At 68.7% G+C, this 56,776-nt stretch carries 55 protein-coding genes, 1 tRNA gene and 3 pseudogenes (2 of these 59 cut by a window edge); 27 read left to right on the top strand and 32 right to left on the bottom strand.

Annotated elements, in window-relative coordinates; genetic code table 11:
- From topA to cspA, 3 genes are all read right to left on the bottom strand, one after another.
- On the bottom strand, nt 1–11 hold the 5' end (the start) of the coding sequence (gene topA / locus G6N20_RS18725) for a type I DNA topoisomerase (protein ID WP_083051286.1). The gene continues 2,779 nt to the left of window position 1, outside the view; the window shows 11 of its 2,790 coding nt (coding positions 1–11); its start codon is at nt 9–11; its stop codon lies beyond the left edge, outside the window.
- A gap of 205 nt (nt 12–216) precedes the next feature.
- Nucleotides 217–795 (bottom strand): hypothetical protein, encoded by a 579-nt coding sequence (locus G6N20_RS18720; protein WP_083051289.1) that lies wholly within the window; start codon nt 793–795, stop codon nt 217–219.
- Between the two features lie 139 nt (nt 796–934).
- Nucleotides 935–1,138 carry a cold shock protein CspA gene (gene cspA, locus G6N20_RS18715; RefSeq protein ID WP_003419650.1) on the bottom strand — a complete coding sequence of 68 codons (204 nt, stop codon included), beginning with the start codon at nt 1,136–1,138 and terminating at the stop codon, nt 935–937.
- Nucleotides 1,139–1,385: 247 nt separating this feature from the next.
- On the opposite strand from cspA, the gene G6N20_RS18710 reads away from it, so the two are divergent.
- From G6N20_RS18710 to G6N20_RS18700, 3 genes are all read left to right on the top strand, one after another.
- Nucleotides 1,386–3,704: a DEAD/DEAH box helicase gene (locus G6N20_RS18710; RefSeq protein ID WP_083051292.1), complete on the top strand. Its 2,319-nt coding sequence runs from the start codon at nt 1,386–1,388 to the stop codon at nt 3,702–3,704.
- A gap of 136 nt (nt 3,705–3,840) precedes the next feature.
- Nucleotides 3,841–6,390: a PE family protein gene (locus tag G6N20_RS18705; protein WP_163663134.1), complete on the top strand. Its 2,550-nt coding sequence runs from the start codon at nt 3,841–3,843 to the stop codon at nt 6,388–6,390.
- Nucleotides 6,391–6,922: 532 nt separating this feature from the next.
- Nucleotides 6,923–7,960 carry a PAS domain-containing protein gene (locus G6N20_RS18700; protein WP_083048281.1) on the top strand — a complete coding sequence of 346 codons (1,038 nt, stop codon included), beginning with the start codon at nt 6,923–6,925 and terminating at the stop codon, nt 7,958–7,960.
- Nucleotides 7,961–8,410: 450 nt separating this feature from the next.
- Here G6N20_RS18700 and G6N20_RS18695 read toward each other — a convergent pair whose 3' ends face one another.
- From G6N20_RS18695 to ssd, 7 genes are read right to left on the bottom strand one after another with little or no spacing between them, the layout of a single operon-like run.
- Nucleotides 8,411–8,740: an Rv3654c family TadE-like protein gene (locus G6N20_RS18695; protein WP_083048283.1), complete on the bottom strand. Its 330-nt coding sequence runs from the start codon at nt 8,738–8,740 to the stop codon at nt 8,411–8,413.
- A gap of 16 nt (nt 8,741–8,756) precedes the next feature.
- Entirely contained in the window at nt 8,757–9,071 is a 315-nt protein-coding gene (locus G6N20_RS18690) for a TadE family type IV pilus minor pilin (protein WP_083048285.1), read from the bottom strand.
- An 8-nt stretch (nt 9,072–9,079) separates the two neighbouring features.
- Nucleotides 9,080–9,271: a DUF4244 domain-containing protein gene (locus tag G6N20_RS18685; protein ID WP_142272032.1), complete on the bottom strand. Its 192-nt coding sequence runs from the start codon at nt 9,269–9,271 to the stop codon at nt 9,080–9,082.
- A gap of 24 nt (nt 9,272–9,295) precedes the next feature.
- Entirely contained in the window at nt 9,296–9,898 is a 603-nt protein-coding gene (locus G6N20_RS18680) for a type II secretion system F family protein (RefSeq protein WP_179961489.1), read from the bottom strand.
- A complete protein-coding gene (locus tag G6N20_RS18675; RefSeq protein WP_083048289.1) occupies nt 9,895–10,689 on the bottom strand; it encodes a type II secretion system F family protein in 795 nt (264 codons plus the stop codon). The genes G6N20_RS18680 and G6N20_RS18675 overlap by 4 nt, the downstream gene beginning before the upstream one ends.
- Nucleotides 10,686–11,852, bottom strand: a complete 1,167-nt coding sequence (locus G6N20_RS18670) for a TadA family conjugal transfer-associated ATPase (RefSeq protein WP_083048291.1) — start codon at nt 11,850–11,852, stop codon at nt 10,686–10,688. The genes G6N20_RS18675 and G6N20_RS18670 overlap by 4 nt, the downstream gene beginning before the upstream one ends.
- Nucleotides 11,849–12,913: a septum site-determining protein Ssd gene (ssd, locus tag G6N20_RS18665; protein ID WP_083048388.1), complete on the bottom strand. Its 1,065-nt coding sequence runs from the start codon at nt 12,911–12,913 to the stop codon at nt 11,849–11,851. Before ssd ends, G6N20_RS18670 begins: the two co-directional genes overlap by 4 nt.
- Before the next feature lie 499 nt (nt 12,914–13,412).
- On the opposite strand from ssd, the gene G6N20_RS18660 reads away from it, so the two are divergent.
- The gene (locus G6N20_RS18660; RefSeq protein ID WP_083048295.1) at nt 13,413–14,270 is read left to right on the top strand and encodes an HAD-IB family hydrolase; all 858 of its coding nucleotides are present in this window, start codon (nt 13,413–13,415) and stop codon (nt 14,268–14,270) included.
- A 434-nt stretch (nt 14,271–14,704) separates the two neighbouring features.
- On the opposite strand, the gene G6N20_RS18655 is transcribed toward G6N20_RS18660, so the two are convergent.
- The 5 genes from G6N20_RS18655 to G6N20_RS18635 are packed head-to-tail and all read right to left on the bottom strand — an operon-like array spanning nt 14,705 to nt 20,539.
- Nucleotides 14,705–15,472, bottom strand: coding sequence for a Fic family protein (locus G6N20_RS18655; protein WP_083048297.1), 768 nt, complete (start codon nt 15,470–15,472; stop codon nt 14,705–14,707).
- Complete coding sequence (locus G6N20_RS18650; protein WP_083048299.1) at nt 15,469–17,148, bottom strand: dipeptide ABC transporter ATP-binding protein; 1,680 nt, start codon at nt 17,146–17,148, stop codon at nt 15,469–15,471. The genes G6N20_RS18655 and G6N20_RS18650 overlap by 4 nt, the downstream gene beginning before the upstream one ends.
- Entirely contained in the window at nt 17,145–18,008 is an 864-nt protein-coding gene (locus G6N20_RS18645; protein WP_083048301.1) for an ABC transporter permease, read from the bottom strand. The genes G6N20_RS18650 and G6N20_RS18645 overlap by 4 nt, the downstream gene beginning before the upstream one ends.
- Nucleotides 18,001–18,927, bottom strand: a complete 927-nt coding sequence (locus G6N20_RS18640; RefSeq protein ID WP_083048303.1) for an ABC transporter permease — start codon at nt 18,925–18,927, stop codon at nt 18,001–18,003. The genes G6N20_RS18645 and G6N20_RS18640 overlap by 8 nt, the downstream gene beginning before the upstream one ends.
- 1 nt (nt 18,928) lies before the next feature.
- Entirely contained in the window at nt 18,929–20,539 is a 1,611-nt protein-coding gene (locus G6N20_RS18635) for a peptide ABC transporter substrate-binding protein (protein WP_083048305.1), read from the bottom strand.
- 50 nt (nt 20,540–20,589) lie between these two features.
- Here G6N20_RS18635 and acs point away from each other — a divergent pair, with 50 nt between their 5' ends.
- Complete coding sequence (acs, locus tag G6N20_RS18630) at nt 20,590–22,572, top strand: acetate--CoA ligase (RefSeq protein ID WP_083048307.1); 1,983 nt, start codon at nt 20,590–20,592, stop codon at nt 22,570–22,572.
- An 18-nt stretch (nt 22,573–22,590) separates the two neighbouring features.
- On the opposite strand, the gene G6N20_RS18625 is transcribed toward acs, so the two are convergent.
- Nucleotides 22,591–23,289, bottom strand: coding sequence for a S1 family peptidase (locus G6N20_RS18625; RefSeq protein WP_083048309.1), 699 nt, complete (start codon nt 23,287–23,289; stop codon nt 22,591–22,593).
- Between the two features lie 182 nt (nt 23,290–23,471).
- On the opposite strand from G6N20_RS18625, the gene G6N20_RS18620 reads away from it, so the two are divergent.
- Together G6N20_RS18620 and G6N20_RS18615 are read left to right on the top strand one after the other, a co-directional pair.
- Nucleotides 23,472–23,978 carry a phage holin family protein gene (locus tag G6N20_RS18620; RefSeq protein ID WP_083048312.1) on the top strand — a complete coding sequence of 169 codons (507 nt, stop codon included), beginning with the start codon at nt 23,472–23,474 and terminating at the stop codon, nt 23,976–23,978.
- A complete protein-coding gene (locus G6N20_RS18615; RefSeq protein ID WP_083048314.1) occupies nt 23,979–24,944 on the top strand; it encodes an alpha/beta fold hydrolase in 966 nt (321 codons plus the stop codon).
- On the opposite strand, the gene marP is transcribed toward G6N20_RS18615, so the two are convergent.
- From marP to nth, 4 genes are all read right to left on the bottom strand, one after another.
- Nucleotides 24,937–26,130 (bottom strand): acid resistance serine protease MarP, encoded by a 1,194-nt coding sequence (gene marP / locus G6N20_RS18610; protein WP_142272033.1) that lies wholly within the window; start codon nt 26,128–26,130, stop codon nt 24,937–24,939. The genes G6N20_RS18615 and marP overlap by 8 nt on opposite strands.
- Nucleotides 26,131–26,135: 5 nt before the next feature.
- Nucleotides 26,136–26,921, bottom strand: a complete 786-nt coding sequence (locus tag G6N20_RS18605) for an NUDIX hydrolase (RefSeq protein ID WP_083048318.1) — start codon at nt 26,919–26,921, stop codon at nt 26,136–26,138.
- Between the two features lie 78 nt (nt 26,922–26,999).
- Entirely contained in the window at nt 27,000–27,638 is a 639-nt protein-coding gene (locus G6N20_RS18600; protein WP_083048321.1) for a TlpA disulfide reductase family protein, read from the bottom strand.
- Between the two features lie 18 nt (nt 27,639–27,656).
- The gene (gene nth, locus G6N20_RS18595; RefSeq protein ID WP_083048322.1) at nt 27,657–28,418 is read right to left on the bottom strand and encodes an endonuclease III; all 762 of its coding nucleotides are present in this window, start codon (nt 28,416–28,418) and stop codon (nt 27,657–27,659) included.
- 92 nt (nt 28,419–28,510) lie between these two features.
- Here nth and G6N20_RS18590 point away from each other — a divergent pair.
- Nucleotides 28,511–28,739: pseudogene (locus tag G6N20_RS18590) on the top strand (hypothetical protein); the annotation flags it as partial.
- Nucleotides 28,740–29,001: 262 nt separating this feature from the next.
- A complete protein-coding gene (gene crp / locus G6N20_RS18585; protein ID WP_083048324.1) occupies nt 29,002–29,676 on the top strand; it encodes a cAMP-activated global transcriptional regulator CRP in 675 nt (224 codons plus the stop codon).
- Between the two features lie 264 nt (nt 29,677–29,940).
- On the opposite strand, the gene G6N20_RS18580 is transcribed toward crp, so the two are convergent.
- From G6N20_RS18580 to G6N20_RS18570, 3 genes are read right to left on the bottom strand one after another with little or no spacing between them, the layout of a single operon-like run.
- Entirely contained in the window at nt 29,941–30,729 is a 789-nt protein-coding gene (locus G6N20_RS18580; protein WP_083048325.1) for an MBL fold metallo-hydrolase, read from the bottom strand.
- Between the two features lie 5 nt (nt 30,730–30,734).
- Nucleotides 30,735–31,202, bottom strand: coding sequence for a RidA family protein (locus tag G6N20_RS18575; RefSeq protein ID WP_083048327.1), 468 nt, complete (start codon nt 31,200–31,202; stop codon nt 30,735–30,737).
- A gap of 13 nt (nt 31,203–31,215) precedes the next feature.
- Nucleotides 31,216–31,377, bottom strand: a complete 162-nt coding sequence (locus tag G6N20_RS18570; RefSeq protein ID WP_003419736.1) for a DUF4177 domain-containing protein — start codon at nt 31,375–31,377, stop codon at nt 31,216–31,218.
- A gap of 76 nt (nt 31,378–31,453) precedes the next feature.
- Between G6N20_RS18570 and G6N20_RS18565 the strand changes: the two genes are divergently transcribed.
- Nucleotides 31,454–32,476 (top strand): ArsA-related P-loop ATPase, encoded by a 1,023-nt coding sequence (locus G6N20_RS18565; RefSeq protein ID WP_083048329.1) that lies wholly within the window; start codon nt 31,454–31,456, stop codon nt 32,474–32,476.
- Nucleotides 32,473–33,654, top strand: coding sequence for an ArsA family ATPase (locus G6N20_RS18560; RefSeq protein WP_083048331.1), 1,182 nt, complete (start codon nt 32,473–32,475; stop codon nt 33,652–33,654). The genes G6N20_RS18565 and G6N20_RS18560 overlap by 4 nt, the downstream gene beginning before the upstream one ends.
- Before the next feature lie 137 nt (nt 33,655–33,791).
- Here G6N20_RS18560 and G6N20_RS18555 read toward each other — a convergent pair whose 3' ends face one another.
- Nucleotides 33,792–34,148, bottom strand: coding sequence for a WhiB family transcriptional regulator (locus G6N20_RS18555; RefSeq protein WP_083048333.1), 357 nt, complete (start codon nt 34,146–34,148; stop codon nt 33,792–33,794).
- 362 nt (nt 34,149–34,510) lie between these two features.
- Between G6N20_RS18555 and ponA2 the strand changes: the two genes are divergently transcribed.
- The 4 genes from ponA2 (at nt 34,511) to G6N20_RS18535 (ending at nt 39,248) form a co-directional block, all read left to right on the top strand.
- On the top strand, nt 34,511–36,934 hold the full coding sequence (ponA2, locus tag G6N20_RS18550; protein ID WP_083048335.1) for a transglycosylase/D,D-transpeptidase PonA2: 2,424 nt from the start codon (nt 34,511–34,513) through the stop codon (nt 36,932–36,934).
- A 56-nt stretch (nt 36,935–36,990) separates the two neighbouring features.
- Complete coding sequence (locus G6N20_RS18545; protein WP_083048337.1) at nt 36,991–38,010, top strand: metallophosphoesterase; 1,020 nt, start codon at nt 36,991–36,993, stop codon at nt 38,008–38,010.
- Nucleotides 38,007–39,113: an L-cysteine desulfhydrase Cds1 gene (gene cds1, locus G6N20_RS18540; protein WP_083048340.1), complete on the top strand. Its 1,107-nt coding sequence runs from the start codon at nt 38,007–38,009 to the stop codon at nt 39,111–39,113. The genes G6N20_RS18545 and cds1 overlap by 4 nt, the downstream gene beginning before the upstream one ends.
- A 61-nt stretch (nt 39,114–39,174) precedes the next feature.
- A tRNA-Pro gene (locus G6N20_RS18535) sits at nt 39,175–39,248 on the top strand.
- A 107-nt stretch (nt 39,249–39,355) separates the two neighbouring features.
- On the opposite strand, the gene G6N20_RS18530 is transcribed toward G6N20_RS18535, so the two are convergent.
- A complete protein-coding gene (locus G6N20_RS18530) occupies nt 39,356–40,396 on the bottom strand; it encodes a DNA polymerase domain-containing protein (protein WP_083048342.1) in 1,041 nt (346 codons plus the stop codon).
- 37 nt (nt 40,397–40,433) lie between these two features.
- On the opposite strand from G6N20_RS18530, the gene G6N20_RS18525 reads away from it, so the two are divergent.
- Nucleotides 40,434–41,576 carry an ATP-dependent DNA ligase gene (locus G6N20_RS18525; protein ID WP_083048344.1) on the top strand — a complete coding sequence of 381 codons (1,143 nt, stop codon included), beginning with the start codon at nt 40,434–40,436 and terminating at the stop codon, nt 41,574–41,576.
- A 27-nt stretch (nt 41,577–41,603) separates the two neighbouring features.
- A complete protein-coding gene (locus tag G6N20_RS18520) occupies nt 41,604–42,041 on the top strand; it encodes a hypothetical protein (RefSeq protein ID WP_083048346.1) in 438 nt (145 codons plus the stop codon).
- Here G6N20_RS18520 and G6N20_RS18515 read toward each other — a convergent pair.
- Nucleotides 42,038–43,279 (bottom strand): cytochrome P450, encoded by a 1,242-nt coding sequence (locus G6N20_RS18515; RefSeq protein WP_083048390.1) that lies wholly within the window; start codon nt 43,277–43,279, stop codon nt 42,038–42,040. The two genes, G6N20_RS18520 and G6N20_RS18515, sit on opposite strands and share 4 nt — an antisense overlap.
- Nucleotides 43,280–43,361: 82 nt before the next feature.
- Here G6N20_RS18515 and G6N20_RS18510 point away from each other — a divergent pair, with 82 nt between their 5' ends.
- Entirely contained in the window at nt 43,362–44,432 is a 1,071-nt protein-coding gene (locus G6N20_RS18510) for a DUF2330 domain-containing protein (protein WP_083048392.1), read from the top strand.
- A gap of 6 nt (nt 44,433–44,438) precedes the next feature.
- Here the strand turns inward: G6N20_RS18510 and G6N20_RS18505 are convergent.
- The 4 genes and pseudogenes from G6N20_RS18505 to G6N20_RS18490 all read right to left on the bottom strand — a co-directional run.
- Nucleotides 44,439–44,909, bottom strand: a pseudogene (locus G6N20_RS18505) (NUDIX domain-containing protein); the annotation flags it as partial.
- Between the two features lie 13 nt (nt 44,910–44,922).
- Nucleotides 44,923–46,281 (bottom strand): WS/DGAT/MGAT family O-acyltransferase, encoded by a 1,359-nt coding sequence (locus G6N20_RS18500; protein WP_083048350.1) that lies wholly within the window; start codon nt 46,279–46,281, stop codon nt 44,923–44,925.
- A 202-nt stretch (nt 46,282–46,483) separates the two neighbouring features.
- On the bottom strand, nt 46,484–46,783 hold the full coding sequence (locus G6N20_RS18495; protein ID WP_083048352.1) for a DUF4193 domain-containing protein: 300 nt from the start codon (nt 46,781–46,783) through the stop codon (nt 46,484–46,486).
- Nucleotides 46,784–46,932: 149 nt separating this feature from the next.
- A complete protein-coding gene (locus G6N20_RS18490; protein WP_142272030.1) occupies nt 46,933–47,253 on the bottom strand; it encodes a hypothetical protein in 321 nt (106 codons plus the stop codon).
- Between the two features lie 455 nt (nt 47,254–47,708).
- Between G6N20_RS18490 and G6N20_RS18485 the strand changes: the two genes are divergently transcribed.
- The gene (locus G6N20_RS18485; RefSeq protein WP_083048363.1) at nt 47,709–48,773 is read left to right on the top strand and encodes a helix-turn-helix transcriptional regulator; all 1,065 of its coding nucleotides are present in this window, start codon (nt 47,709–47,711) and stop codon (nt 48,771–48,773) included.
- Between the two features lie 99 nt (nt 48,774–48,872).
- Here the strand turns inward: G6N20_RS18485 and G6N20_RS18480 are convergent, their stop codons facing one another.
- Complete coding sequence (locus G6N20_RS18480) at nt 48,873–49,241, bottom strand: STAS domain-containing protein (protein ID WP_232065375.1); 369 nt, start codon at nt 49,239–49,241, stop codon at nt 48,873–48,875.
- A 164-nt stretch (nt 49,242–49,405) separates the two neighbouring features.
- On the opposite strand from G6N20_RS18480, the gene G6N20_RS18475 reads away from it, so the two are divergent.
- The 5 genes from G6N20_RS18475 to G6N20_RS18455 are packed head-to-tail and all read left to right on the top strand — an operon-like array spanning nt 49,406 to nt 53,962.
- Entirely contained in the window at nt 49,406–50,299 is an 894-nt protein-coding gene (locus G6N20_RS18475; protein WP_083048366.1) for an STAS domain-containing protein, read from the top strand.
- Between the two features lie 41 nt (nt 50,300–50,340).
- Nucleotides 50,341–50,742 (top strand): STAS domain-containing protein, encoded by a 402-nt coding sequence (locus tag G6N20_RS18470; protein WP_083048368.1) that lies wholly within the window; start codon nt 50,341–50,343, stop codon nt 50,740–50,742.
- On the top strand, nt 50,732–51,145 hold the full coding sequence (locus tag G6N20_RS18465; protein WP_142272031.1) for an anti-sigma regulatory factor: 414 nt from the start codon (nt 50,732–50,734) through the stop codon (nt 51,143–51,145). Before G6N20_RS18470 ends, G6N20_RS18465 begins: the two co-directional genes overlap by 11 nt.
- On the top strand, nt 51,135–51,761 hold the full coding sequence (locus G6N20_RS18460) for a SpoIIE family protein phosphatase (RefSeq protein ID WP_083048370.1): 627 nt from the start codon (nt 51,135–51,137) through the stop codon (nt 51,759–51,761). The genes G6N20_RS18465 and G6N20_RS18460 overlap by 11 nt, the downstream gene beginning before the upstream one ends.
- Nucleotides 51,758–53,962, top strand: a complete 2,205-nt coding sequence (locus tag G6N20_RS18455) for a SpoIIE family protein phosphatase (protein ID WP_083048372.1) — start codon at nt 51,758–51,760, stop codon at nt 53,960–53,962. The genes G6N20_RS18460 and G6N20_RS18455 overlap by 4 nt, the downstream gene beginning before the upstream one ends.
- Here G6N20_RS18455 and G6N20_RS18450 read toward each other — a convergent pair.
- The gene (locus tag G6N20_RS18450; protein WP_083048374.1) at nt 53,957–54,421 is read right to left on the bottom strand and encodes a GatB/YqeY domain-containing protein; all 465 of its coding nucleotides are present in this window, start codon (nt 54,419–54,421) and stop codon (nt 53,957–53,959) included. The genes G6N20_RS18455 and G6N20_RS18450 overlap by 6 nt on opposite strands.
- A gap of 279 nt (nt 54,422–54,700) precedes the next feature.
- Here G6N20_RS18450 and G6N20_RS22470 point away from each other — a divergent pair.
- From G6N20_RS22470 to G6N20_RS18440, 3 genes and pseudogenes are all read left to right on the top strand, one after another.
- Nucleotides 54,701–55,045 (top strand): annotated as a pseudogene (locus tag G6N20_RS22470) (IS110 family transposase); the annotation flags it as partial.
- Nucleotides 55,046–55,518: 473 nt separating this feature from the next.
- A complete protein-coding gene (locus G6N20_RS18445; RefSeq protein ID WP_232065544.1) occupies nt 55,519–56,733 on the top strand; it encodes a hypothetical protein in 1,215 nt (404 codons plus the stop codon).
- Between the two features lie 12 nt (nt 56,734–56,745).
- Nucleotides 56,746–56,776 carry the beginning of a DUF4129 domain-containing protein gene (locus G6N20_RS18440; protein WP_083048396.1) on the top strand. It continues 623 nt past the right edge of the window, so only the first 31 of its 654 coding nucleotides appear in the window; it begins with the start codon at nt 56,746–56,748; its stop codon lies off the right edge, out of view.

The raw sequence follows: 56,776 nt of genomic DNA, 5'->3' as shown, positions 1-56,776 counted from the left end.
GGGTCAGCCAACTGCGCTTACGCTCCATCCCTCGTGCCGGCCCCCGAGCGGAGCCGCCCCGCAGGAAGAATGGCAGGTCGACCCCGGACGTCCCGGGCAATTCCGGTGACATTCCGGTACGCCGCCGTACCTTCGCCCCGCGGGCACCTGACAATTTCGCACCCTTGGGCACGCCTGCGCAAACCGACTGCTCGTAGCGCCGGCCGTGGCCGGCCGCTACACCTTGGGCCATTGCGCCAACGCCTCGGCACCGTCCGGGGGCTCCCCCACGTTCTCTACCAGGCGCGATAGCCGGCGGCGGCCGCTGATCCGCAGCGCCGGCCGAGCGCCGCGGGTGCCGATCAGGGTGGGCGCGATGCCGACCCGCATCAACGCCGACGCCAGCGGCGAATGGGTGTCCGGCGCGTGCGGATCCAGCCCCAACAGGTAGCGGTCGGCTTCGGGGCTGCCGGCCGCCAACGTCCACGCCCGCAGCTCCCTCGGCCCCGGCAACCACCGCGGGGGCACCGTCTTGGCCGCCCCGCGGGTCCAGTCTGCGGCGATGCTGCACAACAACGGGTCCACGGCCGTCCGGACCAACGGTGTGCCCTCGTCGGTGCGGGTGATTTCGGGTTCCAATCCAGCCTCGCAGATCATCTCGGCCAGGGCGACGGCGCGCCAGCGCTGCTCCACCACCACCGACAGCCGGGCGCCAGCGCCAACCAGCACGATCTGGCCGGAGGCCGCCAGCACCCCGCAAAGGTCCGCCACCGCGGGCGGCACCGACTCCGCGGCGAAGAAGGAAAGCTGGCTCACGCCCCCGACAGTAGGCCAGCAAGTCGATTCGCGCCGTCAGGCATCCGGCGCGGCGGGGGCGGGTTGCCTGCCGAGCAATAGCAAAAGCCCCCAAAACGGCACCGTTTTGGGGGCTTTTGCGTCTGCTCGTGTGGGTAACTCAGAGGGAGCGGACTCCGGTGGCCTGGGGGCCCTTAGGGCTGTGGCCGATCTCGAACTCGACCTTCTGGTTCTCTTCAAGGGTGCGGAAGCCCGTTCCCTGGATCTCCGTGTAGTGGACAAACACATCCGCGGAACCGTCCTCGGGGGCGATGAAACCGAACCCCTTCTCCGCGTTGAACCACTTCACAGTTCCCTGTGGCATTTCTCGATCTTTCCTTTTCTTCTGGGTGCGGTGCACCGCCTTTCGGTGCCCCGGGCCCGTCGCGACCGCCATGCCTTGCCGAGTCGCCGGAACTTGCCCTGACGGATAACCTCGCAGGAACCGCGGCCGCAACGTCGATCCTGCGAAAGTTTGACACGAACACAGAAGCTGCGACCGCAATCAGTCAACCATGTTCATCGCGTCGGCGACAGACTCTTGGCATAGACGGATTTCGAAGGGCGTTTGAATGGCGAGTTTCGGCAGCGAGCTGCTGGCCGCCGCGCTCGCCGGCAGCCCGCCCGGCGAGCGTCCGCTGCGCCATGTCGCCGAGCTACCGCCACGGGCCGGGCAACCGCGGGGCTGGCCGGGGTGGGCCGAGCCCGACGTGGTGCGCGCGTTCGCCGAACGCGGCATCGGCTCACCGTGGTCACATCAGGTCGCCGCCGCGGAGCTGGCCCACGCCGGCCGTCATGTGGTGGTGAGCACCGGCACGGCGTCGGGCAAGTCAATGGCCTATCAGCTGCCCGTCCTCAACGCGCTGGCCACCGACGCCCGGGCGCGGGTACTGTACCTGTCGCCGACCAAAGCGCTCGGTCATGACCAGGTGCGCGCGGCCTATGCGCTGACGTCCGCCGTGCCGCGGCTGGCCGACGTCGCGCCCACCGCCTACGACGGCGACAGCCCGGCGCAGGTGCGCCGCTTTGCCCGCGAGCGCTCCCGCTGGCTGTTCTCCAACCCAGACATGGTCCACCTGTCGGTGCTGCGCAACCATGCCCGCTGGGCCGGGTTCTTGCGCAACCTTCGGTTCCTGGTTGTCGACGAATGTCATTACTATCGGGGTGTTTTCGGCTCTCATGTGGCGTTGGTGCTGCGCCGGCTGTTGCGGTTGTGCGCCCGCTACGCCGCTTGGCCGACGGTGATCTTCACCAGCGCGACGACGGCCTCGCCGGGTGTGACGGCCGCCGAACTGATCGGTCAGCCGGTCGCGGAGGTCACCGACGACGGCTCACCGCAGGGGGCCCGCACGGTGGCGTTGTGGGAGCCCGCGCTGCGCGCCGATCTGACCGGAGAGAACGGCGCCCCGGTGCGACGGTCCGCCGGTGCCGAGGCGGCCCGGGTGATGGCGGACCTGATCGTCGAGGGAGCGCAGACGCTGACCTTCGTTCGGTCGCGACGCGCAGCGGAGCTGACCGCGCTGGGCGCCCAGGCGCGGCTGGACGACATCGCCCCGCAGCTGTCCGGCGCGGTGGCGCCGTATCGGGCGGGCTATCTCGCCGAGGAGCGCACCGCGCTGGAGCGCGCGTTGGCCGAGGGCCGGCTGCGCGGGCTGGCCACCACCACCGCGCTGGAGTCGGGTGTCGACATCGCGGGGCTGGACGCGGTGGTGCTGGCCGGCTTTCCCGGCACGGTCGCCTCGTTCTGGCAGCAGGCCGGCCGGTCGGGCCGGCGCGGGCAGGGCGCGCTGGTGGTGTTGATCGCCCGCGACGATCCGCTGGACACCTATCTGGTCCATCACCCGGCCGCATTGTTGGACAAGCCGGTCGAGCGTGTCGTGATCGATCCGGGTAACCCCTACCTCCTTGGGCCCCAACTACTGTGTGCCGCAACCGAACTACCGCTGGAGGACGCCGAGGTTCGGTCATGGGGTGCCGCTGACGTGGCCCAGGCCCTGGTCGACGACGGGCTGCTGCGCCGGCGAGGCGGCAAGTACTTTCCGGCACCGGGCGTGCAGCCGCACGCCGCGGTGGATATTCGGGGCGCTATCGGCGGCGAGATCGCCATCGTGGAGGCCGACACCGGACGGCTGCTGGGCAGCACCGGTGTCGCGCAGGCCCCTGCCACGGTCCACCCGGGAGCGGTCTATTTGCACCGGGGTGAGAGTTACGTCGTCGACTCGCTGCATCTCGACGACGGGGTGGCATTCGTGCGCCCCGAGGACCCCGGTTATGCGACGTTCGCGCGCGAGGTGACCGACGTCGCGGTAACCGGAGCCGGGGAGCGGTTCACCGTCGGGCCCGTCACGTTGAGTTTGGTGCCGGTGACCGTCACCCACCGCGTCGTCGGCTACTTGCGCCGTCGGATCAGCGGGCAGGTGATCGACTTCGTCGAGCTGGACATGCCAGACCGCACCTTGCCCACCACCGCGGTCATGTACACCGTCACTGCGGACGCCTTGGCCAGCAGCGGAATTGACGCCCCACGGGTCCCCGGTTCGTTGCACGCCGCCGAGCACGCCGCCATCGGCCTGCTGCCGCTGGTGGCCAGCTGCGACCGCGGCGACATCGGCGGCATGTCCACCGCCGTCGGCCCGGACGGTCTGCCCAGTGTCTTTGTCTACGACGGGTATCCGGGCGGGGCGGGCTTCGCCGAGCGTGGCTTTCGGCAGGCGCGCACCTGGCTGAGCGCCACGGCCGAGGCCATCGAAGCCTGCGAATGCCCGGCAGGCTGTCCCTCGTGCGTGCAATCCCCCAAGTGCGGCAACGGCAACGACCCACTGGACAAGGCCGGTGCCGTGCGCGTACTGCGGCTGGTGCTGACGGAGTTGGCTGCTGACACGGCGTGCTGAATACCACCGATGTCGTGGACAAACCCGAGACTTTCTGCCTCGAAACACGATACGTTCATCCTGCCGTTCGCATCGACGGCGATCGGACACTAGCCCACACGCTAGCCCGGTTCTTGTGACCCGTTGGGGGTGTCACATGTCGTTTGTGATCGCGGTGCCGGAGCTGCTGAGGACCGCGGCCACGGATTTGGCCGCTCTCGGATCGGCGCTGAGCGCGGCCAACGCGGCCGCGGCCGCCCCGACGACCGCACTGCTGGCCGCGGCCCAAGACGAGGTGTCGCTGGCGATCGCGGCGCTGTTCTCCGGGCACGCCCAGCGCTATCAGGCGGTCAGTGCCCAGGCGGGCACGTTTCATGCCCAGTTCGTGCAGGCCTTGACCGCCGGCGCGGGCGCCTATTCCAGCGCCGAAGCCGCTCAACAGACACTGCTCGGCGCGGTCAATGCGGCCGTCCAGACTCTGACCGGGCGCCCGCTGATCGGCAATGGCGCCAACGGCGCCCCGGGGACCGGGCAAGACGGCGCGCCCGGCGGGTGGTTGCTCGGCGACGGCGGGGCCGGCGGATCCGGCGGGCCCGGCCAAGACGGCGGCAATGGCGGGGCCGCCGGGCTGTGGGGCACCGGCGGCGCCGGCGGAGCCGGCGGGAACTCGACCACTGGCAACGGCGGAGCCGGCGGGAATGGTGGCGCCGGCGGGTGGCTGTTAGGAAACGGCGGCGTCGGCGGAGCAGGCGGCGCCGCATTGAACAACGCGGTCGGCGGCGTCGGCGGAGCAGGCGGCGCCGCATTGAACAACGCGGTCGGCGGCGCCGGCGGAGCAGGCGGGGCGGGCGGGTTGTTGGGGGCCGGCGGATCCGGCGGCGTCGGCGGCGTCGGTGTCGGGGGCACCGGCGGAACCGGCGGGGTCGGTGGCACCGGCGGGACCGGCGGGCTGCTCGCCGGGCTGGTCGGTGCCGGCGGCGGTAACGGCGGGGCCGGCGGCTTCGGCAACGCCGACGGGGGTGCTGGCGGCGCCGGCGGCAACGCGGGCCTACTCGCCGGACCCGGCGGCACCGGCGGGGCCGGCGGATTCGGCGGAGTAGGCGATGGCGGCGCAGGGGGTGCGGGCGGCAACGCCGGCTTGCTGTTCGGCCCCGGCGGCCCCGGCGGGGCCGGTGGACTGAGCGCAAACGGCACCGGCGGAGCCGGCGGCCAGGGCGGAAACGCCGGCCTGCTCGGCGGCGGCGGGATCGGCGGGGCCGGCGGGGCGAGCTTAACCGGCACCGGCGGAGCCGGCGGCCACGGCGGCACCGCCACCCTGCTCGGCGGCGGCGGGGCCGGCGGGGCCGGCGGTGCCAGCCTGGGTGGCGTCGGCGGGATCGGCGGGACCGGAGGCAGGGCCGGCCTGCTGGTGGGCAACGGTGGTGGCGGCGGCGCCGGCGGGCAGGGCGCAACGACCGGCGGTGCCGGCGGCACCGGCGGCGATGCGACGCTGATCGGCAGCGCCGGTACTGGGGGCAACGGCGGGTTCGGCCCAACCATCGGCGGCGCCGGGGCTCACGGCGCCAGCGGACCGCTGCAAGCGGTATTCGACGTGCTCAATGCGCCCACCGAGGCACTGACCGGGCGTCCGTTGATCGGCAACGGCGCCAATGGCGCCCCGGGCACCGGGGAACCCGGCACACCCGGGGGCTGGTTGCTCGGCGACGGCGGGGCGGGCGGCTCCGGCGCGCCGGGTCACGACGGTGGGACCGGCGGGTCCGCCGGGCTGCTAGGCACCGGCGGGGCCGGCGGGGCCGGCGGGAACTCGACGACCGGCAACGCCGGAGCCGGCGGAACCGGCGGGGCCGGCGGGTGGTTGGCCGGCAACGGCGGCGCTGGCGGCGGCGCGGGCGCCTCCGCCGCCGTCGGCGGTAACGGCGGTACCGGCGGGACCGGCGGCGCCGGCGGACTGTTCGGCGCTGGCGGGTCCGGTGGCGCCGGCGGGGCCGGCCTGGGCCTCGGCGCCGTCGGCGGGGCCGGCGGGACCGGCGGGGCCGGCGGGCCGCTGGGCGGGCTGATCGGCGCCGGCGGCGGTAACGGCGGGGCCGGTGGGAATGGCGTCGCGGCCGGGGGCGCGGGCGGCAACGGCGGCAACGCCGGCCTGCTTGCCGGACCTGGCGGCGCCGGGGGCCTCGGCGGACTCAACACCCAAGGGGCCACCGGCGCACCGGGCGGGGCCGGCGGCAGGGCCGGCCTGCTGTTCGGCAGCGGCGGTGACGGCGGGGCCGGCGGACTCAGCACTGCCGGCACCGGCGGGGCCGGCGGCAGCGGCGGCGGCGCCGGCCTGCTGTTCTCCGGCGGTGGGATCGGTGGCTCCGGCGGATTCGGCGCCAACGGCGACGGCGGGACCGGCGGCGACGGCGGCAACGCCGGCCTGCTCGGCTCCGGTGGAGGCGGCGGAGCCGGGGGCGCCAGCGGATTTGGCGACGGCGGGACCGGCGGCAACGGCGGCAAGGCCGGGCTGCTGGTGGGTAACGGCGGGGCCGGCGGGGCCGGCGGCGGCGCCATCGCCGCCGGGGGTGCCGGCGGGATTGGCGGCACCGCGCTGCTGATCGGCACCGGCGGTAACGGCGGCAACGGCGGGACGGGTGCGCCGCCGGGCAACGGCGGCAGCGGAGGCGCCGGCGGGTTGCTGTTGGGCCCGAACGGAATCAACGGTTTGCCGTAGGCGGGCGGGCAGCTGCGCCAGCCGGGTGCCGCGGCGATGTTGGCTGCAATCGGGCCAACCGGATTGGACCAGCGCGCCGCCCGCGCGGGTCGACCTACCCCTCGACGGTCGACCTGCACGGATCCGCAGCGTGACGGCCGCCACAACCGGCATGTGCCTCGCTGCTGAGGAAGTGCCGGCACGCCTACAGCGCAACGAACGGTCGGACACCGCGATCCGCTCACATTCCCGACATCGCGGGTGCAGCAGGAAACTACCTGGCTCCAGGTCGGATAGCAAATCACCTGGCAGCCCTGACCTCCCGGACAGCGGCGACGTCGACGAGCGGCCACACTCCTGTTGCGGCGCGGACGTGCTGCGGTAACGATGGCAACGCAGGGAGCCACGTCATCAGCGGCCTCGTCGGCGTCTGGCCGACCGTGTCGACACCCGGTCTCTCACACGCATCCGCTGTCCTGCAATGGAATTCCTTCGTTGACCACCAGCGGTACCCCGCCGTGTCACCGTCGCGTCGCGGCCGTAAACTGCTCGCATGAGCCACGACTGGCTGCTCGTGGAGACGCTGGGGGATGAACCGGCCGTGGTGGCGCAAGGGCGCCAGCTCAAGAACCTCGTCCCGATCGGCACGTTCCTGCGCCGCAGCCCCTATCTCGCGGCCGTTCGAACGGCGATCGCCGAGACGCTGGAGACCGGCCAAAGCCTGACCAGCCTCACCCCGAAAAGCGACCGCGTCATCCGTACCGAACCGGTGATGATGTCCGACGGTCGCATTCACGGTGTGCACGTGTGGACCGGACCGGCCGACGAAGAACCGCCCGAGCGGCCGACCCCGGGCCCGCTGAAGTGGGATCTGACCCTCGGCGTGGCCACCGACACTCCGGAATCGCTGGCCAACACCGGCAAGAACCCCGAGATCGAAGTCACGTCCGGCAGGGCCTTCGCCGACGATCTACCGTCGCGCGAACTCAACCCGAACGAATCCAAGGTCCTTGCCATGACCGTCAACGCGGAGCCCGGCCAAACGCTCTGCAGCACATGGGATCTCACTGATTGTCAGGGAAATCCCATCCGAGTAGGTTTCACCGCGCGCAGTGTCATGGAGCCCGGGCAGGACGGCCGCGACCATCTGGTGGTACGGGCGATGAACTGGCGCGCAGTGAGCAAGGGTCCGGTGGGGCCGATCGACAGCCTGGCCCAGAAGATTCTCAACGGGCTGTCGCAGACTGGAGTGCACCGGGCTTTGGTCGACCTGAAAAACTGGACCCTGTTGAAATGGCTCGACGAGCCGTGCCCCTTTTATGACTGGCGGGTCATCGAGCCCCGGGTGCATCCCGACGATGAGGCACTGATGTCTGCTATGACAACGGAATTCGCCAACGGGGCAAGTAGCCGAGTGCTGCGGCTGCCGGGTAACGACACCGATTGGGTGCCGGTGCATGTCACCGTCAACCGGGTGGAGCTGGAGCCGGATACCTTCGCCGGGCTGATCTCGCTGCGATTGCCCACCGACGACGAACTCGCCGACGCCGGCCTGGCAAAGACCCCCAACGACCCCACCGACCCGACCTGACCCATTGAGCCACGGCCTCGGCTCATCACCGCTGGACCAGCTACCGACATCCGCCGCCGACCCTGTGTGGCAGACCGGGACCGCCGCCGGTGTTGTCCTTTATGCCCGGCGCGCCGACCGCCGTGGATAGCCAACCGCCATCTGCTGCAGCCGGTCGTGTCCCGTCAGCGTGCCCGCATCACATCGAAATTCCCATGCCTGCACCAATATTGGGCTGAGCCGAAGATCGAGATGCGGTGCCCACCCAGGCGCCGGGCCGCGCACCCTGGCGGCGCGGCAACGAAACACCCGAGCGAGACCACTAGCTCGCGCCTTCCCAACGACATTGCCGCCAGGGTGGTGGCTGGCACCCGTACACGGCCCTGAGCGCAATCTCGGTGACGGGCCGGGTTATTCGCCCAGCTGATGAGAAGGTTCGTGGCGGATCTCGACAAACCGTGACGCCGTTGGCTATCCAAGTCGGTCGGACTGCGCCGTGTCCACCGGGCCCGCGCGCGCGACCGCCCGCGCCACACCCACCGGCCCGACAGCCGCCTCGACGGTGACGACGACGTCGAGGTCCTCGACATCGCAGTGCGCGCCGCCGACCCGCATCTGGTGGGCCACCGCCGTCGCACGCGCGCACGCGGCCGCGGCCCCCGACGGTAGCCCCGCCGCGGCGGCCAACGCGGCCAGGTCGGCGACCGCCTGTGCACGGTGCCGGGCCACCACCGCCGAGCCCAGGTAAGCGGCCGCACCGGTGACGCACAGCACGACGGCGACCATGGCGGCCGCCACCACGGTGGCCGAACCGGCGTCACCGCGGCTCGGCGGCCGAGACCGCTCTCGCCGAAATAGCCAAGGTAGGCAGCAGTCTTGAATGTGCCACCACCGTGGCGACCAGGAACTCGCCGTCCTGGCGAAGCTGGATCTGCGCTGCGGGCGGCGCGATTCGGCGGGCAATGTCGACGGCCCTGCGTTGGTCGCCGCGCGCGGCCAGTCGAGCGGCTTCGCGGGCCGCGTCGATGCAGCGGACCTGCATCGAGACCGCGGTGATGCCCGCCAGGCACAGCACCAACACCACCACCAGGGTGGCGATCGCCAGCGCCGCCTCAACGGTGCTCGCGCCCACACCCGACGTTAAACCTTGGTGCTCAGCGCGCGACCGATGATGTGGTTGAGCGCCGAAACCACTGAATCGCCGGTTACGACGGTGTAGAGGATCGCGCCGAAGGCCGCCGCCGCGATGGTCCCGATCGCGTACTCGACCGTCGACATGCCCGACTCGTCGACCGCCAGCAGCGTCATCCGCGCCACGAACGCGCGAAACATGTTGATCACCAATACACTCCCTTCTCATACCAGGCCTGATTCCAACACCGCACCGGCCAGCCCGGCGACCATCGGCACGATGCCCAGGCACACGAACGCCGGAAGAAAGCACAGCCCCAGCGGCCCGGCGATCAGCACCCCGGCGCGTTCGGCGGCGCCGGTGGCGGCATGGGCTGCGTGCTGGCGAGACTGAGCGGCCAGTTCAACGACGCCCTCGGCCAGGGCCGCACCCGAGGACGCCGAGCGCCGCGCCAGCCGCAGCAGCGCATCGACCTGCTCATCGACCGCGCCCACGGGGAGATCCGGCGGGGCCGACCAGGCGATCTCGGGGTCGGCACCCAGCGTCAGCAGGTCAGCGGCCCGGGCCAAGACCCGCGCCAGCTGCGGCGGCGCGGAGGCGGCGGTCGCGGCAGCGGCGGCGGCCACCGTCATGCCGGCGGTCAGGCAGACCGCCAGCACGTCCAGGCTGGATGCCACCCCCAATGGATCCGGGCCGCGTCCGAGCCCGTGTGCGGGGCCCCGGCGCACCGGATGCTCGCGGGGCGTCGCCCGGGCGCGTGCCCGTACCACCGTCGGGCCGGCGCCGACCCACAACGCCATGGCCAGCAACAGCGCGGGCACGCTCACCGCGCCGCCCGATCGATGATCCGGTCCGCCCACAGCAACCCGCCGCAGGCCAGCGTTACCCCGATCACCAGCAGCCATCCACCCGCCCGTCCGGTGAGCAAGAAGTTCAGCGGTCGGGCACCGAACAGCTGCCCGAGCAGCAGGCCGAGCACCGGCAGGCCCGCAAGGATGGCCGCGGTGGCGCGGGCGCCGGCCATCCGGGAGGTCACCATTGCCGAGAACCGTTGCCGCTCAGCGATATCGCGTTGCGCAGCCCGCATCAGGGTGGCTATCGCCAGACCGTGATCACTGGCCAGCTGCCAGCACACCGCCAGCCGCTCCCAATATCCGGGCAAGGCCGACGATCGGGCCGCGGCACGCAGGCCGGCGGAGACGTCGGCACCCAATCGTGCACGCGCCGCGACCGCGCGCAAGGCCGCGGCCACCGGACCCTCGGCCTCGTCGGCGGCGACGCCGAACGCGGGCACCGGATGGGCGCCCACGCGCAGCTCACCGACCAGCACGTCAAGGGCGGCGTGCAGCGCCCGCCCCTCGTTGCTGGCGCGCCGGAGGCGGCGACGACGCCGGTAGCGCAGGCTCACGGTGGCGCCCATGACCGCGACGGCCAAGACGTTCGTCAACGGCAGCAACACGACGACGCCGACCGCGACGCAGGCGGCCAGGCAGATCACCCACCCTGCGCCGACGCGCCGAGGGGAGGGCACGGCGGGCTTGAGGCGACGCCGCGGCGAGGGTGGCGACACCACCAGCGCGAGCGCCAGCGGCAGCGCGGCGAGCAGCATCCCGATCATGCCGCCGTCCGGGTTTGCAGCAGGCGGCTCAGCTCGGCGGAGTGCTCGGTGATCCCGTGTTCCGCGTACCACACCGGGACCGCCTGAACCCGCCCACTATCCGCCCGGCGCAGCACGGCGATCTCACCCAGCCGGCGTCGGCCGGACCGGTCGCGGGTGACGTGCAGCAGCACTTGGACGGCCGCGGCGAGCTGACTGTGCAACGCCGCGCGGTCGAGGCCGCCGAGCGCGCCAAGCGCCTCCAGCCGGGCCGGAACCTCACCCGGGCTGTTGGCGTGGACGGTGCCGGCACCGCCGTCGTGGCCGGTGTTCAGTGCCGCCAGCAGATCCACCACTTCGGCTCCCCTGACCTCGCCGACCACGATGCGGTCGGGCCGCATCCGCAGCGCCTGCCGCACGAGGTGGCGCACCGTTACCTCACCCACTCCTTCGACGTTGGGGCACCGCGCGACCAGTTTGACCAGGTGGGGATGGCGGGGCGCCAGCTCGGCGGCGTCCTCGACGCACACGATCCGCTCGGCCGGCGACACGGCGCCCAACATCGCGGCCAACAGGGTGGTCTTTCCGGCGCCCGTGCCGCCAGACACCAGAAACGCCAGCCGGGCGGCGATGATGTCGGCGACCAGCTCAGCGGCCTGGGGCGCGATCGCGCCCGCAGCGGTCAGCGCCGCCAGATCCTGGGTGGCCGGCCGCAACACCCGCAACGACAAGCAGGTGCCCGCGGCCGCCACGGGCGGCAACACCGCGTGCAGCCGGACCGCGAAACCTCCGGCGCCGATCCCGGTTAGCTGGCCGTCCACCCACGGCTGGGCGTCGTCGAGCCGGCGGCCGGCGGCCAACGCCAGTCGCTGCGCCAACCGGCGCACCGCCGCCTCGTCGGGAAACCGAATGTGACTGCGCCGCAGCCCGTTTCCGTCGTCGACCCACACCGCGTCGGGCGCGGTGACCAGGACGTCAGTGGTGCCGTCCGCGCACAGCAGCGGTTCGAGGATGCCGGCACCGGTCAGCTCGGTCTGCAGCAACCGGAGATTTGCCAGCACCTCGGTGTCCCCGAGGATCCCGCCTGACTCGGCCCGGATGGCTGCGGCCACGACGTTGGGGCGCAGCGGGACCGATTCCGCGGCCAGCCGTTCGCGGACCCGCTCGATCAGAGAGCCGGTCATGCGGCCCGGCCGTTCGGCCGCGAACCCACCGCACAGCCCGTGGGTGGCAGCACGCCAAGCACCCTGCGGGCCGCGACCGCCAGCGGGGATCGCCGTCGCAGCCGCAGACCGCCGTGCTCGAGCTGCCCGGCGAGCCGCGGCTGGGCCCGCATGGTCGCCAGTAGCGGAACGCCGACGATGTCGGCGACGTCGGCCGCCCGCAATCCCGCCGGCGACGGCCCGCGCACCACCAGTCCGAGGTTGGGATTGGTCGCGGCGAGCACCGGCGCAACCGTGGCGGTGGCCGCGCAGGCCCGCACGCCGCACGGGCTGACCAGGACGACCAGATCGGCGCAAGCCAGCGCGGTTTGGGCGGCGTCGGTGAGGCGGCGCGGAAGGTCGCACACCACGGTGGCTCCTCCGCGGCGCCCGGCATCGACGACCGCGTCCACCGCATGGGCTTCCAGCTCGCATCCGCGCCGGGTGCCCGACAGCCAACTGGTCCCCCGATGTCGCGGCAGCGCCTCGCGCACGGCCGACCAGCTCAACCGTCCGCCGTGCAGCGCCAGGTCGGGCCAGCGCAAACCCGGTGTGGTTTCACCGCCCATCGGCAGGTCGATGCCGCCGCCCCAGGGATCGAGATCCACCAGCAACGCGTCGGGGGCGACCCGCGCCAGGGCCACCGCGAACAGCGACGCTCCCGCACCACCGCAGCCCCCGATGACGGCGACGACGGCCCCGCCGACCGTGTCGGGGCGTGCCGCTTCCGTGGCTTCGGCAAGTTCGCGGATCAATTCATCCGCTTGCTCGGGCATCCGCAACACGTGCTGGGCGCCGACGGAGATGGCCGCCGCCCAGGTCGCCGTGATGGTTTCGGTGTCGGTCAGCACGCTGACGTGGGTGCGCCGCGGGAACCCGGCCTGCCCGCACCGCTCCGCCGCCGCCTGGTCGAGCACCACGGCCGCGGCCGCCGACCACGCCTTGCGGCTCACCGATGTGCGGCCACCGGCATGAACAACGCGAACACCGACCGCTGCCGCGACCCGGTCCAGCTCCTCGCGTAACGCCGGACCGGTCAGCACCGCCAACACGCCGGAGGCCGTGCGGTCGGTTCCGGGAGGGCCAGATGGGATGGTCACCCCATCACCGTGCCGCGCGGTGGCGGCGCGACGAAAGCCTCGCGGGCGGATCTGTGGATACCGGCGCGGCTGTGCACAGTGGGGCCGGCGAACGGTCAGACCGGGTACGGTCAGCACATCCCCGCAACACGCGACGAGCCCGGCTGGCACCCGGGCACCGAGAACTTGTCAACCCCAACAAAGGGACGACCCCCGCCAGGGGGGGAGGAGGCGAGGGTCGTCGTGCATCAGCCCCGGGGGGTCGGGCTGATACACCCTCGGCTTCGGCCGAGTAATGCTTACTATACACATGCCAGACGGGATTCACGCAAGTACCGCTTTTGCCGGAAAGCACAGCTTGAGCCGTGTAAATGCGGCCAACAAGTCGGCGGCGGCGGTGTCCTGGCGCCCGGTTTGAAAACAAGGTGGCGGCCCCCTCAGACCGCCCACCTATGCTGGATCGGTGAGCATGTCCGACTCGGTAGCGCAGCAGCAAACCTCGCCACAATCACCGGGACCACCCGTTCCACGCACCCGCACCGCCGCCTTCTTCGACCTCGATAAGACCATCATCGCCAAGTCCAGCACGCTGGCGTTCAGCAAACCCTTCTACGCGCAGGGATTGCTCACCCGCCGCGCCGTCCTGAAGTCCAGTTACGCGCAATTCATCTTTTTGCTCTCCGGCGCTGACCATGACCAGATGGACCGGATGCGCACCCACCTGACCAACATGTGCACCGGCTGGGATGTCACGCAGGTGAAGTCGATCGTCAACGAGACACTGCACGACATCGTGACCCCCCTGGTGTTCGCCGAAGCGGCGGACCTGATCGCCGCCCACAAATTGTGCGGACGTGACGTCGTGGTGGTCTCGGCCTCCGGTGAGGAGATCGTGGGCCCGATCGCCCGGGCGCTGGGGGCGACGCACGCGATGGCAACCCGCATGGTCGTCGAGGACGGCAAGTACACCGGCGAGGTCGCGTTCTACTGCTACGGCGAAGGCAAGGTGCAGGCGATCCGCGAGCTGGCCGCCCGCGAGGGCTACCCGCTGGAACACTGCTACGCCTATTCCGACTCGATCACCGACCTGCCGATGCTCGAGGCCGTTGGCCACCCGTCGGTGGTCAACCCGGACCGCGGGTTACGCAGAGAAGCCGTCGAACGTGGCTGGCCGGTGCTGACGTTCTCCAAGCCGGTGTCGCTGCGCGACCGCATTCCGGCGCCATCGGGTGCCGCGCTTGCCACCACGGCCGCGGTGGGAATCAGCGCGCTGGCGGCCGGGGCGGTCACCTACTCGCTGCTGCGCCGTTTCGCGTTCTAACCGTGGCGACGATGCGGCCGGGGCGGGCAGCAGCAAACATCTTAACCGTGCAATCCAAGGTCTTTTCAGAACGTTCACAGAATTAGGCCTTGCTGTGCTTGGGGTCTAGTAGTACAAAGGAACCACGGAAGCCCGGTGAGGCCAAGGTCGAACCGGAAGAGAAGGTTCGCCCTCCCGATCCGGGCACCCAGCACGGTTCCCGGCACCCACGCGGAGTCATAGCCGCGATAATGGCAGAAGTGTTGCGGGCCTGCGTAATTGCGAAGAGCAGATGGTGTCGACGGCCCTTTGGGTGGGGCTGCAGCCGGAAGCGTCGCAAACGCGCCGAGGCCAACCCACGCAGCCCACAGTGCACGCTTGGTACCCGAGAGCCGTGTTGGCGGGCGGCGATTCGAAAGCCTTCGGTCGCCGCCCGCTTTGCATTTCCGTCGCGACTATTTTCGTGGGCCGTCAGCTACCAACTCGGCAATCGACAAAGCCTCCTGCGCACCGGCCTGCATCGCCCGACAACACAGCACCAGCCAGCGCGCCACACCCTCGGGCGTACCCTCGGCGAATCCGCGCGCGGCGTCGCGGTAATCCGCTGGCCGGCGCATCCAATACACCTCCGGCACACCCAGTCCATGCGGATCCACCCCGGTGGCCACCGACACCAGCCGCGACACTGCACGGGCCACCACCCCGTCGGCACTGCCAAACGGCTGCAGGGTCAACAGCTCCCCGTGGGCGACCGCGGCTATCACCGGCCCCGACGCCCGCGTGTGACCGGTCACCACACGCACCAGCAACTCCAGCCGCGGCCCAACCTCGGGGTCGGCGCGTGGGCGGCCCAACCGCTCGTCGCCGACCTGGCCGGCGGCCGCCAGCATGTGCAACCGGGCCAGTGCCTGCAGCGGCGCCCGCTGCCACACCCCGACCAGCGGGCCCGTGCCCCCTTCCAGCGCCTGCGCGACCCGTAGCGCCCCACCGAACACCGGATCGCTGATCCCGGCCGACTCCGTCGGCTCGGCCGGCGTCACCGGACCGCCGTCGAGCACCGACGAGGCGCGCGCCGCCCGCAACGCCGCCTCGGCGGCGGTCAACGGCCAGCCCCGCAGGTTGGCGCGGTGCCGGTGCACCCGACCCAGCGCCGCGCGTGCGCGGTCACCGGCTGCGGCGACGCCGGGCAGCTCCATCAACGCGGCCAGCGGATCAGCCGTCATGGGTTGCCAACCTGGTGGGCACCGGCCGCCGCGCCGGGAATGGCCGCCAGCAACTGTTGGGTGTACTCGTGGCGGGGGCTGGTGAACACCGCCTCGGTGGGGGCATGCTCCACCACCCGGCCAGCGCGCATCACCAAGACATCGTCGGCGATCTGACGAACCACCGCCAGGTCGTGACTGATGAACAGGTAGGTCAAACCCAGGCTGGCCTGCAGATCGGCCAGCAGGTTCAGGATCTGCGCCTGCACCACAACATCGAGCGCCGAAACCGCCTCGTCGCACACCAGCACGTCGGGCCGCAGTGCCAACGCGCGGGCGATCGCGACCCGTTGCCGCTGACCGCCCGACAGCTCACGGGGCAGCCGACCCAACACCGACGGCGGCAGCGCCACCTGGTCGACCAGCTCACGCACCGCCTGCCGGCGCTGCTTGCGGTCCCCGACCCGATGGATGCGCAACGGTTCCTCGATGGCCCGAAACACTGTGTACCTGGGATCCAAGCTGCTGTAGGGGTTCTGGAACACCGGTTGCATCCGACGGCGAAAGGCCAGCGCCGCGGCCGGGTCCAGGCCACCGACGTGGTAGGTGCGGTCGAAAACCACCGTGCCCCACGTCGGTTTCAGCAGACCCAGCACCATCCGCGCCAGCGTCGACTTGCCCGATCCCGACTCGCCGACGATCGCCAAGGTGCTTGCCCGGCGCAGCCGAAACGACACCCCGTCGACGGCGCGAAACTCGACGCGCCGCCACGGTTTGCCGTGCGGCTCACGGTAGATCTTGGTCAGCTCGGACACGACCAGAATGTCGTCCTGTCCGCCGGCATGTGCGGCGGCCGCGGCCGCCACCCGCGACCGGACTTGGGCCGATCGGGTGTCACGCGCGGTCAGCGACGGGGCCGCGGCCACCAGCCGTTGGGTGTACTCGTGTCGCGGATCCTGCAAAATCGACTGCGCCGCACCGGATTCCACCACCACCCCGCGATGCATCACCACCACGGACTCGGCCCGCTCGGCGGCCAGCGCCAGGTCGTGGGTGATCAGCAGCAGCGCGGTGCCCAGTTCGTCGGTGAGCCGCTGCAGATGGTCGAGGACCTGCCGTTGCACGGTGACGTCGAGGGCCGAGGTCGGCTCGTCGGCGATCAGCAGCCGCGGCCTGCCCGCCAACCCGATGGCGATCAGCGCGCGCTGGCACATTCCGCCGGACAGCTGATGCGGATAACGGCCGGCTTGTCTGACCGGATCCGGCATCCCGGCCTCGGCGAGCAGCTGCACCGCCCGTCGCCGCGTGTTGCGGCCATCGGTGTTGGCCCGCAACGCTTCTCGGATCTGAAACCCAACCTTCCACACCGGGTTGAGGTTGGTCATCGGATCCTGCGGTACATACCCGATGTCGCGACCTCTGATGGACCGCAACAGCCGTCGATCGGCCCTACGGTCGAACGTCGTGATGTCGTGCCCGTCGAAAACGATGCGCCCGGCGGTGATTCGGCCACCGGGGGAAAGCAGACCAAGGATCGCAGCGGCCGTCGTGGACTTTCCCGACCCCGATTCCCCGACCACGGCGACGGTCTGGCCGCGACCGACGGTCAGATCCACGCCGCGAACCACGGGCTCGCCGGCGCCGAACCTGACTTCCAGGCCCCGCACCGACAACAGCGGCTCGCCGATCCCGCTCACGCGCGCAACGCCCGTGAGGCCGGGTCCAGTGCGTCCCGCAGAACGTCGCCCATCGTCATGAAAGCCAGCACCGTAATCGCCAGTGCACCAGCTGGGTAGAACAGGATGGGCGAACCTGCCCGTAGCCGGGCCTGGGCGACATTGATGTCACCGCCCCAGGACACCACCGACGCGGGCAGTCCGACCCCCAGGTAGGACAACGTGGCCTCGGTGACGATGAAGCCGCCCAGGGCGATGGTGGCCACCGCGATCACCGGCCCCAGGGCGTTGGGCAGCACATGCCGCCGCAAAATTTGAAACCTGCTCAGCCCCAGGGCTTTCGCCGCGAGCACATAGTCGCTGACCCGTGCTTCGAGCACCGAGCCGCGGGCGACCCTGGCCACCTGCGGCCAACCGAACAGGCCCAGGATGACGATCACCGTTCCCACCGTGCGGTGATGCATCACCTGCATGAGCACGATGGCGGCCAGCAGCAGCGGCAAGCCGAAGAACACGTCGGTGATTCGCGAAATCACCGCGTCCACCCAGCCGCCGTAGAAACCGGCCAGCGCGCCCAGCGTCCCACCCACGACCAACGCGGCGAACGTGGCTCCCAGTCCAACCACCACCGAAGCGCGCGCACCGTAGACCGTGCGCGCATAGATGTCGTGGCCCTGCAGGTCGGTGCCGAACCAGTGGGTCCCCGACGGGGAAAACATGCTCTGGTTGGGATCGGCATAGGTTGGGTCGGCCGCGGTGAACAGCGCCGGAAACGCCGCCACGACAAGAATCAGCAGGATCAACGCGGCGGCGACGACGAACTTGGGACGCCGGCGCAGACCGCGCCAGGTGTCGAGCCAGAACCCGGTGTGCTCAGCCATATCGGATCCGCGGGTCCAGGGCGGCGTAGAGCAGATCCACCAGCAGATTGGTGATCAGATAGACCACCACCAGCACCGTCACGATCGACACCACCGTCGGCGCTTCCTGCCGGGTGACCGCCTGATACAGCACACCGCCGACGCCGTGGATGTTGAAGATGCCCTCGGTCACGATGGCCCCGCCCATCAGCGCCCCGAAATCCGCGCCGAGAAAGGTCACCACCGGGATCAGCGAGTTGCGCAAGATGTGCACCGTCACCACCCGCGGCCGCGACAACCCCTTGGCGGTGGCGGTGCGAACGTAATCGGCGTGCGCGTTGGCGGCCACCGCGGACCGGGTCAGCCGCACCACATACGCGAAGGACACCGCACCCAACACGATCCCGGGCAGCAGCAGCCGGCCGAATGTCGCCCGTCCGCCCACCGTCACCGGCGCCCATCCCAGCCGCACCCCGAACAGGTATTGCGCCAGAAAGCCCAGCACGAAGATCGGGATCGCGACGATGATCAGCCCGGTGACCAACACCGTCGCGTCAAAGATGCCGCCCTGACGCAGCCCGGCGATCACGCCGAAGCCGATCCCCAGCGCCGCCTCCACCGCCAGCGCGATCAGGGCCAGCCTCAGGGTGACCGGAAACGCATGCGCCAGAACGGCGCTGACCGGTAGCCCGGAATAGGCCCGGCCCAGGTCGCCGTGCAGCAGGCCGCCCAGATAGCGCACATACTGCACGACGAACGGATCGTCAAGGTGATACTGGGCGCGTAGTTGCCCGGCCACGGCGGGGGTCAGCGGCCGGTCCCCGGCCAGCGCGGCCACCGGGTCACCGGGCAGCAGGAACACCATGCCGTAGATCAGCAGCGTAGCGCCGAGGAACACCGGCACCATGACGGCGATCCGGCGCACCAGATACCAACCCATCTCAGTCCTTGACGATGTTCTCGTAGTCGGGCAGGCCGTTCCAGGTGACCGTGACGCCGCTGACCTCCGTCGACCACCCGACGACGGCGATGTTGTCCCATAGCGGAACGACGGGCATGTCGTGCAACAGGATTCGCTGCGCGACGTTGGCCAGCACGTCGGCCTGGTGCGGGTTGGGCGCGGCCGCGGCGGTGGCCAGCGCCGCGTCGAACTCCGGGTTGGAGTAGCCGACGTCGTTGGATCCCGCCCCGGTGGCATACAGCGGGGCGAGGAACTCGATCATCGACGGGTAGTCACCCTGCCATCCGGCGCGGAACGCGGTGTCGATGGTGCGATTGGTGATTTGGGTGCGGAACCCGGCGAAGGTGGGCTGCGGCGCGCCGACCGCGTCGATTCCCAAGACGTTCTTGATGCTGTTGGCCACCGCGTCCACCCACTCCCGGTGGCCGCTGTCGGCGTTGTAGGCGATGACATATCGACCGGTCCACGGCGAGATCGCATCGGCCTGCGCCCAAAGTTGGCGGGCCCGTTCGGGGTTGAAGTCCAATGCGTCGTTGCCCGGTATGTTCGGGTCGAATCCCGGCAACGACCGGGCGGTGAAATCGCGGGCGGGGCTGCGCGTCCCGTTAAAGATCTGCTGACAGATTTGCGGGCGGTTGATGGCGGCCGAAAGCGCCAGCCGGCGCAGTCTGCCCTCCTCGCCGCCGAAATGCGGCAGCCGCAATGGCGTGTCCAGCGACTGGTTTATCGCCGCGGGCCCACTGGTCACGTTATCGCCCAGGTCGCGTCGATAGATCGGCAATGCGCTCGACGGAATCGTGTCCAGGACATCGAGATTGCCGGACAGCAGATCCGAGTAGGCGGTGTCGAGGTTGGCGTAGAACTCGAACCGCAGGCCCTTGTTGCGGGGTTTCCGGTTGCCGTGGTAGTCCGGGTTGGGCACCAGGTCGATCTTGACGTTGTGTTCCCAGGCGTCACCGGTGCCGAGCTGGTACGGTCCATTGCCGATCGGGTTGCGGCCAAAAGCCGTCATATCCCGGAAGGCGGCGTCGGGCAGCGGATAGAACGCGTTGTGGCCCAGCCGCAAGGTGAAGTCGACGGTCGGCGCCTTAAGTCGCACGGTGAACTCGCGATCGTTGACCACCCGCAACCCCGACATGGTGGTCACCCGGGGATGCGCCGCGGCCACCTCGTCGAAGCCGTCGATCGGGCTGAAAAATTGCTGCTGCAGTTGGGCATTGGTGCTCAGGGCGCCGTAATTCCAGGCGTCGACGAACGAGTGGGCGGTCACCGGTGAGCCGTCGGTGAACTTCCAGCCCGGTTTGAGAACGATCCGGTAGTTGACGTTGTCGGTGGTCTCGATCGACTGGGCGACCTCCGGCGTCGCCTTTCCGGCGGCGTCATAGGATATCAGGCCGGCGAACAGCCGATCGATGATGCGGCCGCCGTTGCTGTCGTTGGTGCCGGTCGGGATCAGCGGGTTGGGTGGTTCTCCGCCGTTGACCAGCACCGAGTCCGGGCTCAGCAGGCCGCCGCCGCACGCGGCGATCGGCGCGGCCGCGAGCACCGCGGCGGCCACGGCGGTCAGCGCGGCCCGGATCCGAGACACCATGACAGCGACCCTAAAGCGTAGGACGGGCCGCGCCACTTAGGCTCGGAAGAGTGAGTGCCACCAATCTCGAAGGCCCGTCGTCATACCCGCCGTCGCCCCGCTTCGCCGAGCAGGCCAACGCCGGCGCCGAGCTGTACCGCGAGGCCGAGGAAGACCGGCTGGCCTTTTGGGCCGCTCAGGCCAACCGGCTGTCCTGGGCGGCGCCGTTCACGCAGGTGCTGGACTGGTCGGAGGCGCCGTTCGCCAAATGGTTTGTCGGCGGCAAGCTCAACGTCGCCTACAACTGCGTGGACCGCCACGTCGAGGCCGGCCACGGCGACCGGGTCGCCATCCACTGGGAAGGCGAGCCCGCCGGTGACCGCCGCACGCTGACCTATGCCGACCTCCTGACGCAGGTGAGCAAGGCGGCCAACGCGCTGACCGACCTTGGGCTGGTTGCCGGCGACCGGGTGGCCATCTACCTGCCGCTGATCCCTGAGGCCGTGATCGCCATGTTGGCCTGCGCGCGGCTGGGAATCCTGCACAGCGTGGTTTTCGGCGGCTTCACCGCAACCGCGCTGCGCGCCCGGATCGCCGACGCCCAGGCCAAGTTGCTGATCACCAGCGACGGCCAGTTCCGCCGCGGCAAGCCGGCACCGTTGAAGGACGCCGCCGACGAGGCGATCGCCGATCCGGACAGCTCCATCGAGCACGTTGTGGTGGTGCGGCGCACCGGAATTGACGTGTCCTGGACTGACGGTCGTGACCTGTGGTGGCACGACGTGGTCGAGTCGGCGTCGCCGCGACACAGCCCGGCGGCGTTCGACGCCGAGCACCCGTTGTTCCTGCTGTACACCTCGGGCACCACCGGCAGGCCCAAGGGAATCGTGCACACCAGCGGCGGTTATCTAGTGCAGAGCTCGTACACGATGCACACCATCTTCGACGTCAAGCCCGAGCGCGACGTGTTCTGGTGCACCGCCGATATCGGCTGGGTCACCGGGCACACCTACGGGGTCTACGGTCCGCTATCCAACGGCATCACCGAGGTCCTCTACGAGGGCACACCCGACACCCCCGACCGGCACCGCCATTTTCAGATCATCGAAAACTACGGCGTCACAATCTATTACACCGCCCCGACGCTGATCCGGATGTTCATGAAGTGGGGCCGTGAGATCCCCGACGCCCACGACCTGTCCAGCCTGCGGCTGCTGGGGTCGGTCGGCGAACCGATCAACCCCGAGGCCTGGCGCTGGTACCGCGATGTCATCGGCGGGGGCAACGTCCCGGTGGTGGACACCTGGTGGCAGACCGAGACGGGCTCGGCGATGATCTCGCCGCTGCCGGGCGTCACCGCGACGAAACCGGGTTCGGCGATGCGGCCGCTGCCGGGGATCTCGGCCAAGATCGTTGACGACCACGGCGATCCGCTACCGCCGGACATCGGGGGCGACAAGCACGTCACCGGATACCTCGTCTTGGACCAGCCGTGGCCGTCGATGCTGCGCGGCATCTGGGGTGACCCCGAACGCTACCGGAGGACCTACTGGTCCAAATTCGCCGAGCAGGGTTTCTACTTCGCCGGTGACGGCGCCCGCTTCGACCCCGACGGCGCGATCTGGGTGCTGGGCCGCATCGACGATGTGATGAACGTCTCCGGGCACCGGATCTCCACCGCCGAGGTGGAATCGGCGCTCGTCGGCCACCCCGGCGTGGCCGAGGCGGCGGTGGTCGGGGTTACCGACGCCACCACCACCCAGGCCATCTGCGCATTCGTGGTGTTGCGCGCCAACTACCACGCCCACGAGGGCACCCCCGACGAGCTGCGCGCCCAGGTGGCGCGGGCGATCTCACCGATCGCGCGGCCGCGTGAGGTCCATGTGGTGCCCGAACTACCCAAGACCCGCAGCGGCAAGATCATGCGCCGGCTGCTGCGCGACATCGCGGAGAACCGGGAGCTGGGTGACACCTCGACGCTGCTGGATCCCGGCGTGTTCGATGCGATCCGGGCCGCCGCGCAGACCCCCGCCGAGCGGCCGGGTCAGGCCTGACTCATCGAGACCATGACTTTAGGCGGGCACGGGGACGAATCCCGCGCCCGGTCGGTTCTTGGCATTGATGTCGGCCATGTCGGTGTTGAACGACATCACCACCGCCGGGGTGTGCAGCGGGATGTATTTGGTGACGCAGCTGGGCAAGTTTTCGCTGAAGGCGCCGTGGATCATCCCGACCAGCAGATTGTCGACGGTCACCGGTGCTCCCGAGTCGCCGGGGCCGCCGCACACCTGCATCACGATGGTGCCCGGATCCTGCCCCGGCCCCCAGGTGACGCCGCACGAGTGACCGGTGGTGCGGCCCTGCTTGCAGGCGATCTGGCCGAACACCGGGTCCGGGCCGATGCCGTTGATGGTAAAGCCGTTGAAGGTGGCGACCGGCGTCACCTTGGCCGGATCGAACTTGATCACCGCGTAGTCGAGGCCGTCATTGCCGGCCACCATGGTGCCTACCGGGCCCTTGCTTTCGGATCCTTCCGCGGCGACCGAAGCGCCCGGGCCCCCGCAGTGCGCGGACGTGAAGCCGACGAGATCGCCGTTCTTGTCGTGGCCAATGGTGGTCAGGGTGCACATCGTGTCGCCGTTGACGACGATGCCGGCACCGCCACCCAGCGGCACCTTGTCGTCGGCGGCCGCGGTGTTCGCCGGCGCGCACACCAGCGCGCAGGACATGGCCACGATCGACGCGGCAAGGCAGCGGTGCGCCGTCTGCACAGTGGTACTCCCGTCGATTCGTCGGACGTCAAAGAGCCGCGCGCCAGTCTAGATCATCACCCGGCAACGTCGGTCGCCGTTGCGGACGGCCGCGAACGTCAGCCTCGTATGGCGTCACACCGCATGGCAACATAAACCGCGACGAGCGCGAACCGTGGGCAACAAGACCGAGAGGAACGCCAGTGAGCAAAGCCGATCGCAATAACGGTGTGCCCAGCACGCTGACCACGATTCCGCTGGCCGACCCGCACGCCCGGCCCGCTGAGCCGTCGATCGGTGACCTGATCAAGGACGCCACCACGCAGATGTCGACGCTGGTGCGGGCCGAGGTCGAGCTCGCCCGCGCCGAAATCACCCGCGATGTCAAGAAGGGTCTGACCGGCAGCGTTTTCTTCATCTCCGCGCTGGTGGTGCTGTTCTATTCCACGTTCTTCTTCTTCTTCTTGCTCGCCGAGCTGCTGGACACCTGGATATGGCGTTGGGTGGCGTTTTCGATCGTGTTCGCGGTCATGGTCGTGGTCACCGCCGTGCTCGCGCTGTTGGGCTACCTGAAGGTCCGCCGGATTCGGGGACCGCGGCAGACGATCGAATCGGTCAAAGAGACGCGCACCGCACTCACCCCGGGCCACGAGAAAACCGCTGCCGGGGTACCCAAGGCCATCACCCCCACCGACCCCTCGGGTTGGTAGATGCCAGCACCCGATCCGTCGATGACCCGCATCGACGGGCCATGGCGCCATCTGGACGTGCACGCCAACGGCATCCGCTTCCATGTCGTCGAGGCGTTGCCGCCCGACCATGACGCGGGCTTGCCGGCGACATCCCGGCCGCTGGTCATCCTGCTGCATGGTTTCGGCTCGTTCTGGTGGTCCTGGCGGCACCAGCTGCGCGGGCTGACCGGGGCGCGCGTGGTCGCGGTCGACTTGCGCGGCTACGGCGGCAGCGACAAACCTCCCCGCGGCTACGACGGCTGGACGCTGGCCGGCGACACCGCCGGCCTCATCCGCGCGCTGGGGCACTCGTCGGCGACGCTGGTCGGCCACGCCGACGGCGGCCTGGCCTGCTGGACCGCCGCGTTGCTGCATCCCCGGCTGGTGCGCGCCATCGCCCTGATCAGCGCGCCGCACCCGGCCGCGCTGCGACGCTGCGCGCTGACGCGCCGCGATCAAGGTCGCGCGCTGCTTCCGACGTTGCTGCGTTATCAGGTGCCGATCTGGCCGGAACGCTGGCTGACCCGCAACGACGCGGCCGAGATCGAACGTCTCATCCGCAGCCGCAGCAGCCCGAAATGGCTTGCATCCGAAGACTTCTCGCAAAGCATCGGCTATCTGCGCCAGGCGATCCAGATCCCGGCGGCGGCGCACAGCGCACTCGAATACCAGCGCTGGGCGGTGCGCAGCCAACTGCGCGACGAGGGCCGGCGATTCATGAAATCCATGAACCAACGACCGGGCATCCCCGTCTTGCACCTACGCGGCGACGCCGATCCCTTCGTGCTGGCTCACCCGGTCGAGCGCACCCAACGGTACGCGCCGCACGGTCGGTACATCTCGATCGCCGGGGCGGGACATTTCAGCCATGAGGAGGCGCCCGAGGAAATCAACCGGCACCTGATGCGGTTTCTCGAGCAGGTGTATCGGCGCCGGCTCAGCTGACACAGGCCCCGGTGCCCACCGGTTGGGTAGCACCCACCCCGGAAAGCTGGTTTGCCACCTCACCGGCCGTCAACACGAAGCCGGTGTCGGCGTCGTCGACCGCGGCGCCGAACACCACACCCAGCACCTGACCGTCCAGGTCGATCAACGGTCCGCCCGAATCACCTTGCTCGACATGGGCTCTGATGGTGTACACGTCGCGGGTGACCGGCTGCGGGTTGCGGTAGATGTCGGGGCCGCTGAGCTTGATGAGCTCGCGCACCCGGGCCGGGGTCGCGGTGAAGTTGCCGCCGCCGGGATAACCCATGACCACCACACTGGTGCCCGTCGTGGCCTCGTCCTGAGCGAAGATCAGCGGCTGCGCCGGCACGTTGGGGACGGCCAGGATCGCGATGTCCACCGAGGGGTCGTAGGACACCACGGTGGCGTCGAAGGGCTTGCCGTCCGCGTACACCTGCACGCTGTTGGACCCGGCCACCACGTGCGCGTTGGTCATCACCCGGTCGGGTGCGATCACGAAGCCGGTACCCTCCAGCACCTTCTGGCAGCTCGGTGCCAGGCTGCGGATCTTGACGACGCTGGGCGCGGTGGCCACCACGACAGGGTCATTGGCCAGCGCGGGGTCTGGTGAGGCCACCGGGATCACCGGGGTGCGGCTGAACGGCTCCAGAACCGCGGGCAGGCCGGAGGTGTTCAGTAACGCCGACAGCCGCTTGGGCACCGTCTTCAGCCAGGTCGGCGCCACCTCGTTGACCTGGGCGAGCACCCGCGAACCGCGCACCGCGGCCGCCAACTCGGGCTGGTCCTTCGACTGGGTCAGCGGCGTCGCCAGCAGCCAGGCCGCGGTCAGCACCACGACCAGCTGTACCCCCACCCCGATGACGGAGTCGATCACCCGGATCGGCCGGTTGCGAATGGCGCCGCGAACCGCGCGTCCCAACACCACGCCGGCGACCTCCCCGACGACCACCAACGCCAGGATCAAAAACAGCGCGGTGAACAGCTTGGCCCGCGGAGCGGCGATGTGGGTGACGATGTGCGGCGCCAGCAGCACCCCGGCCACCGCGCCCAGCAGGACACCGGCGAACGAAAGCAGCGAGCCCAGGGCACCCGAACGCCAACCCGAGACCGCGGCGATGAAGGCGACCGCCAGGACGGCGACATCCAGCCACTGCGACGGCGTCATCGAATTCATCGTCGGTCACTCTCGTCGTCGACCGCGGCCATCGCCTCGTCCAGCTCGCGCACATCGGTGGTGTCCCAGGGCTGGGCCCAGCCGGCGACGTCGAGCATCGCAGAGATCACCTGTCCGGTGAAGCCCCACACCAGCATCTCGTTCAACAGGAACGCCGGCCCGGCCAGCCGTCGAGTGTGTGGGCGACGGTACACCATCAGCCGGTTGGCGGGATTGACGAAGGCGTGCACAGGAACCCGCGCCACGACCGCGGTTTCCGCCTCGTTGACGACGGTCACCGGCCCAGGATCCGGGGAATAGGCCAACACCGGGACGACGTGATACCGCGACGGCGGGATGAACGTTCGCTCCATGGTGGCCAGCGGATGAAGCCTGCCGAGGTCGATTCCGGTTTCTTCATGGGCTTCCCGCAGGGCGGTGGCAACCGGCCCATCGTCGTCGGGATCGGTGGCGCCACCGGGGAAGGCCGCCTGGCCGGCGTGGTGGCGCAACGTCGACGCCCGCACCGTCAGCAGCAAGTCGGCCTCCTTGGGGACATCGCCGGACGGCCCCGATTCCGGACCCGAGAACAGCACCAGAACGGCGGCATCTCGGCCGTCCCCGCGCAGCGAGGCGGTCGCCCCGGCGGCGGTGACCATCGCCAGCACATCAGCCGGCAGCCGGCGCCGAAACGCATCGGGTACCTGGTCGACATTGTCGACCAGGGGACGCAGCCAGGGCGGGCCGAGTTCGGTCGTCAGGGAAACCCTGCCCCGCTCGCGCGCGGTACCCCCAGCACTCACCGACTCCTCCTTAGCTTCACTTCCCCCGGCTCCTCATCGGGCCGCTGCCCCCGGCCCGCATCGTCGCCGCGCGCGGCTTCACCCCGCCCCGTTTTCGACCGCGGCAGCGATCTCGTCGACGCTGCCGAAGGCCCGCGGCAGGGTCTGGGCAACGCTACCGTCCGGCCGCAGCACCACCGTCGCTGGCATCGCATTGGGGATGTGCAGCGCCGCCGCTACCCTGCGACGGCCGTCCTGCAGCGTCGGCAACCGAACGCCGAGATCGGCCAACCGGAGCAACGCGGCCGTCTCGTTTTCATCTTGATGCACGGTCACCACCATCACCTCCGTCCCGACCAGCCGTTGATACTCGGCCATCGCTGGCAGTTCGGCCAGGCACGGCGCGCACCAATACGCCCAGAGGTTGATCACCACCCGGCGTCCGGCCACCGCCTGAGCGACGTCGACGGTGGAACCGTCCGCCGCGCACTCCACCACCACACCGCGCAACGCCCGCGGGCCCGGCCCGGATCCCGGGGCGGGACAGGGCGGAAGATCCGCGCGCAGCCGGGGCCCGGCCAGCGCTTCCGTGGTGACGGCGTCACGATGTTCGGGCCGGGCCGGGGTTTGGGTCGTCGCGTTTGGCGCGGAATTGTCGCGCAGCTGGATGACCAACCCCAGCGTCAGCGCGATCAGCACCGCCACGATCGCGATGGTCCAGCGGGTTTTCGCGGTCACGTTTCCGGGGCCCCGGTTCTACAGGCCGGCCAAGGCCAGCAGGTGCTCGGTTTCCGGGCCCTGGATCAGCGGTGCGGCCAGCAGCGGTTCGGTGGGCCCGAGCCCGAAGGAGGGGCAGTCCTTGGCGAGCACACACACGCCGCACGCCGGTTTGCGGGCGTGGCATACCCGGCGGCCGTGGAAGATCACCCGGTGGCTGAGCAAGGTCCACTCCTTGCGTTCGATGAGCTCACCGACCGCCCGCTCGACCTTGACGGGATCCTCTTCGGCGGTCCAGCGCCAGCGTCGCACCAGGCGACCGAAATGCGTGTCGACGGTGATCCCAGGGATACCGAAGGCGTTGCCCAGGATGACGTTGGCGGTCTTGCGACCCACGCCGGGCAGCGTGACCAGCTCGTCCATGGTGGCTGGCAGCTCACCGTCAAAGCGCTCGACGAGGGCTTGCCCGAGGCCGATGAGTGCGGTTGCCTTGTTGCGGTAGAAGCCGGTGGGCCGGATGAGGCTTTCGAGTTCGGTGCGGTCCGCCCGCGCATAATCCAGCGCCGTCTTGTATCGCGCGAACAGCGCCGGCGTCGTCTGGTTCACCCGCTTGTCCGTGCTTTGCGCCGACAGAATGGTGGCCACCGCCAGTTCGAGCGGCGTGGTGTAGTCCAGCTCGCAGTACACATGCGGAAATGCCTGTGCCAGTTTGCGATTCATTCGCCGAGCCCGTCGCACCAAGCCGGTTCGGGTTTCTTCGGACCAGCGTCTGGCGAGGGCTGGGCGGGGCGGGGCGGGCATCGCTTCAGATCGCCCGGACGACTCTGCCGCTGTCACCTACGACAGAGTACTGATTTCGTGATCTCACCGAGACCCCGTGTTAATTCAAGGCCATGTTTACTCTCCTTGTGTCATGGTTGCTGGTGGCCGGCATTCCGGGGCTGCTGATGTTGGCCACACTCGGGCTGGGGCGCCTGGAAAGGGCGCTCGCCCAGGAAAACGTCGCCGCCGCCGAGGTCACGGAATTTCTCGACCAGGCGGACGCCTTAGACGTGCATACGCTAGCCCGCGAAGGCATGCCGGAGGCGCTGGCCTACCTGCACCGACGGCAGGCCCTGGGCCTCACCCGACCGTCATCCACCAGGGCACGACCCGGTAAACATCGCGCCGAGTCGTCCTTTGCCGACGGACCACGCGAGCCCCCTCGAGGCGGGGTCAGCGACCCGGGTTCACCGGCATTCCGGGTCCAATTCGCGGTTCAGGGCGACTCGACACGTCGATCGTGTGTAGCGTTGGCAGGTCGGACCGATTGGCCTACCTTATAGAGTCGTGTCACTGACAATTAGGTGGCCTGCCCGTATCACTGGAGAGCTGAAGAGGCAACGTGGACGAGATCCTGGCAAGGGCAGGAATCTTCCAAGGGGTTGAGCCCAGCGCGGTCGCCGCACTGACCAAGCAGCTGCAGCCTGTCGATTTCCCCCGCGGACACACGGTTTTCGCCGAGGGAGAGCCGGGTGATCGGCTCTACATCATCATCTCGGGGAAGGTCAAGATCGGCCGTCGCTCACCGGACGGCCGGGAGAATCTGCTGACCATCATGGGCCCATCGGACATGTTCGGCGAGTTATCGATCTTCGACCCGGGACCGCGGACCTCCAGCGCGACCACGATCACCGAGGTGCGGGCGGTGTCGATGGATCGCGATGCGCTGCGAGCATGGATCGCCAATCGACCGGAGATTGCCGAGCAGCTGCTGCGGGTGCTGGCCCGCCGGCTGCGCCGCACCAACAACAATCTGGCCGACCTCATCTTCACCGATGTGCCTGGTCGGGTGGCCAAGCAGCTGCTGCAGCTTGCCCAGCGGTTCGGCACCCAGGAAGGCGGCGCCATGCGCGTCACCCACGACCTGACTCAAGAGGAGATCGCCCAGCTGGTGGGCGCTTCCCGGGAGACGGTGAACAAGGCGCTGGCCGATTTCGCCCACCGGGGCTGGATCCGTCTGGAGGGCAAGAGCGTGCTCATCTGTGACTCCGAGCGCCTAGCCCGCCGAGCGAGGTAAGCGCGCGCGCAGCGCGGGCGCAACCGAGCGAGGATCCAGCCGCGAGCGAGGTAAGCGCGCGCGCAGCGCGGGCGCAACCGAGCGAGGATCCAGCCGCGAGCGAGGTAAGCGCGCGCGCAGCGCGGGCGCAACCGAGCGAGGATCCAGCCGCGAGCGAGGTAAGCGCGCGCGCAGCGCGGGCGCAACCGCGCGATCGCGCCGAGCCTGTAGTTACCGAGGTCTCTACTCGCACTCTTTCACGTTAACTACAGCCTCGGTGGGACTTCAGCGACGCAGGTAGTCCAGTTGCACCTGCACCGACCATTCGGCCGCATCCCAGAGCTTCTCGTCGACGTCGACGTAGACGTGTTCGACGATCTGGCGAACGCTGGCGTCATCGCCAAGCTCGCGTAGCGCCGCGCGCACCTGCTGCAGCCGCTCCCGCCGGTGCGCCAAGTACCCCTGCACGACGGCAGCCAGATCGGGCAGTTCCGGCCCGTGCCCGGGCAACACCGTCCGCCGGCCCAGGCCGCCGAGCCGGTGCAGGGATTCCAGGTAGTCGGCGAGGCTGCCATCGGCCTTGTCAAGGACGGCGGTCCCGCGGCCCAGCACACTGTCCGCGGTCAGCACCGCATCGTCGAGCACAAACGACAGCGAATCAGCGGTGTGGCCGGGAGTGGCCAGCGCCGTGATCGTCAGCCCGGCGGCGTCGATCACCTCGCGGTCGGTCAGCGGCACCCCATCGCCGCGGAGGAACTGCGGATCGGCGGCGCGTACCGGGGCCCCGGTCCGCTCGAACAGCTTGTCGACGCCGGCGATGTGGTCGAGGTGCCGATGGCTGATCAGTACCAGCGCGATGCGGCCCAGCGCGGCGATCCGGTCAATATGGTCGTCGTCGGGACCGGGATCGACGATCACCAGCTCGCCGCTGCCCGGGCCGCGCAGCACCCACGTATTGGTGCCCTCCAACGTCATCAGACCGGGGTTGTCGGCCAATAGGACAGAGGCGGTGTCGGTGACCGCCCGCAGCCGGCCGTACGCCGGATGGGTCAGCGACTCCGCTGGCGGCGCCACGGCCGTCAGCCGACCTGCACGATCAACTCGACCTCCACCGGAGCGTCCAGTGGCAACTCAGCGACACCGACCGCCGAACGCGCATGCGCGCCGTTGTCGCCGAACACCTCGGCAAGCAGGTCGGAGGCCCCGTTGACGACGTTCGGCTGGCCGTTGAACCCGGGTGCGGACGCGACGAAGCCGACCACCTTGACCACCTGGGTCACCGAATCAAGACCCACCAGCGCGTCGACGGCCGCCAACGCGTTCAGCGCGCAGATGCGCGCCAGCGCTTTGCCCTCGTCGGGACTAACCTCGGCGCCGACTTTGCCGGTCCGGGCCAACTTTCCCCCATCGAACGGCAACTGGCCCGCAGTGAAGACCAGATTGCCGGTGCGCACCGCGGGAACATAAGCGGCCAGCGGCGCCGCCGCTTGCGGAAGCGTGATGCCGAGTTGCCCGAGCCGCGTCTTCCAAGAGGATCCGGCGTTCATGACCCGGACCTGCCTACTTCGGGCGTTTCAGGTAGGCGACGTGCTGCTCGCCGGTGGGCCCGGGGAGCACCGCCACCAGCTCCCAGCCGTCGGCTCCCCACTGGTCGAGGATCTGTTTGGTGGCGTGCGTGAGCAGCGGAACCGTTGCGTACTCCCATGCGGTGGGTTGGGTCATGCCGTGAGCTTATCCGCCGGATGTGATCGGCTTCGGCCAGCCCGGTGGCCGCCGACGGTGGTGGGTTTAGCATGCGATGGTGGCAAACACCTCGAGCGGCGGCACCGCCGTTGGCTGGCCGTCGCGCTTGTCAAAGGCCCGCCTGCATTTCGTGACCGGCAAAGGCGGTACCGGAAAGTCGACGATCGCGGCCGCGCTGGCGCTGACCCTGGCGGCCGGAGGCCGCCAGGTCCTACTCGTCGAGGTCGAGGGGCGCCAAGGGATTGCGCAGCTCTTCGACGTGCCGCCGCTGCCCTACCAGGAGGTCAAGATCGCGACCGCCGAACGCGGCGGCCATGTCAACGCGCTGGCGATCGACATCGAGGCCGCGTTCCTGGAATACCTGGACATGTTCTACAACCTGGGCATCGCGGGCCGGGCGATGCGCCGCATCGGTGCGATCGAGTTTGCCACGACCATCGCGCCCGGGCTGCGCGACGTGCTGCTCACCGGCAAGATCAAGGAGACGGTGGTGCGTGTCGACAAGAACAGGCTGCCGGTCTATGACGCGGTCGTCGTGGATGCGCCCCCGACCGGCCGGATCTCGCGCTTCCTGGATGTCACCAAGGCCGTCGCTGACTTGGCCAGGGGCGGACCGGTGCACTCGCAAAGCGAAGGCGTCGTCAAGTTGCTGCACTCCGACCAGACGGCGATCCACTTGGTCACCCTGCTCGAAGCGCTGCCGGTGCAGGAAACCTTGGAAGCCATCGAAGAGCTCGCCGAGATCCAGTTGCCGATCGGCAGTGTGATCGTCAATCGCAACATCCCGGCCTATCTGCAGCCCGAAGACCTGGCGAAAGCCGCCGAGGGTGATGTCGACGCGGACTCGGTGCGGGCCGGTTTGGCGACGGCCGGGATCACGCTCACCGACAACGACTTCGCCGGTCTGCTCACCGAGACCATCGAGCATGCCACCCGAATCGCCGCTCGCGCCGAAACCGCGCAACAACTTGACGCCTTGCACGTTCCACGACTGGAACTGCCGACGATCTCCGACGGCGTCGACCTCGGCAGCCTCTACGAGCTCTCCGAATCGCTTGCCCGGCAGGGGGTTCGATGAGTACCTCACCCGCTCACCGGCCTGTGCCCCTTGATATGGCCGCCATCCTGGCCGACACCTCCAACCGGGTTGTGGTGTGCTGCGGCGCCGGTGGTGTCGGCAAGACCACCACCGCAGCGGCGATGGCGCTGCGTGCCGCCGAATACGGCCGTACTGTGGTGGTTCTGACGATCGATCCGGCCAAGCGGCTCGCACAAGCGTTGGGAGTCAACGACCTTGGCAACGCACCGCAGCGCGTACCCCTGGCGCCCGAAGTTCCCGGCGAGCTGCACGCGATGATGCTCGACATGCGCCGCACGTTCGACGAAATGGTGGTCCAATATTCCGGACCCGAACGGGCACAAGCGATTCTGGACAACCAGTTCTATCAGACGGTGGCCACGTCGCTCGCCGGAACGCAAGAGTACATGGCCATGGAGAAGTTGGGGCAGCTGCTGGGCCAGGACCGCTGGGACCTGGTGGTGGTGGACACACCCCCGTCGCGAAACGCGCTGGACTTCCTGGACGCGCCCAAACGTCTGGGCAGCTTCATGGATAGCCGGCTGTGGCGGCTGCTGCTCGCGCCCGGCCGGGGTATTGGCCGGCTGGTGACCGGCGTCATGGGTTTGGCGATGAAGGCGCTGTCGACCGTGCTGGGTTCGCAGATGCTGAGCGATGCGGCCGAGTTCGTTCAATCGCTGGACGCCACGTTCGGGGGGTTCCGCGAGAAAGCCGACCGCACGTATGCGCTGTTGAAGCGGCGTGGCACCCAGTTCGTGGTGGTCTCGGCCGCAGAGCCCGACGCGTTGCGCGAGGCGTCGTTCTTCGTCGACCGGCTGTCGGAGGAAGGGATGCCGCTCGCGGGGCTCATCCTGAACCGCACCCACCCGTTGTTGTGCCCGTTGCCGGTCGAGCGCGCGATCGACGCCACCGAGACATTGGAGGTCGATCACGCCAACTCGGAAGCCGCATCGCTGGCGGCGGCCGTGCTGCGGATCCATGCCGATCGGGGGCATACCGCCAAGCGGGAGATCCGGTTGTTGTCCCGGTTTACCGCGGCCAACCCGCACGTGCCGGTCAGGGGTGTGCCGTCGCTGCCGTTCGACGTCTCCGACCTCGAGGCGCTACGCGCGCTCGCCGACCAGATCGCACCGGCCGGCGACGATGCGGGCCGCGCAACCGCCCCGCCGGCGGTATGACGGCCGTTCAGAAACCGGTCTATTGGGCACGAGCCAGTTCCTATTGGACGCAAGCAAGTTAACGCCGCTCACCCGGCGTTGTAATCAAAATGTCATCAGGAAGACGGCGGCCCCACCCGCCCTGATCGGGGCGAAAGTCAGCCGGCGGTGCCGGTGCGCCGCTTGCGCTTGTCGAGGTAGTCCGCCCACGAAACCACTTCGGGGTGTTGCTTGAGCAGGGCCCTGCGCTGACGTTCGGTCATGCCGCCCCATACGCCGAACTCGACCTTGTTGTCCAGCGCATCGGCTGCGCACTCCTGCATCACCGGGCAGTGGCGGCAGATCACCGCCGCCTTGCGTTGGGCAGCCCCACGGACGAAGAGCTCATCGGGGTCGGTCGCACGACACAGGGCTTTCGATACCCAATTGATCCGTTCTTCCGGGTCGACGGTGCGGAGCAGGTTTTGCGCGGACGTGAGGTTTGTTCTTCGAGCGCCCGGACGTGTTGCTGACACGAGCTGATCCCTTCCTTCGGTCGCCGTATCGCGACCGCCCTCCTTGGGTACCAGCCGATGTTGCGCTCTAACTCACACTGTGCACATCGGTGTTACCTGAATCTCACTGCGTATCTAAGTTAGGTGGTCGCCTGCCAATTGCGCAACAGTATGATAACGGTTCTTTTGGGACGCGCGTGCCGTCTTGGGCGAATCGGCCGGGGCAAATACGCCGCGCTGGTCCCCCGATTGCGCGTCTGACCTGTGATGCAGGGGCCAACTAGCGCCCCGCCCCGGCCGGAGCCGCCGCCACCGTCTCGCCGAAGATTTTTTTCGGGTTACACGGCGTGGGGACGGGACACCGGATCGCTACTGTGGTACCCATGCCCGACCGCCCCCCGGCCGTGATCACGATCGTGAAGCTCGCTGGGTGCTGTCTGCTGGCAAGCGTCGTGGCCACGGCGTTGATGTTCCCGTTCGCCGGGGGCCTGGGGCTGATGTCCAACCGCGCCTCCGAGGTCGTGGCCAACGGCTCGGCCCAGCTCCTGGAGGGCCAAGTCCCGGCGGTATCGACGATGGTCGACGCCAAGGGCAACGTCATCGCCTGGCTGTATTCGCAGCGGCGCTTCGAGGTGCCCTCCGACAAGATCGCCAACACCATGAAGCTGGCGATCGTCTCGATCGAGGACAAACGGTTTGCCGACCACAACGGGGTGGACTGGAAGGGCACCCTGACCGGGCTGGCGGGTTACGCGTCCGGCGACCTGGACACCCGGGGCGGTTCGACCATCGAGCAGCAGTACGTGAAGAACTACCAGCTGCTGGTGACGGCCCAAACCGATGCCGAGAAACGCGCGGCCGTCGAAACCACCCCGGCGCGCAAGCTGCGCGAGATCCGGATGGCGCTGACCCTGGACAAGACCTTCACCAAACCCGAGATCCTGACCCGCTACCTGAACCTGGTGTCGTTCGGCAACAACTCGTTCGGCGTGCAGGACGCGGCGCAAACCTACTTCGGCGTGGACGCCAAAGACCTGAATTGGCAGCAGGCGGCGCTGCTGGCGGGCATGGTGCAGTCGACCAGCACGCTCAACCCGTACACCAACCCCGAAGGCGCGCTGGCCCGGCGCAACCTGGTCTTGGACACCATGATCGAGAACCTGCCGCAAGAGGCTGACGCGCTGCGTGCCGCCAAGGCCCAACCGCTGGGGGTATTGCCGCAGCCCAACGAGCTGCCTCGGGGCTGCATCGCCGCCGGTGACCGCGCCTTCTTCTGCGACTACGTCCAGGAGTACCTGTCTCGGGCCGGGATCAGCAAGGAGCAGCTGGCCCGCGGCGGCTACCTCATCCGCACTACGTTGGACCCGGACGTGCAGGCCCCGGTCAAGGCCGCCATCGACAAGTTCGCCAGCCCGACCCTCGCCGGCATCTCCAGCGTGATGAGCGTGCTCCAACCGGGCAAGACGTCGCACAGGGTGTTGGCGATGGCCAGCAACCGCAAGTACGGCCTGGACATCGAGGCCGGTGAGACCATGCGGCCGCAGCCGTTCTCGCTGGTCGGCGACGGCGCCGGGTCCATCTTCAAGATCTTCACCACGGCCGCCGCGCTGGAGATGGGCATGGGTATCAACGCCCAGCTCGACGTGCCGCCCCGATTCCAGGCCAAGGGCCTGGGCAGTGGCGGGGCCAAGGGATGCCCCAAGGACACCTGGTGCGTGGTCAACGCCGGCAACTACCGCGGATCGATGAACGTGACGGACGCGCTGGCCACCTCGCCCAACACCGCGTTCGCCAAGCTGATCTCCCAGGTCGGCGTCGGGCGCGCGGTGGACATGGCGATCAAACTGGGCCTGAGGTCTTACGCCAATCCCGGCACCGCCCGCGACTACAACCCCGACAGCAACGAGAGCCTGGCCGACTTCATCAAACGGCAAAACATCGGGTCGTTCACCCTGGGCCCCATCGAGGTCAACGCGTTGGAACTGTCCAACGTCGCGGCCACGCTGGCCTCCGGCGGCATGTGGTGCCCGCCGAACCCGATCGACAAGCTGATCGACCGCAACGGCAACGAAGTGGCCGTCACCACCGAGACCTGCGATCAGGTGGTGCCCGAGGGGCTGGCCAACACCCTCGCCAACGCGATGAGCAAGGACGCGGTGGGCAGCGGCACGGCGGCCGGATCGGCCGGCGCGGTGGGCTGGGACCTGCCGATGTCGGGCAAGACGGGTACCACCGAAGCCCACCGGTCATCCGGCTTCGTGGGCTTCACCAACCGCTACGCGGCGGCCAACTACATCTACGACGACTCCACGACACCGACGGACCTGTGTTCCGGCCCGCTGCGCCACTGCGGCAGCGGTGACCTATACGGCGGTAACGAGCCGGCCCGGACCTGGTTCACCGCGATGAAGCCGATCGCCACCAACTTCGGTGAAATACGCCTGCCGCCCACCGATCCGCGCTACGTGGACGGCTCACCCGCGTCGCGGGTGCCGAGCGTGGCCGGTCTGGACGTGGACCAGGCGCGCCAACGGCTCAGGGACGCGGGATTCCAGGTGGCCGACCAACCGAACTCGGTCAACAGCTCCGCAAAGTACGGTGAGGTGGTCGGGACGTCACCCAGCGGCCAGACGATTCCGGGTTCGATCGTGACGATTCAAATCAGTAACGGCATCCCGCCCCCGCCGCCTCCGCCGCCGGAGGGTGCGCCGCCGGAGGTGGTTGGATCGCAGGTCATCGAGATTCCGGGCCTGCCGCCAATCACGATTCCGTTGTTGGCGCCGCCCGCGCCTCCGCCGCCTCCGTAGTCGCCGTGCGCGTCGCAGACGCGCCGGGATGCGCCGACCGGCAGTAGGCTGCCAGTATGGCCGCTGCTCAAGACTCGATTGCCCGGCCCCTTCCCGGGCCGCTGCGCGGCACGCATCGTCGCCGGGGCGTGCCCGTCCTACTACGCACCGGCGCCGTCGCGCTCGGCTCGGTCGTCGCCGGCATCGGTTACGCCGCGCTCGTCGAGCGCAACGCGTTCGTCGTGCGCGAGGTGACCATGCCCGTGCTGACGCCGGGCTCCACACCGCTGCGGGTGCTGCACATCAGCGATCTGCACATGCTGCCCAACCAGCGCCGCAAGCAGGCCTGGTTGCGCGAGCTGGCCAGCTGGGAGCCCGACCTGGTGGTCAACACCGGCGACAACTTGGCGCACCCCAAGGCGGTGCCCGCGGTGGTGCAGACCCTGGGCGACCTGCTGTCGCGGCCGGGCGTGTTTGTCTTCGGAAGCAACGACTACTTCGGGCCACGCCTGAAGAACCCGCTGAATTACCTGACCAACCCGGATCACCGCGTCCGCGGCGAACCGCTGCCGTGGCAGGACCTGCGGGCGGCGTTCACCGAGCGGGGCTGGCTGGACCTGACCCACACCCGCCGCGAGTTCGAGGTGGCCGGGCTGCACATCGTCGCCGCCGGGGTGGATGACCCGCACATCGACCTTGACCGCTACGACACGATCGCCGGCCCGGCTAGCCCGACCGCGAACCTGCGGCTGGGGTTGACCCATTCGCCGGAGCCGCGGGTGCTGGACCGCTTCGCCGCCGACGGCTACCAACTGGTGATGGCCGGCCACACCCACGGCGGGCAGCTGTGCCTTCCGTTCTACGGGGCCTTGGTGACCAACTGCGGCCTGGACCGGTCCCGGGCCAAGGGGGCCTCGCGGTGGGGGGAGCACATGTGGCTGCATGTCTCCGCCGGGATCGGTACCTCACCGTTTGCGCCGGTGCGGTTCTGCTGCCGCCCCGAGGCAACGTTGTTGACGCTGATCGCGACCCCGATGGGCGGCCGGGATTCCACCAGCAACCTGGGCCGTCTGCAGCCAAGCGCGTCGGTGCGGTGACCGATCGGACCCGCATTGCGGTCCGTGACCGGTCCCGGAGCTGGACGGACAACGCGATCCGGCTGATCGAGGCCGACGCGCGTCGCAGCGCCGACACCCATTTGCTGCGCTACCCGCTGCCGTCGGCTTGGTCTCACGACGTCGACGTCGAGCTGTACCTCAAGGACGAGACCACCCATATCACCGGCAGCCTCAAACACCGGCTGGCGCGATCGTTGTTTCTGTACGCGCTGTGCAACGGGTGGATCGGTGAGGGCACCACGGTGGTCGAGGCGTCGTCGGGTTCGACGGCGATATCCGAGGCGTATTTCGCGGCTCTGCTGGGTCTGCCGTTCATCGCCGTGATGCCGGCGGCCACCAGCGCCGCCAAGGTGGCGCTGATCGAATCGCAGGGTGGCCGTTGCCATTTCGTGGAGAAATCGAGCCAGGTGTACGCGGAGGCCGCGCGTCTGGCGGCCGAGACCGGCGGACACTACCTCGACCAGTTCACCAACGCCGAACGTGCCACCGACTGGCGCGGCAACAACAACATCGCCGAGTCGATCTACCTGCAGATGCGCGACGAGCCACACCCCATTCCGGAATGGATCGTGGTGGGTGCCGGCACCGGCGGAACCAGCGCGACGATCGGCCGCTACATCCGCTACCGACGGCACGCGACCCGGCTGTGCGTCGTCGATCCGGAGAACTCCGCGTTTTTCCCCGCCTACGCCGAGGCCCGGTCCGACATCGTCATCCCCGCGTCGTCGCGGATCGAGGGCATCGGCCGGCCGCGGGTGGAGCCGTCGTTTCTACCCGGGGTGGTCGACCGCATGGTGGCGGTGCCCGACGCGGCGTCGATCGCCGCCGCCCACCACGTCAGCGCCGTTCTGGGCCGCCGCGTGGGACCGTCGACCGGCACCAACCTGTGGGGGGCCTTCGGCCTGCTCGCGGAGATGGTCGCCGACGGGCGCAGCGGCTCGGTGGTCACCCTGCTCGCCGACGGTGGCGACCGCTACGCCGACACCTATTTCAACGACGAGTGGGTCGCCGCGCAGGGGCTCGATCCCGCCGGTCCCGCCCAGAGACTGGTCGAATTCGAACGCTCCGGTCGCTGGACGTGATGCGCGGACCCGCGGTTTAGCTAGCGGATGGCCCGGTGCGATAGGCTGTCGTGGCTTCAAGCGGGGTGTGGCGCAGCTTGGTAGCGCGCTTCGTTCGGGACGAAGAGGCCGTGGGTTCAAATCCCGCCACCCCGACCGGCGTGAGAAGACGCAAAATCGCCCATTTCGGCACGAAATTGGGCGATTTTGCGTCTTCTCGCCGCAGGTGAGCCCGTCCCGAGCGACACCGGATCCGACCGGCGTCACTTCGGCTTGTTTCTGCTGGTCCGGTCCGTGTCCCGGCTCGGCTGCACCCGCTTGGGTTCGCCGGGCATCTTGGGATAATTCGGCGGATACGGCAGGTCGCCGAGGCCGCGCTCGGCGTCGGCCGCCGCCAGGTCCAACAGCGGCACGATCGACTGGTCCACGTCGTCCATCCCGGCCCACGGGTCCTGGCGGCGCCGCACCAGGTCGGGCACCGTGGCCATGGTGTAGTCGTCGGGGTCGGCGACCGCCAGCTCGTCCCAGGTCAACGGCGTCGACACGGTCGCGATCGGCGTCCGCCGCACCGAGTACGCCGACGCCATGGTGCGGTCGCGGGCGTTCTGGTTGAAGTCGATGAAGATGCGCGCGCCCCGCTCCTCCTTCCACCACGAGGTGGTCACCGCGTCCGGCGCCCGCCGCTCCACCTCGCGGGCCAGCGCGATGCCCGCGCGGCGTACCGCGATGAAGTCCCACGCGGCGGCGATCCGCAGCAACACGTGGATGCCGCGACCCCCGGACGTCTTCGGGTAGCCGATCAGCCCGAGGTCCTCGAGCAGCGGGCGCAGCACGTCGACGGCGACCGAGCGCGCCTGCGCGAACCCCGTCCCGGGTTGCGGGTCCAGGTCGATGCGCAACTCGTCGGGATGCTCGGTGTCCGGGCAGCGCACCTGCCAGGGGTGCAGGGTGACGGTGCCCATCTGCGCCGCCCACACGACCGCAGCCGGGTGGGTCACCCGCAACGCATCGGCGGTCCGTCCCGACGGGAAGGTCACCCGGCAGGTTTGCAGGTAATCGGGATGGTGCCGCGGTATCCGCTTCTGGTAGATCTCTTCGCCGTCGATGCCGGCCGGGAAGCGCTGCAGGTGTGTCGGGCGGTCCCGCAACGCGGTCAGCATCGGGCCACCCGCCACGGCGCGGTAGTACTCCACGAGCCGCCCCTTGGTGCCCTTCGACCCCAGCTTGGGGAAATACACCCGGTCCGGGTTGGTCACCCGCACCGCGATGCCGTCGACGTCGAGTTGTTGTGCTGCGCCAGCCATAGCTGGGTTCCAGCATGCCGCAAGCGACAATGGATCGATGGACTTGCCCGTCATGCCGCCGGTTTCGCCGATGCTGGCCAAATCGGTCGGGGCCAAATCGGTCGGGGCCAAATCGGTCGGGGCCAAATCGGTCTGGGCAATCCCGCCGGGCGCGTCCTATGAGCCCAAGTGGGACGGCTTCCGGTCCATCTGCTTCCGTGACGGCGACGAGGTCGAGCTGGGCAGCCGCAACCAACGACCGCTGACCCGCTACTTTCCCGAGCTGGTCGCGGCGGTCAAGGCCGAGCTGCCGCGACGCTGCGTGATCGACGGCGAGATCGTCATCGCCACCGGCCACGGCCTGGATTTCGAGGCGCTGCAACAACGCATCCATCCTGCCGATTCGCGGGTGCGGACGCTTGCCGATCACACGCCGGCGTCCTTCATCGCGTTCGACCTGCTCGCCCTCGGCGACGAGGACTACACCCAGCGCCCGTTCAGCGAGCGGCGCGCGGCCCTGGTTGCGGCGCTCGCCGGTTCCGGGCCGCCGATTCACGTCACGCCGGCGACCACCGAACGAGCGACGGCGCAGCGTTGGTTCGAGGAGTTCGAGGGAGCCGGCTTGGACGGCGTCATCGCCAAGCCGCTGACCATCACCTATCAGCCGGACAAACGCGTCATGTTCAAGATCAAGCACGAGCGGACGGCCGACTGCGTGGTCGCCGGGTATCGGCTACACAGGTCCGGCGGCGACGCGATCGGCTCACTGCTGCTCGGGCTTTACCAGGACGACGGCCAACTCGCCTCGGTGGGTGTGATCGGGGCGTTTCCGATGCCCGAGCGGCGCCGGCTGTTCGCCGAGCTGCAGCCGCTGGTCACCATCTTCGACGAGCACCCGTGGAGCTGGGCCGCCCACGTTTCCGGCGAACGCACCCCGCGCAAGAACGAGTTCTCCCGCTGGAACGCCGGCAAGGACCTCTCCTTCGTGCCGCTGCGCCCCGAGCGGGTGGTCGAAGTCCGCTACGACCACATGGAAGGCTCGCGGTTTCGCCACACCGCGCAATTCAACCGGTGGCGCCCGGACCGTGACCCACGCTCCTGCGGCTATGCCCAACTCGAACAACCGCTGACCTTCAGTCTCGGCGATATTGTTGCGGGACTCGGCGACGCGGATCGACCAGAGCGTGGTCGCATCCGCTGACGCCAAGGCACGGTTTAAGCTGTCGTGATGCAGGTAGCCGCACTCTTGGTGGCTGGGTCCGCCACGCTGGCCGACGGCGCGATCAACGCCACACGCATCCCCACGACCAGTTATTCGGTCGATCAGATCCCGATGTGGTTGACGGTTCCTATTGTGCTTGTGGTGCACGCGCCGGCGGGTGGGGACTACAACCCGCAGCTGTTCATCGTGTGCAAGGATCCGGGTGGGGAGCGACGCGGAGCGGTCCGATCCATGTGGGAATGGCCCGACCAGGACAACAAACCGTACAAGTACCGCTGCTTTACTTACGACCTCTCGTTCACCATCGAGACCGAGGGGGAGTACACGATCGGCGTCTACTACGACGCCGACGCCACCGACCCGGTGGCCACGCCCATTCCGTTGGGGATCAGCCTGGGCGGGCCGCGGCTCACCCCCCGTAACGGCGCCGGGACCAGCTTTTAGACCGTGACCGTCAGCGCGGACAGCCCACGCAGCGTGACGTTCGGCTTGTACCGCGGCTCGCTGTCGATTCGCGCGTCCGGGAAACGCGCCGTCACCGCCGACAAGGCCACGCCGGCTTCCAGCCGCGCCAGCGGAGCACCCAGGCAATAGTGGATCCCCCGGCCAAACCCCAAGTGCCGCAACGTCGCACGATCGGGGTCGAAGGTATCCGGTCGGTCGAATTCGGCGGGATCACGCTGAGCCGCCGCCAGCAGCAGCCACATCGAGTCGCCCTTGACCACCTCGACGTCGCCGATCGTCATGTCGTCGGCGGCGATTCGACCCGCCAACTGCACGGGCGGGTCGTAACGCAGGGTCTCCTCGACGACGGCCGAGACACGACCGACGTCGGCCCCTAACGCGGCCCACTGGCCACGGTGGCGCAGCATCGCCAAGATGGCGTTCGCGATCAGGTTCACCGTGGTCTCGTGCCCGGCGACCAGCAACAGGTTGCAGGTGGCGACGATCTCGTCGGTGGTCAGCTGATCGCCCGACTCCTCGACCGCGATCAGTCCCGACATCAGGTCGTCGCCGGGCCGCGACCGGCGCCGCTCGATCAGGCCGTGCAGATAGTCACGCAACCACCGTGAGGCGCGGTGCTGCTCGTCGAACGTCTCCGCCGTCTCGTCGTCGGGCACCAACGGATCCAGCGACTGCGCCAGCACGGCTGACGCACGGCTGAAGTGCGGCTCATCCTCCAACGGCACACCCAGCAACCGGCAGATGACGGCCACCGGCAGCGGATAGGCGAAATCAGCGATGACATCGAACCGGCCCCTCTCGGCGATCCGGTCCAGCAGTTCGTCGACGAGCGCGCTGATGTCGGGGCGCAGCGCGTTCACCACCTTCGGCACGAACGCCTTGCTGACCAACCGGCGAAGCCGGGTGTGGTCGGGCGGATCGAGGAACAGGAATCCCGGCGGATCCAGCCGGCGCTGCTCTTGGGCTTCCCGGAGCTGCCGCTGCGCCACCGTCGACTTCAGCGCGTCACTGCTCGACGACGGGTGCCGCAGAATCTGGTCGCAGTCCCGATACGCCGAGAAGATGGCGACGTTGGCCTCCGGCAACAACACCGGCCCGTGGTCACGTAGCCGGGCGAACAGCGGATAGGGGTCGATCCGGTTGGCGGGATCCAGCAGCTGCAGCAATAACGCCTGCGTTTCGGCCTGATCGGTGGGCTCCATCGGCCTAGTCGTCATCCCCACATTGTGCCGTTGTCCGCGCGGTGGCCGGAATGCACAGCGGGTGGCCGCGGTCACAGTGCCGGGTAGCATCGGCGGGATGACGGTGCTACGCGTGTGCCGGTCGGCGGTCGTCGTCGTTGTGGCCGCGCTGGGGTTGGCGGCCACCGTGCTGGCCACGCCGAGCCACGCCTGTGCGTGTGGTGCCGCGATCGCTCCGGGTGACGCGCAAGCCACGCTGAATCAGGAAGTCGCACTGGTGCATTGGGATGGCACCAGCGAGACGATCCTGATGCAGCTTTCGATGAATGCCGCCACCGATAACGTGGCCCTGGTGGTGCCCACTCCCACGCCGGCAACGGTCGCGGCCGGCGACGGGGCCACTTTCCTGGAGCTGGACAGGCTGACCGCTCCGCAGATCCAGCATCAGCGACGGTGGAGCCTGGGAATCGGGTTGGGGGCTTCGGCTCCCCGCGGAGACGCCCTGGCCGCCAAGCCGCCCGACGTGATCACCCGGGTCGTCCTCGGCCCGCTGGAGGCCACCACGCTGGCCGGCGGCGACCTGGCCGGCCTGCAAGAGTGGTTGTCCGACAACGGCTATGCCATCCGGCCGGCGGTGTCACAGGCACTCGATCCGTATGTCCGGGACGGCTGGGCGTTCGTCGCCATACGGCTCACCAGCGCGGCCCCGATAGTCGGCGGGCTCAACCCGCTCCGGCTGACCTTCCGGTCGTCGGAGCTGGTCTATCCGATGCGGCTCTCGGTCGCCGCCCCGGGCCCGCAACACGTCGTCGTGTTCACCCTGTCCGACCACCGGCAGCAGCGCACCGACGCCGACGCTGGAAACCAGACCACCCGGCTGCAGTTCGCCGGCAACATCGCCGACGCCGTCGCCGACCCGGTGCTGCGGGAGCTGACCAGCAACCACGGCGGGTACCTGACCAAGACTCGGGTGGACATCTATCAGACGTCGCAAATATCTTCCGATTTCACCTTCGGCGACGCACCCGACGACAACGCCTACCGGCAGGCGTACACCGTCTACGACGACGTCATCATCCCGGTTGTGGTGGTCCTGGCCGGCGGACTGCTAGTCGCCGCGATCGCGGCGACGGCGATCTTCGTCGCGGTCCGTCGGCATCGCCGACGAGCCGCCGGTCCCTTGCGCTGAGGCGCACATCGCGGCCACCGCCGGATGCGCCATCAACCGATCGAGGAATACACGCTGCCCCGTGACCAGCTTCACCCGCGCCCGCGCGACCGGGAACCAGCCGACCCGATCGACTTCGGGAAACTTGCGCACCGTGCCCGATCCTTTGGGCCACTCCAGCTCAAAGGTGTTGCTGCGCGCCTCGGTGATGTCCAGATCGCCGCGGACGGCGAAGACGGTCACCACCTTGCCGCTGGGTTGTGTCGCCGAACCGATGTCGATTGCTGGCCCGTCGGGCACCGGCAGTCCGATTTCCTCGGTGAACTCGCGCCGGGCGGCCGCCCAGGGATCGTCCCCGTCGGTGTACTCGCCCTTCGGGATCGACCAGGCGCCGTCGTCCTTTCGCGCCCAAAACGGGCCGCCCGGGTGCCCGATGAGGACGTCGACCGCCCCGTCGCGGAACCGGTACAGCAGCAGTCCGGCACTGAGCTTGGGCACCGTCAGGCGGCCGTCAGACCCCGACGGCCTGTTCGAGATCCTTCAGCGACGATTCCAGGTGCGCCAGCAACCGCTGCAGGTGCGGCACGCTGCGGCGGCAGCCGACCAGTCCAAAGTCGAGATTGCCGGCGTTGTTCACCAGGGTGATGTTCAGCGCCTGGCCGTCGGGGATGTTCGACAGCGGGTAGCTGCCGTCGAGCCTGGCGCCCGCGTAGTACAGCGGCTCACTCGGTCCCGGCACATTCGAGATGACGATGTTGAACGGTGGCGGCATGGCCGACAGGAAACCCGGTACCCCCGCCAGCATCAGCGGCGCCATGTTCAGCGCCGACAGCGCGAGCACGTGCACCGGTGACAGCTCGGCGAGCACCTTCTTGTTGCGGCGCATGGATTCGCTGATGATTTCCAGCCGCATTGCTGGGTCCTCGACGTTGGTGGCCAGGTTGCACAGAATGCTGCCGACCTTGTTGCCACCGCTGTCAACGTCCTGCGCTGAGCGCAGGCTCACCGGAACCATCGCAACCAGGGGTGTGGCCGGCAGCGCGTTCTGCTCGATCAGGTAGTAGCGCAACGCGCCGGCGCACATCGCCAAGACGGCGTCGTTAACGGTGGTGCCCGCGGCCTGCTTGACACTCTTGACACGGTCCAGCGACCACGACTGAGCCGCGCACCGGCGCGCTCCCCCGACCTTGCGGTTGAACATGGTGTGCGGGGCCGCGAACGGCAGCGTCAACTGCTGCTCCAACAGTGCGGCGCGAGCCAGCTTCAGCGTCGAAGGAGCAAGTCCTAGAACCGAACCCGCCAAATTGACCAGGGAGTTCAATGGATTCGAGCCGCCGGACTGCGGACGCGGTGGCCGAGGCAGGTTCCACATCGCCCGCACGCTGGTGTCGTCGGGGTCGGGCGAGAGCGTGCGCTGCATCAGCTTCATCGCCGAAACCCCGTCGATGAGGGCATGGTGGACCTTGGTGTACATCGCGAACCGGCCGTCGCTCAGCCCCTCCACCACGTGCAGCTCCCACAGCGGGCGGTGGCGATCAAGCAGGCTGGTGTGCAGCCTCGAGGTCAACTCCAACAGGTCGCGGACGCGTCCGGGCGAGGGCAACGCCGAACGCCGGACGTGGTAGTCGACGTCGACTTCGTCGTCGTAGGCCCATGCCACCCGCGCGATACCGCCACCGATCGTCACCGGGCGTTTGCGGAAGGTGGGCTGAAATTCGTTGTTGGCAATCAATCGGTCGTAGAAATCACGGATGAACCCGGGACCGGACCCCTCCGGGGGCTCGAACAGCGACAAGCTGCCCACGTGCATGGGATGCTCCCGTGATTCGGTAAACAGAAACATCGAGTCGGTGGGCATCATCAGTTCCATGCACCAATTAGACACCCGCCTTCGGCGGATGTGTGCATCGCTTTCGTCAAGTCGGCCGCGCGGGGTGCATGCGCCGGCGCGCTGACGCCGAGCAGCAACGTACCGCCGAGAAAGCCGGGAAACCGCGGTGGCGGGTCTTTCGGCCCCCGATCGCCGCCATTGGTCCGAAGTTCCGCGGAAGACCGGCGGCGGGCCCGCCGCCTCAGATGCAGTCAGCGCAGATCAGCCGGCCACCGCTGGCGCTTCGTAGCCGACTGCGATGCTGCACTAGGAAGCAGCACGAGCAGGTGAACTCGTCGGCCCGTTGGGGAATCACCGCGACCGACAGCTCTTCCCCGGACAGGTCCGCGCCGGGCGGCTCGAAAAGGGGCGCGTCGTAAGAATCGTCGTCGACGACCGCCATGGACAGTCTGGGCAACGCGGGTGCTAGCTCGCGCAGAGCGGGCCCGTCCGCGATCTCGACGTCGGACGCCCGACGTGTGTCGTAATCGCGTGGGGACATGGTCGTTCCTTCCTGCTGAGTGACCGGGTCACGCGCCTGGGGTGGTCACCCGGTTGCACGGGTGGTACCCCATTCGGGCGCCGGCCACACCGAACAACCCGGAAAGAATCGCGGGACGCGTCGGCGACCAGCGGCGAACCCGGGCCGCCCTACCGCGAGGTGGGGCGCAGGAGTCGCCAGTCGGTCGCGAGGGATACCTCGCAACGGGCAGCGATCGGAGCCGGCTCGGAGTCGACAACCTGGCGTTGGCCGTGTGACATCCAGGCCAGCCCAATCCAGGGCGACATGATGGCCCCACTCAGTGCGCCGATGGCCACGGCGGTGTGTCCGGTTGCCAACGCGATCAGGCCCGCAGCCAAGCCCAAGGCCCAGGTGGCGGCCGCCACCACGCCGGGGACACGGAAGCCGTGCTCGCTGGCCGTGGGCTGCGCCGCAGGGTCGGGAGCGATCGTGTCACTTCCGGTGATCATGGTCACTCCCAGTGCCAACAATCAAGATCAGTGCCGACGATCGGGATGGCCGCCAAGCGCCGCCAAGACGGTACATTCGGACTATAATATCCGATAGATACTATTTCTGCATCGTCAAATCGCGCTGGCGGGCGGCCGGCTCGACGGCGGAGGTTACGTCGGGATGCGCGCTCGCGGTACACCAATGGAATTGCCGGACAACCGAAATACCCGGAAGATGCACAGCACCTGCTGAGTTTCAATGAACTCGCACCGGGTAGGGCTGGACAAGGCAGAATTCTGCGATGGAGGCAGCACAGTGCGGATGGCGATCGACACCGGCGGTGCTTTCGCGTGCGACAATTACACACAGCCGAGCGCTGAGCTCACGGGCCTAGGCACGTGCCACACGCACCGCCGGTGACGATGGGATCGGTGTTTCGCAGATGTTGACGAACGACATGTCGAGGTCCGGTATGTCCACTACGACTGCGACCAGCAGCCTGCCCAACGACAGCAGATCCGGCTCCGCCGGCCCGGCCGGCAATGTGATTCCGGCCGCCCGGCTGGCCAAGCGCCGCCGAGACGGTCACGGCCAACCCGCACTTCGGCACGAACGGTTCCACACCGACGACCCCGACACCGCCAAGCGATTCTTCGAACGCGCCTACACCCCGGGCTGGCAGATCGGTCGGTTGGCGACCGGCTCGGCGATCACCCACCGGCGCTACCAAACCGCGATGATCACGGTCGACGAGGTGCTGATTGAAGGCGAGTTCAGCTGCGACATCCGGGCCGTCGACGCGGTCATCGTGATTCACCCTCGCGCGGGGTCGTTGACGGTCGAAGCCGGGGGCGAACCCGAGACACCCATGGATGCTCCCACCGTCGCCGGTGACGGCGTGCCCTGCCTGTTGCACGCGAAAACCGCTCGATTCGCTGTGGTGAGCATCGCGACAAAGATGCTGCGCAAGGTTGCCGGCGAGCACGACGCGCCAGTGCCAATGCAGATTCAGTTCCTCGGTCGACACCCGCGCTCGCGCGCGGCGCTGGACTCCTGGCAGCGCGCGCTGGATTACGTGGTCGCGACCTTCGCCTGCGCCGACACCGCGCAGCGCCCGTTGATCATCGACGCCGGCGCTCAATTGCTGGCCGCCGCGCTGCTGGAGTCATTCCCGTCCAACGTCACCGCGGCGCAGGATCTGCAAGCCGACCGCGCGCTACCGCGGGCATTCAAGGGCGCGGTTTCCTTCATCCAGCGCCACGCCTGCCACGACATCGGCATCAACGACGTTGCGGCGGCGGTACGTCTGACACCCCGGGCGGTGCAATACCTGTTCCGCCAACATCTCGACACCACACCCACGGAGTACCTGCGGCGTGTTCGGCTGCACCGCGCTCATCAAGACTTGCTGCGCAGCGACTCATCGGCGACCGTCACCGAAATCGCGCGTCGTTGGGGCTTCGGCCACCCCGGTCGATTTGCCGTGCTATACCGCGAAACCTACGGCCAGAGCCCACATACCACCCTCAAGCACTGACGAGCGGGAGCCGGGCTGCGAGCCGCACCGAAAATGCCTGCGGTCGCATTGGATTGGAGCTCGTCGCGACGATGGGGACACCGAGAACCCGACCGGGCTTCAGCGGTTGAGCCAGCCCTCGCGCACGCCGCTCAACGCGTCGTCCAGTGTCGGGTACAGCGGAAACGTCCTGTCCAGGCCGGTCAGGTGGATCGGTCGTCTGGTCGCCGGACCGTGGGCGACCACCCCGAACTGGGCGGAATTGCCGAGCTTTTCGTAGGTGGCCGCCAGGATCTTCAGCCCCACCGAGCCGAGGAAATCCACCCCGGACAGGTCGATAACCAGCGCTGTCGGGTTGTCCGCAATCGCTGCCTCGATGGCCTGTTCCAGGGCAGGAGCGGTAACCAGGTCAATGTCGCCGCCGATGCTCAGGACAGCGATCCCGTCATGGTCGGCAACCGTCGCGGTGATCGAATCAGGAGCTGACACGGGCGATCCTTTGTCCGGGCCTCGGGTGTGCTGCCAGCCTAACCCGCGGTGCGAACTGCGAAAAGAACACGACCTTAAAACGTCGCAGGCCGCTGCCCGGGCTACTCTCGCCATAGCACCTGTCTGCGCAGCGCGCCGCGCACTTGGGAGGCCTTGGAGGGGACATGTCAGATTCGCCGTCGGACTTCACCAGCGCCACGGCCACCGCGCACGCCGTGAGCGTTTCCAGTGAAGGTTTGTTGCCGCAGCTGGTCCAGCATCTGCGCCGGAATCGAAGCGCGTTGCGCGAGAAGTGGGCGCGCAGGATCACCGAGGCCGAACTTCTTACCGCGATGACGCCCGAGGAGATCTTCGCCGAGGCGACCGCCGTGTACGACAACTACGTCGAGGTGCTCGAGACCGGCAGCGTCGAGGCCCTGCAGGACTATGCGCGCGACCTTTCCGAACGCATTATTCCGCGGGGTGTGGAGACCGACGAGGTGGTCGGCATCGTCCTGCTGCTGCGCGACGTGTTGGCGCGCTCGCTGTTCGAGAAGTATCAGGCCGACTTCGAGATGCTCAACCGCGTTCTGGATGCCTACGAACCGGCGGCCAACCGCATCGCCAACACCGTGGCCGTGAGCTTCGTGCAGGAGCGCGAACGCATCATCCGCCAGCAACAGGAGGCGATCCGGGAGCTGTCCACGCCGGTGCTGCAGGTGCGCGATCAACTGCTGATTCTGCCGATCATCGGGGTGCTCGACAGTCAGCGTGCCCGGCAGGTCACCGAGCAGCTGCTGCGGGCCATTCGGGCCAACCGGGCGAAGGTGGTGGTCATCGACATCACCGGGGTGCCCACCATCGACTCCACGGTGGCCAACCACCTGGTCCAGGCGGTCGACGCCTCTGGGTTGATGGGTGCGAGCGTGATCATCACCGGCCTGTCCTCGGAGATCGCGCTCACGCTGGTGACCATCGGATTGGACCTATCGAAGATGAATGCCGTCGGGGATCTGCAGGGCGGTATCGAGGAGGCCGAGCGTCTGCTGGGCTACCAAGTCACCCGCACCGGCGAGTGAACCGTCGGTAAGCCGGCACGCATTCCTCCTGCGAGTGGCACATGCCAGTACCGATCTTGAAACAGGGCGCGATTCTGATCGCCACCGTCCAGTCCGCCCTCACCGACTCCGACACCGAGCGGCTGCGCGACGACCTCATGCAGCGGGTCAGCCAGTTCCGCGCACAAGGGATCGTCGTCGACGTCACCGCCATCGACGTGATGGACTCGTTCGCGGCCCGGTCGCTGCGGACGATCGCGCACATGACCCGGCTACGCGGCGCCCACACCGTGATCGTTGGCCTGCAGCCCGAGGTGGCTTTCGCGATGGTCCAGCTGGGCCTGGCCTTCGACGACATGAACACCGCGCTGGACCTGGAAGAAGGCATTGCGCTGCTGAACAAGAAGCTGGGGCTGGGTCGCGGGGCAAGGAAAACGACGATCGGGCGCCGCGGTGGAGGATGACATCGTGGTCGATATCAGCGACCCCGACGACATCGTCGCCGCCCGCAAGGCCGGGCATCAGCTCGCCCTTGAGCTCGGGTTCTCGCTGACCGATGTCACCATGATCGCCACCGCGATCTCCGAAATCGCCCGTAACATCACCAGCTACGCCGGCCGCGGCGAGGTCCGCGTCCTGGTCGCTGACCGTGAGGGCCGCCGGGCTTTGGTGGTACGCGCCGAGGACGACGGTCCCGGCATCGCCGACATCGAGCGCGCGATGGAAGACGGATACTCCACCGGCCGCGGACTGGGCATGGGCTTGCCGGGCGCCCGCCGCCTGATGGACCGGGTGATGGTGGAATCGGCGTTGGGCCGCGGAACGGTCGTCGAGATGTGGAAATGGGTGCCGACTGGTGCGGGATAGTGGCCGGTTCGGGCCCATCGAGTGGGCACTGGCGGGTCGTCCCCGGCCCGGCGAGCGGGTCTGCGGCGATCAGCCGCTCGCCGTCCAAATCGACGACGACGCCGCGTTATTCGGCGTGATGGATGGCCTCGGTCACGGTCCGGCCGCGGCCACCGCGGCAATCACGACGGTCGACGTGCTCACGAGCAACCGGGGGGAGCGGCTTGAGGTGCTGGTTCAGCTGTGCCACCGGGTGTTGACCGGCACCCGGGGGGTCGCGATGACCTTGGCACGGATCGAGTTCACGACCGGCAGGCTGAGCTGGACGGGGGTGGGAAACGTCACCGCCAGCCTGGTAGCCAAGGCCGTCGGCGGTGTGTCGGTCCGGTCCAGCGTGCACCTGGCCGGCGGCATCGTCGGCTACCGGATTCCAGACATCACGCCCGCAAAGGTGGTACCCATTCGCGCCGGCGACCTGCTCGTCATCGCCAGCGACGGCATCGCCGACGACCACCTGGAGCACATCGACTTCGCCGCTTCCGCACCGACAATCGCTGACCAGATACTGGCCAAACACGCCAAGGACACCGATGACGCCGTCGTGCTGGCCGCGCGTCACCGGGGCATCTCGACATGACCGACACCGACGACTTCCACACCCAGTACGTCGCCGCGCTGCGCACGTACTTGGACACTCGCGCCGAGCACAGTCTGGCCGTCGGGCATGAGCTCGGACGCCGGGCGCTGCGGGACCAGGTCAGCATGCTCGACATCATCGAGAACCATTTCCGGCTGCTCGACGAGCGCTCGGCGGACTCCGACGCCGACCGGTCGGCAGCACTGGAATTCCTGCTGCAGACACTCGCGGCGCTGGACATCGCCACTCGCGGATTTCTCGATGGCACCAGGCGTTACGAAGAACAGCGGGCCCGGGCCGAGGGGCTCGCGCATCGCGACAGATTCCGTACCGCCCTGGTGAATTCGCTGCAAGAGGGGTTCTTCGTCGCCGATCACGAGGGCGCCGTGATCGAGATGAACAACGCCTTCGCCGAGATCCTCGGCTACCCACCCGAGGGTTTGCCGTACCGGTGGCCGCACCCCTGGCTGGTCGACGCGCAGGGCGCCGCTCAACAACAAGAGCGGGTCCGGCGGGATGGCGGCGCCCAGTACGAGACGCCGATCCGGCACGGCGACGGCCACCTGGCGTGGGTGACGGTGAGTATCAACGCGGTTCGAGAACCGGGCGCGGACCGTGATGTGTACGTCGGAACGGTTCGAGACATCACCGCGGAACGGGCCTTCGCCGTCCGGGAAAGCGCGATGCTGCGGCTGGCCACCGCGGTGGGTTTGGCCACCAGCGTGGCCGAGGTGCTGTCCATCACCCTTGACGAGTGCCGCACCGCGGTCGACGTGCAGCGCGTGGTGGCGGTCATCTGGCCGCCGGCCGACGGCGAACCGGCCGTACTGGCGGCGGGCAAGCCGTCCGAATCAAGCTGGCGAACAATGAATCCGCTACTGCGCCAAACATTTACGGATGCGCGCCAGCAGTTACCGCTGACCGCGCGGCCGGTCGAGTGGCCGGACGCTCCGGGGAAGGCCCGGGGACTGGTCGCGGTGCTGTCCGGGTCGGCGGACGTGGCGTTGTGGTTGGAGCTGCGGGTGCCGCGCTCGGTGCCCGCCGAGGATCGGCTGCTGGTCACGGTGCTCATCGGCCACCTCAGCCTGGCCATCCAGCATGTCCGCCAATTCGAGAGCGCGCGCGAAACGTCGCTGACGCTGCAGCGAGCAATGCTGCCGCCGGTGCAGCCGCCACCGGGTTTTGCCGTCCGCTACGAACCGGCGGTCGCGCCGCTGGAGATCGGCGGCGACTGGTACGACCTGCTCTCGATCGACGAGCACCGCATCGGCATCGTGGTCGGCGACTGTGTGGGCCGAGGGCTGCCGGCCGCCGCGATCATGGGCCAGCTGCGCAGCTCGGCACGCGCGCTGTTGCTCACCGGCGCCAGACCCGGGTTGTTGCTGGAGCAACTCGACGCGGCGGCCTCGCTCATTCCCGATGCGTACTGCACCACGGTGCTGTTGGCGATTCTGGACACCGAATCCGGAATCCTGGAGTACAGCAACGCCGGCCACATGCCCGCCGTGCTCGTCGGAGCCGGCTCCGGGTCCGAAACGACGTTTCTGACCGAGGCCCGCTCCGTGCCGCTGGCGTTGCGACGAAACGAGATTCGCCCGCAGGCAGCGCAGGCATTGCCACCGGGCTCGACGCTGATGTTGTTCACCGACGGGTTGGTCGAGCGCAGGTATGAGTCGATCGACGAAGGACTCGCCCGCGTCGCCGACGTCTTGATGGACACGATGAACCTGCCGATCGATGACGTCGCCGATGCGGTGCTCGACCGGTTGGCCCCGGCGGGTGGATACGACGACGACGTCGCGATGGTGGTGTACCGCCACCAGCTCGCGCCGCTGCGCATCGAAACCGGTGCTACCGCAGATCAATTGGCCGGCATCCGGCATCGGCTGGCCGGCTGGCTGCGGGCCGCCGCCGTCTCGGATGCACAGACCAGCGACATCGTGCTCGTGGTCAACGAGGCGTGCACCAACAGCGTCGAACACGCGTATCGCGGACATGACGTCGGAACGATGCTGCTCGAGGTGACGGTCGACGGGGGCGAGGTCCGCGCGCGGATCACCGACACCGGTTCCTGGAAACCACCGGCATCCGATCCCGGTCCCGGCCGGCGTGGCCTCCAGCTGATCAAGGCCATCAGCGACACCGTGGAACTCGAAACCAGCGCGCAGGGAACCACCGTCGAGGTCAGCTTTCGGCTATAGCCGTTCTTTCACCGCCGCCGACAAGCGCGCCCCGTCGGCCTTCCCTTCGGCGATCGCCGTGGCCACCCTCATGACCAATCCCAGCTGCTTCATGCTGGGCCGCTGCCCGATCTGCTCGGCCACTTGCGCAATGGCGGTATCCGCGACGTCGGCCAACTCTGCCTCGGTGAGCGGTGTCGGCAGGTATTCATCGATGATCCGCGCCTCGGCATGCTCGTTGGCGGCGAGCTCACCGCGGCCGTTTTGGGTATAGATCTCGGCCGCCTCGCCCCGCTTGCGGGCTTCCCTGGCAAGCACCTTGAGCACCTCGTCATCGGAGAGCTCTCGGACCTGCTTGCCCGAGACCTCCTCGGTTTGGATCGCGGCCAACAGCAGGCGCAGGGTCGCCGTCCGCAGCTTGTCCTGCGCCTTCATCGCCTCGGTGAGGTCCGACCGGAGCCGGGACTTGAGTTCCGCCATTGGTAGTCAGCTCCCTATCCCTCTGGGTGACGCCTCGTAGGCGTGAAAATGGGGTCGGGTCGCCCGCCGACGTCGACGCTTCCTTGGGCCGTGTAGCCCGTTAGTCAGCTTGGCGCCGGGGCCCGACCTGGAAGGGTCACGTACTGTTGCTTCGAGCACGCCGGTCAGAATTTCGGTTCTCTTGACCGAGGCCCCCGGGCGGTCCACCTGATGAATTGGTATGGATTCGGTTGGAGGGCAAGCGAAGTGAGTCATAGAGTACGACGGAAGCCGGCGTTGGTGCATAAGTCCGCGCCGGAAGTGATTCCCGATGCCGAGCGTGAGCTGGTGATCGAGCGGGTCGCCGCGGTCGATGTGGCCAAGGCGTCGGGCAAGGTGTGCGTGCGGCTGCCTGGCAAGTCTGGTCGCCGGCTTAGCAAGGTCTGGGACGTGCCCGCGCGCACCGGTGCAACTACCGAGCTGGGCGAGCAGTTGATCGGGCAGTGTGTTCAGAAGGTCACCGTGGAGTCCACCTCGGATTACTGGCGGATTTGGTACTACCTGCTGGAGGCCGCGGGACTGTCGGTGCAGCTGGTCAATGCCCGCGAGGTCAAGAATGTGCCGGGCCGACCCAAAACGGACAAACGCTTTCACCATCGGCTTATACCCCTGGTCTTGCCCGCCGCAGGCGGGGCAGACGGGCCTCTCCTGTTGGCGACCAGACTGTGTGCACGTGCCGCTCCCCGTACCCCGGCAGGACCCGACGAGCTGACCCCGGCCCAGGGCTCGACGGACATAGCCCTTCGCCGTGACATCAGCGGCTCGGCTCCTCCGTTGTCCATTGACGAGGCTGCAGGACTCGTGTCGGGTGACTCTACGGCTCACACACTTGCTCCCTCGAAGAGGCTCTTGACACCCCGCTCAGCCCGCCGCGTCTCCACGACGAACCGGGGCCTGCTACCCGGCGCTCGGGTGCCTACCGGGACGGGACTTCCACCCGCTAGTCCAGTCCAACTTTCAGGACGCAACATAACGCAGACGCTACGCGCCGCCGGCCCTACATTGAGAAATGCACCCACCGCCGACAGGATGGAGGCCATGACACACCACGACAGCGGCTGCCCTCGGTGAGCACGCTGCCGCCTGGTTCTCCGGTCGGACCGCCGGGTTCTTCGGGGTACGTGCCGGCCGGCTATCCCCCGCTGGGGTATGGCGCGCCGCCAGCAACTGGGGCCCCGCCGCCCGGTTATGGTGCGCCGCCGCCGCCTGGTTATGGTGCGCCGCCCGGCAACGGCGCGCCGCTGGGCTATGGTGCGCCGCCCGGCTACGGCCTGCCATCCGGCTACGGCCCGCCACTGGGTTATGGTGCGGTCAAGCCCGGGATCATCCCCCTGCGCCCGTTGAGCCTGAGCGACATCTTCAACGGCGCCGTCGGGTACATCCGGGCCAACCCGAGGGCGACGCTGGGATTGACAGCGATCGTCGTGGTCGTGATGCAGGTGATCATGTTGCTGGCCGCCATCGGTCCGTTGGCCGCGGCCAACCCGCTCGAAACCGATGCGACGGAGCCGACGTTGGGCGTCCTGGGCACGTTGCTGGCATCGGTGGGCACGGGTTTTCTGGTCAGTTGGCTGGGCGGAATGCTGCTCAGCGGCATGCTCACCGTGGTCGTCGGGCGGGCGGTTTTCGGGTCGCCGATCACCATCGGCGAGGCGTGGGCCAAGATCCGCGGGCGCCTGCTGGCGCTGCTCGGGCTGGCGTTGCTGGAAGCCGCCGGGTTGGTGGCGCTGGCCGGGCTGGTGGTGGTGATCCTGGTAGCGGTCGCGGTGGCCGCCAACGGTGCGGCGGCGGTCCTCCTAGGCTTCCCGATGGCGCTGACGGTGATGGCGGTGGTGGCCTATCTGTACACCGCGCTGTTGTTCGCTCCCGTGCTTATCGTGCTGGAAAGGTTGCCGGTCGTCGACGCGATCACCAGATCCTTTGCGCTGATCCGCCACAGCTTCTGGCGAGTGCTGGGCATCCGGCTGCTGGCGGCCCTGGTGGTCGGCCTGGTGGGCAATGCGATCGCGGCGCCATTCACCATCGTCGCCCAGATCACGTTGGCTGCGGCGGCAACCACCACGATGCTGCTCGTCGGCACCACGTTGGCGGCCATCGGCGGGGCGATCAGCCAGATCATCACCGAACCGTTCAACGCCGGGGTTGTCGTGCTGTTGTACACCGATCGCCGCATCCGCGCCGAGGCCTTCGACCTGGTGCTGCAAACCGGCGCCGCGAGCGGACCGGCAGCGCCGGCGTCGACCGACAACCTCTGGCTGACGCGGCCGGTATAAGGACTGTTGACGGTGCCCTCTATCGACATCGACCGCGATGCCG

This window comes from Mycobacterium shinjukuense, from assembly GCF_010730055.1.
GTDB classification, from domain to species: Bacteria; Actinomycetota; Actinomycetes; order Mycobacteriales; family Mycobacteriaceae; genus Mycobacterium; species Mycobacterium shinjukuense.
This window is presented reverse-complemented; position numbering and strand designations above follow the sequence as displayed.

Coding starts and splice junctions, on each gene's coding strand:
- G6N20_RS18490 (WP_142272030.1), bottom strand. CDS start 47,253: ATGATCACCGGAAGTGACACGATCGCTCCCGACCCTGCGGCGCAGCCC.
- G6N20_RS18470 (WP_083048368.1), top strand. CDS start 50,341: ATGCCAGTACCGATCTTGAAACAGGGCGCGATTCTGATCGCCACCGTC.
- nth (WP_083048322.1), bottom strand. CDS start 28,418: ATGCCCGCCCCGCCCCGCCCAGCCCTCGCCAGACGCTGGTCCGAAGAA.
- G6N20_RS18455 (WP_083048372.1), top strand. CDS start 51,758: ATGACCGACACCGACGACTTCCACACCCAGTACGTCGCCGCGCTGCGC.
- G6N20_RS18520 (WP_083048346.1), top strand. CDS start 41,604: ATGCAGGTAGCCGCACTCTTGGTGGCTGGGTCCGCCACGCTGGCCGAC.
- G6N20_RS18545 (WP_083048337.1), top strand. CDS start 36,991: ATGGCCGCTGCTCAAGACTCGATTGCCCGGCCCCTTCCCGGGCCGCTG.
- G6N20_RS18685 (WP_142272032.1), bottom strand. CDS start 9,271: ATGTTTCGCGCGTTCGTGGCGCGGATGACGCTGCTGGCGGTCGACGAG.
- G6N20_RS18475 (WP_083048366.1), top strand. CDS start 49,406: ATGTCAGATTCGCCGTCGGACTTCACCAGCGCCACGGCCACCGCGCAC.
- G6N20_RS18640 (WP_083048303.1), bottom strand. CDS start 18,927: ATGGGTTGGTATCTGGTGCGCCGGATCGCCGTCATGGTGCCGGTGTTC.
- G6N20_RS18495 (WP_083048352.1), bottom strand. CDS start 46,783: ATGTCCCCACGCGATTACGACACACGTCGGGCGTCCGACGTCGAGATC.
- cspA (WP_003419650.1), bottom strand. CDS start 1,138: ATGCCACAGGGAACTGTGAAGTGGTTCAACGCGGAGAAGGGGTTCGGT.
- G6N20_RS18655 (WP_083048297.1), bottom strand. CDS start 15,472: ATGACGGCTGATCCGCTGGCCGCGTTGATGGAGCTGCCCGGCGTCGCC.
- G6N20_RS18645 (WP_083048301.1), bottom strand. CDS start 18,008: ATGGCTGAGCACACCGGGTTCTGGCTCGACACCTGGCGCGGTCTGCGC.
- G6N20_RS18635 (WP_083048305.1), bottom strand. CDS start 20,539: ATGGTGTCTCGGATCCGGGCCGCGCTGACCGCCGTGGCCGCCGCGGTG.
- G6N20_RS18700 (WP_083048281.1), top strand. CDS start 6,923: ATGAGCCACGACTGGCTGCTCGTGGAGACGCTGGGGGATGAACCGGCC.
- G6N20_RS18500 (WP_083048350.1), bottom strand. CDS start 46,281: ATGGAACTGATGATGCCCACCGACTCGATGTTTCTGTTTACCGAATCA.
- G6N20_RS18560 (WP_083048331.1), top strand. CDS start 32,473: ATGAGTACCTCACCCGCTCACCGGCCTGTGCCCCTTGATATGGCCGCC.
- G6N20_RS18675 (WP_083048289.1), bottom strand. CDS start 10,689: ATGATCGGGATGCTGCTCGCCGCGCTGCCGCTGGCGCTCGCGCTGGTG.
- G6N20_RS18570 (WP_003419736.1), bottom strand. CDS start 31,377: ATGACCCAACCCACCGCATGGGAGTACGCAACGGTTCCGCTGCTCACG.
- G6N20_RS18710 (WP_083051292.1), top strand. CDS start 1,386: ATGGCGAGTTTCGGCAGCGAGCTGCTGGCCGCCGCGCTCGCCGGCAGC.
- G6N20_RS18515 (WP_083048390.1), bottom strand. CDS start 43,279: ATGACGACTAGGCCGATGGAGCCCACCGATCAGGCCGAAACGCAGGCG.
- G6N20_RS18615 (WP_083048314.1), top strand. CDS start 23,979: ATGCCAGCACCCGATCCGTCGATGACCCGCATCGACGGGCCATGGCGC.
- G6N20_RS18670 (WP_083048291.1), bottom strand. CDS start 11,852: ATGACCGGCTCTCTGATCGAGCGGGTCCGCGAACGGCTGGCCGCGGAA.
- ponA2 (WP_083048335.1), top strand. CDS start 34,511: ATGCCCGACCGCCCCCCGGCCGTGATCACGATCGTGAAGCTCGCTGGG.
- G6N20_RS18705 (WP_163663134.1), top strand. CDS start 3,841: ATGTCGTTTGTGATCGCGGTGCCGGAGCTGCTGAGGACCGCGGCCACG.
- G6N20_RS18575 (WP_083048327.1), bottom strand. CDS start 31,202: ATGAACGCCGGATCCTCTTGGAAGACGCGGCTCGGGCAACTCGGCATC.
- G6N20_RS18525 (WP_083048344.1), top strand. CDS start 40,434: ATGGACTTGCCCGTCATGCCGCCGGTTTCGCCGATGCTGGCCAAATCG.
- G6N20_RS18530 (WP_083048342.1), bottom strand. CDS start 40,396: ATGGCTGGCGCAGCACAACAACTCGACGTCGACGGCATCGCGGTGCGG.
- G6N20_RS18450 (WP_083048374.1), bottom strand. CDS start 54,421: ATGGCGGAACTCAAGTCCCGGCTCCGGTCGGACCTCACCGAGGCGATG.
- G6N20_RS18485 (WP_083048363.1), top strand. CDS start 47,709: ATGTCCACTACGACTGCGACCAGCAGCCTGCCCAACGACAGCAGATCC.
- marP (WP_142272033.1), bottom strand. CDS start 26,130: ATGACGCCGTCGCAGTGGCTGGATGTCGCCGTCCTGGCGGTCGCCTTC.
- G6N20_RS18510 (WP_083048392.1), top strand. CDS start 43,362: ATGACGGTGCTACGCGTGTGCCGGTCGGCGGTCGTCGTCGTTGTGGCC.
- G6N20_RS18565 (WP_083048329.1), top strand. CDS start 31,454: ATGGTGGCAAACACCTCGAGCGGCGGCACCGCCGTTGGCTGGCCGTCG.